Raw genomic sequence first — 57671 nt, forward strand, 5'->3', positions numbered from 1 at the left:
AAATCAAAACGGCGATTGAAGCGATAGGAGAATTCTGCAAGATAGCGCTGTGCATACTTGGCGTGATTGAATGCATGGTAGGTTCCGCTGAAGGCAGTCTTGAGATTGCCAAGAAGCGTATTGACCCAGCGAAACTCGGCACGCTGCACAGCAGATTTGCCACTTCCCACAATATGGCGCTCATGCTGCGCGGCTGTATGCGTAACCGCCCCGAAACACCCCAAACCATCAGATACGACTCGTGCAGTAGATGACAGACATTCAGCCGACCACTGTTTGAGCGCTTCATATGTAAAACCCGCTACGGGAGTCAAGCGTATATAAAGTGGCTTCCCCTCGCTGTTTGTTTGTATTGCCGCTACAAATGGCGTCTTACTTGCCGCGCCCCGCCCGCGCTTTCCCGGCCTTTCACCTCCCAGATAAGCATCGTCAACCTCCACGCGTCCATCCAGACGGCGTTGCTCTTCGCGCAGCAGCATGGTCTGTAACAGCTTATGCTTGATCGACCATGCCGTTTTGTAACTTACCCCCAGCTGACGTTTGAGTTCCAATGCACTGACCGCATTCTTGCTTTGCGTCATCAAGTAAATGGCCAGAAACCAGGTTCTTAGCGGTAATTTAGTATTTTCAAACACGGTGCCGACAATTGAAGAACATTGGTAGCCACAATCCAGGCATTCCCATAGCTTGCGGCCGTTATGGGTACAGGAATATCGCTCCCCATCGCAGCGCAGGCATCTCCAGCCATGTGGCCACCTCGCAGCAAACAATGCTGCTTCACATTGTGCTTCCGTGCCATATTGATGCAGAAATTCATGCAGTGACAGGCCTGCCTGAAACTGAATTTTATTCATCGCCATTGCCATCCTCCTCTGATTTTGCTACGTTTCTTCGCAATTTGTAGATTTTACAAGATTTCTGAGAGAAGTAACTAATCAGGAAGCCTTTTGAGTAGAAGGACCGGGAAGGCCAAGTGGATGAACTGCTAGCTGGTGTTGATCATTCGCTCGCAGTTCATCCACAGTCTTCTATTCTTTTCCAGCCGTGCGAGACTACGCTCGACGATCCATCGCTTGGGCATGACCTTGAATGTGTATAGTTCGCAGCGTTTGGCAATCTGTACTTGCACATGCGCACCCGGGATTTCGCGCGCACCCTGTGCAAAGGGCTGGCCCACATAGCCGTTGTCGCACAGCAGGCTTTGCACTCGCCCAAGCTTAGGTTTACAGCGGCGCAGCGCCTGTAGTACTCCTTTTCGGTCTGTCACCTCGGCTGTGGTTGCGGCCACCGCGTGCGGCAGCGCCCTTGCGTGTCCACCGCGATGCGGCGCTTGATGCCCGAAACCCTTCTTGTCCACGTCATAGTCCTTCTGGCCTGCCGTGCCCGTGTTCTTCATACTCTGTGCGTCCACAATCAAGAACGTGCTGCAGGCGTTGCGCCCCCGTTTCTCGCGGGCCGCACCAGCCTGATTTTTTTAATACCTGCTCCAGCAGACCGCCTTCTTCGCGGGGCTTACTGCAAATGGCCCAGTATGAGTGCACTTGCGCCACTTGGAAAAGTCACTGGGCAGGGTTCGCCACTGGCAGCCGGCAGCCCATGTACAGCAGGTACAGCAGGTACAGCACCGTGCAGGATACCTCGTACAGATCTACTTGACGTGTGGTGCTGTCCTTTTGCGGGCATTCTCCAGAAAAAGCCTGATAACCATAGTGGATACCAATTTTCTGGCGATACATTAAGATGGTGACCTGCTGTAAAAGGAGCAGGAAATGAGTGGAATAAAGCGCAAGAATTTTACGGGTAATTTGAAGACTAAAGTTGTACTTGGAGCAATCCGCAGTATAAAAACGGTGAATGAAATAGGCCAGGAGATTGGCTGGCACTTATCACAACGTATCGTCCAAGTATATAGCAAGAGTATCTCAATGAGTTCTGCTACTGGCCTAACCCGCGTAGCTAACGGCATAATGATTATTGTTACCAGTTAAATGCATAGTTAATACCGACAATGCGCCCCGGTCCCTTGGCAAAACCAAACGGCGAAACTGATGCTTGACTAACCAACGTAAAGTAATTTTCATTCAGCAAATTATTCACTGCCACAGTAAGATGGCCAGGCCCCACCGCTACACGGGTGGTTAAATCAACTATGGTGTAATCATTGACATCGGCGCCACCGAATTGAGTCGAATTGGAGCTCCGGTCGCCAACATACAGCACCTGCACCCGGTTATGCCACCAAGTCTTTGGGCTATATTCAAGAAAACCAGATAATTTAACCGGCGAAATGCGCGTACTGGGTAGGTCTTCTTCAAAGCTGCCATTATCGTCGAGATCCACCTCGCCCTCCGCCCAGCTTACCGTACCGCCAGTATTCCATTGCTTATTAATGCGATAAGACAACGCGCCCTCAACACCCCAAATACGCTCAGGCTGCTTCACGATGCTCAAATCACGGTTAAAAGTAGTGCCGTTATTTGAACTACTGTAGAACCCGGCAACAGAAGCCTGCACAGGCCCTTTATTGGCGCGCAGGCCGACTTCGTAGCTATCCACTTTCTGTGCTTCAGATTCAAGTTGACTCGCGCTGGTAATAGAAGCATTTGCATCTCGGATAGCGCGGCCAATGTCAGCAACTGAAAAGCTTTGATTAAAACTACCAAATAAATCAAGGAAATCAGTTAAGTAAAATACGGCACTCCCATTAAACAAAGTCTTACCATAATTCAGTTTGCCACTTTCTACAAATGACCCACCGCGATTGACGATATCAGAAACATCCACAGTAATATCTTCATGCCGAAAACCGCCGCGTACAAGGCCGATGGTACTTAGCGGCAATTCAAGCTCCATAAAACCGGCAAAAGCATCTTGCTTCATATAAGGTACAACAGTGGGACCATCCAACCCTTTCTGTACCGCTTTATCGCGCAAGTAATCAACACCCCAAACGAGGCTAAAATCGTAGTTCTTAATTTTTAATGGCGTATCGATGGTCAAACGAGAGCCAAATTTCTCTGTCTGAACCTCTGTTTGAGCAAAACCAGGAAACTTCGCAAAGCGCGCCGTCAAATCACCATAATAGCCTTTCAGTGCAACTCGACTGCCAAAAAAATCGCGGTTAATGTAATCTAAGCCAACAATTGTGTTTTCGGTGCCGGGATCAAATACATTCGTACGACCGCGTACCGCGGGCGTCCTGATACCCTTTGCGGGATCACCGAGGCCAAAAGTATATTTGGTGTCTTGTTTGATATTAAAATGATCAACTGTCACCTGTACACGTTGACGATTATTATCAAAGTTATACCCGAGTTTGCCGAGGATATTGTAGTTGTTGGTATCGGCCAAACCACCCTGAACCCCGATTGGGTCCGGTGCAATACGATGACCACCGGAATCAAAAAAACCACCGCTCTGACCATATGTTCCGGATAGTAAATAATCAACATTATCCCTTGTACCGGAAACACGGTGCGTCGTTTCCCAGCGTATAGAATCATCAAAGTGCTGAGTGGAAAAACGCATACCTGCCTTAGAATGACCATCGAGAAGCTTCTTTGACGGATTCTTGGTGATAATATGAACCAGCCCACCTGCTGCGCCGAATCCATACGCTGCCGTACCGCCACGCACCACCTCAATCCGCTCAATAGCATCCACGTCAATGGTATTAAGATCGCGACTGCTCGACCGTAACGCGGTTGACTGTGGAATGCCGTCAATCAATACAAGGTAATCGCGTCCACGCAATGTTTGTCCAAAAGTGGACAGCGCTTCTGTACCGGGACCAAGACCAGGCACTGTTTTAGCCAGAACTTCGCCTAAATTTCGCGATAAGCCGGATTGCTGCTGTATTTCTTCATGTGTTATTACAGTCACCGAGCGCGTCATTTCTGAAACGGATGTCTCAGTACGCGTAGCTGTCACTACGACCGGCTCCATACTCACACTTCCGTCAGATGCGTTCTGAGCTAATATGTAACTTGGCAGCAAGCAACCAATAAATGATAAGTGAGTGGCTAGAATAGTGCGCCATTGATGAACCAAATACAGTTTTGTTGTCATTTGTAGACCCGCTTTTAATAGAAACAATAGTAATAATGTTAATAATAATTATTAACATTATAGGTATGAATTTCCTAAATTCCGCTTAATTAATTACTGCATGATTTTGGTATATATGGCTAAGCGGAAACGTAAAAAAACCTAGCAGCGGTCATCAATCGGACCACGGGCATTTTTACGAGCTTCACCGGGAGTCTTCTGTCGTCGATACCACCAGGTATAGGCACCAGTAACAAAAAGGATCGTCGGGATTAAACCGGCTATAAATATAACGGTGCGGCCCGGCAATCCCGCCACCGTCCCGATATGTAAAGGATATTTAAGATCGGCTATTTGTTGACCGGTACCGCTAAGTTTAACATCGTGATTCATAAGCACTTCACCCGTAACAGCATCCATCGCAACATAGCTGGTGCCATTTGGGTGGGAGTCATCCAGATACCTTAGTCTGACCAAAAAAGGCATATCTGGTTGGGTCGGAAACTTTATCCAAGTTGCAGTTGCACCCGGAATAGCAGATTCCGCTGTTTTCAGTAACTCACTGGGAAACTTCTGTACCGCTCGTGATTCAGCCGCATCAATCAATGGCGGCCGCTGCAAACCTGGCCCCCCGAAGATCGCAATCAACGCAGCATTTGTTTGCTTGTGAAAGACCATCGCGGCACCCGTCAGCGCCGCAATAAAAAGTAACACCATTGAAATCAATCCTACGGAACGATGCAATGCAAACCAGTGCGCCACTCGTGACTCTTTCTTGGGAATGCGCAGCGCATTGAGCAATTTCCGCCAACCCGGCCATGCCAACCAAAGTCCGGTTAGAACCATCAATAGCAGGACTAAACCCATAACGCCGTTGGCTAATAGTCCTTCATCCCCAGCCAATAAATGTACATGAAGATCATGCAGAAAACCCAGAAAACCGGAATGCTCCTCACGATGACCAAGAATCTCCAAAGTCCAAGGGTTGACATAAACAAGTTGCAACTCCTCACCCTCCATCCAGTACTCGATACTCCGACTTGACTCACGCGGCAAACGTGCCAACAACAGCGCGCGATTTGGAAAACTAGACTGAACTTTGCCTGTTGCTTCATCCAGCTTGATCAGACCAGGTTGCGGCTCCACATACCACAACCCCGAATTGAAATAGGTGTCCAGCTCATCATCGAATACCAACACACTGCCGGTCAGCCCGGATAAACAAAATAGCCCACCGACAATAAGTCCAACCCACAAATGTATTTTTTGTAACAAACGACATCCTTTGTAGTTAAAAATTAAAATAACTGAGCGATTCCTAGAACGAGGGTAATAAATATACCCATAGATAAAAGAAGCCCCTCAAATCACTTAGCTGACTAATGGTGTGCAAAATACGACAGCTGTTAAAGTCTGTTCACAAATAATCCTGTAATACCTATGGATTATTTGCTATAAACAATGGTAATGATAATGATTGTTATTACTATTTGCAATACATGGCTTGAATTTTTTGCGAATAATTCAAGTTTTAAAGTGGATTTGTGCTGAATTGAGCTTGCTTAAACTTAACGATTCTGTGACACACATGTCCAGGCTACAGACAAAGCTAATCGGAAATTTGTAACAACTCGCCCAAATTAACTTTGGGTTGCGAGACATCATACTTGTTGCAACTTGAACGGAATACGTTTATGTGGCTTTTATAACAGATGTCTTAAGTTTAGGCATTCATTACCAGGGAATCAGTCCTTAGGGCAGAATCGGAGCAGCGACACGAGACGTAAATAATCTCAAATGAGCAAAAATTATTTGATAGAAGTGAAGCTTAGCGCGGTTGACGCCCGATGTCCTATGCTCAAACTGCTCATCTTCGCCTGTCAGGTTGGATGGCACGTGCAATCAGCGTCCGGACACTACGGCTGGTAAGAGCCTTATTCGAGATAGTCAACGTGCTTTGCCCAAGGAGACCCTCAATCTAGTCATCGACGACACGTTGATTCCACGCCAATCGGAGAAGACGCCAGGCAGTATCATTCGGCACGGCCATGCCAGAAAGCACAACTGGACACACTTTCTGCTGACGCAATGCTGGTCACGTTGAGCGTCAGCGTGCTGGACAGTGCGACAGAAAGTATGCGTTGCCGGTTGTGTCCCGCTCTGCTCTCCGCCACCGGTAATCTCACAGCAAGTTGACTATCGTACTGGCGTTAGTACGCAGCCTGACGCCCGTGATGATGTGCAAGCGCACCCGGCTACTGTTCTATGCCCGGCTCATGCGAGTGCGGCTAATATTGTTGCCACTACTGTCACGCCTGGGCGCGGATGTCCCAGAATTTACGGAAGCAAAATGACGCCCGAGGCAACTCAAAATTTACCAGTAACCGAAATCAGGCTGGCGCTGAGAATCTGAAATGGCAGGTTCTCACCAACCTAGCTTTCTTTATCTACCGCCAATGCCCGCCGCAGGCCTGTGCTGGTTGGAATAGCAGTAAGCGCAAGTGCTGCAGCGATGAAAAGTGGTAGATTTGAGGTGCTTTCAAACAACGGGCCTGCGAATGTAACGCCCAGTAAATGCCCAAGGATACGTGCAGTATATAGATCGGCGCTTGCGTGCGCTTGCGCATGCGCATGCGGTTTGCCGCATGCTGCAGCGCCGGCAGCCGAAGCGGGCAGTAATAAAGCCAGTGAAATTGAGACTAATATTAATCCGGCGGGCAGTACCGATGGGCAGATAGTAATTAATGTTGCGCCTAAAGCCATACCCAATGGAGACCATGTCATCAGCATGCTTGGATCGAGGCAAAAGCGGATACTTGCAAATTGAGCCAGCATCATGCAAGCAGCTATACATGCGAGTAATAATGCGGTGTAGATTAGCGTGTCCTCGAGAGTGGTGCCCCATTCAGCAGTGAGATAAGGTCCGATAATGAACTCGGTGAGCCCCAGACTCATATGAATAAGTGTTGTTGGTATAGCAATAATTGCCTGCGGCCATCGACTGACTATTGATGCGGGAAGTGTATTGGCTTGTTGAGCGTATTCAGGCGGTAACAGTGTCCACGCAGCAAGTGGCAGTCCTATCAACAGAGCAAACACCATCTCCGGCCTGTATATTATTAATCCTGCCGTTATCAAAGGAACCAGTACACGACCGGCGCTGATTACCGCGCTCATCTGTGTTAGTACTATAAAACGTAAGTGCGCAGGGTGTTCACTGACCAGCCAGGTCTGCACTATTGGATAGATGCCCGAGACGGTTAGTCCGAAAGTAAATCGCGTAATAAATAACATTCCCATCAACATGATTACTCCGATCATTTCATGTGCACTGGCAAACATGGTTGCGACGAACAATGCCTGGCTTATGGTTGCAGTAATCAGAAGTCGTTTCAATAGCTGACGACGGCGTCCCGGTACTATTCGTCTTGGCCAAGTGTAGCCGCCAATTAAGAATGCTAGTGCAGAAAGCCCCAGAATTGGACTCAGTTGACTTATTCTTAAGTCAGTCAATATCAGGATAATGGGTAGCGCGATGACGAATAAACTTTGTGTCGACCCGACCATTGCAACAGGCAGGGTAAGAAGAATTGGCGAGACTGGCACAATTTTGTTCTGACTCACAGTAGATTCGATTGTTTTAAAAAATTTTATATTTTAATAACGATAATTATAATGCAAATGATTTGCATTTACAAAAATTAATCGGTGCTTTATTATTAGCCGATCTAACCTGGAGACAGGTAGCTTGTAAACGAAGATTTATTGAGCAATAAGCGAAAAATGTTGACTTTATTATTGTATTGAAATGACTCAGGACGATTTGAATACCCGACAGCTTGCTGAGAAATACTCTGCTACCGCGCTCGTAAATTCCCTGTTAAGAGAATGGCATGACTTTGAGGTAGAAAGCAATGAGATTGTATTTAAAAATAAATATCAATCTTTGAGTATTGTTCTAGAAAATTTTTCGACCGTAGGAAGTCATGCCTATACAAATATTTTTTACAGAACAGCAGGCAGGGAAAAAACATCTTTAAGCTTTAAGGAATTCGTGCAAGAGCTACTTAAGCTTGTAAATAAAGATGATAGAAAACCAGTGTTATTTCTAAGAATAATGGAAAGCTACAAAAACCTAACGGAGATTTTAAGTTATCGGAGAGCGGATTATGAAGGTCTCCTCAGCAGTAAGTACTGGTCTTTCATAGACGCCGAGCAGGCATTAATACTCGGGCATAACTTTCATCCATGCCCTAAAAGCAAAGTACAGTTTAAAAATCATGATCATCAATTATTCGCACCCGAGTTTGGCGGTTCTTTCTCTCTTCAGTGGGTATTGCTGAACAAAAAATATTTTATTCAAAACAACGCCCAATACTTTAATGATCGAAATTGGTGTGTGAATCTTTTTGTACAAGATCATAGCCGTCACCCGGGTAATCAGTACGTACCGTTTCCTTTTCACCCGTGGCAATTTAATGCGCTAAAAAACAATAAAGAGATTCAAATACTCATGAAGAATGAGGATATGGTACTGGTTAAAAAAGAAGGACTGCTCAAATGGAAGGCAACCAGCTCTTTAAGAACTATTTACTGTGAAAATAGTGACTATATGCTTAAATTTTCACTTTCATTGAGAATCACAAACTCCGTAAGACATTTGCAAGAAGTCGAAGTTGTCAGGGGGCTTCAGGTCCATGATGTAATGAGCTCAACATATGGAAAGCAATTTCTCATTGAAAATAAAAATTTTCACATCCTAAATGAACCTTCTTTTTTGGCGATTAAAGGCCGGTCCAAATCAATACTTTTGGATACGATTGTTTTGGTCAGAGAGAATCCATTTCGAGAAAAGCAAGGCAAAAAGGAGACGATTGTTTTATCGACCATTACGCAAATTAATCCTTATTCAGATAACGGCTTTTTTTCCTTGCGCAATGTTGATGCTAAAAAATGGTTTAGTCTTTATCTGGAAAACGTGCTCGATCCATTCATTATGGCGCAAGCCAACTACGGTATTCTTTTTGGCGCGCACCAACAAAATATTATTGTTGAATTAACAGATAGTTATCCATGCGGTGTTATTTTTAGGGATTGCCAGGGCACAGGATATACCCGGCTCGGTTATGAAAGAATGAAAGCGGAGGTTTGCTCACTAAACTTACAAAATGGCAATGTTTTAGACGACCCAATGGCACATTCTCTTCTTGGATACTATCTCATCATTAACTCTACATTTAGTCTGATTAATGCCTTGGCGGTACAGCGCGCATGTACTGAAAAAGAACTGTTGCGGATGCTTGTTAACTATTTGCTAGTCAAGAAACATAGTAATATCCTGGATCCTTCCTTTGTTGATTACTTGCTTTACTCAAGCATGATCAAACAAAAAGGAAATTTTTTCTGTTGTTTACATGGCATTAACGAGAATACGGAAAGAAATCCTTTAGATATCTACAACGCTATCAATAACCCGCTATTTAATATTCAGTAAGGTTTTGATTATGCATGAATCCACTTCAATGATTAGGCATGTTTTCTTGGAAAGAGAACAATCACTCAAAGCCCACTTTACCCCTGATACCAAAAATATAGTAATTGCTCTAGATCATCAAAAGATAACAATTAGCCGGAGCGAGTTTTTTCAATTTGCTCCTTATTGGATAAAGTCGTCTGAAAAAGATCTTTATCCCGTAATTTGGACCACAACAAATAATGTATCTCATCCAGTAAGACACAACCCCGAGAAAGGGGCGCTGCTGTATGAAAGATATATTTATGAAATAAACAAAACAATTGTTTTCAGAGTCATTGATCCAGATAAAGATTTGGGGGTGTTCTCAATGTGGCATAACCAAGCGCGCATTTCAGCGTATTGGGAGCTTGAGGGCGAAAAAGAAAAACATCTTGAATATATAAAAAAGAATTTAAACGATCCGCACCTTCTCCCTGCGCTACTAGAAATTAATGGCGAACCTGCAGGTTATTTTGAGTTTTATTGGGTCAAGGAAGATCGCTTGGGCCCTTACTATGACAGCAGCGATTTCGATAGGGGGTTCCATTTCCTCATTGGGGAAAGGAAGTTTTTAGGGCTTAAAAATACTGACGCGGTATTGAAAAGTGTTGTGCACTTCCTTTTTCTTGATGACCCCAGAACTTTAAAAGTAATGGCCGAGCCGCGCTCGGATAACAAAAAAGTGTTGAAATACGTCGATTCTTTTCCTGTCTGGAGAAGGGTTAAAGAGTTTGACTTTCCCCATAAGCGCGCCGTGCTTTTAGAGTGCACCCGAGAAAGGCTTTTTACAGGTGCGCATTTATGAGCTGGGAAATCGTCAATAGGAATCTCATCGTCAAGGCTATCAGTGAGCTTTACTACGAGGAGGTTATTTACAACGAAATCAGAGAATTAAGTAAGGGCTCGTACACTTTACAGTTAAGTGAAAAATTAACATACAGCTTCAAGGCATATCAAAGTATATGGCGTGATCTAGTAATTAGTGCAGATTCTCTAACAAGAAGTGATGGCCTGGAACTCGACGCTGCCAGCTTTTTTAAAGAAACGCAGCATCTAACAAAAATGGGAGACATTACGCTGGCCAATTTTCTAGAAGAAATGTTCCATACATTATATAGCGACCAAGTTATGCTACAAAATCCTATATCTGTGGACAAAATGCAGCAACTAGATTCCTTGGAAATAGAGGCGTATCTCAATGGACATCCTAAGCTTATTCTAAATAAAGGCAGGATTGGATGGTCTCCGAACGATCTTTCTGCTTTCTCGCCAGAGCAAAGTAGCGAGATTAGATTTTGCCGTGTAGCGATCAAAAAAGATATTCTTGTGACTAACTGTCAAAAGAATAAATCTTTTAGTGAAATTATTTATGCCGACTTGCCAGAACAAGATTTTAATGGCTTGCAAGAAGCATGTATCGATAAAAAAATTGATTTTGATTCTTATTATATTGTTCCGGTACATCCCTGGCAGTGGGAAAATAAAATTCAATTTTTTTTCCAAAAGGATATCGATCAAAAAAGCATTGTATATTTATCTAGTGCGGGAGATCACTACAAGCCGCATATATCGATTAGAACCTTTTCTAATTGTAATAACAGAAATCTATACGATATTAAGGTCCCCATCTCCATTTTAAATACGTCATGTGTACGAGGAATTCCCGCGCATTATATTTCCGTGGCCTCGGAAATATCAGACGGGGTTGAGTCCATACTAAAGCAAGATGGAGTTTTTTTAGAGGCAAATACAGAATGTTTAAAGGATGTTGCAGCTTTTAGCTATATTGCACCCGCATATCGTGATATTCAAGATGCGCCGTATCGATATAAAGAGTTTCTCGGTGCAGTTTGGAGAGAACCCAGTACAACTAAGCTTCAAGTAAACGAAAAATGTTTGATGACCGGATCGCTGGCTTATTTGGATGAAAATGGACAATCATTCATTGGGCACCTGATAGAGCAGTCTTTGTTATCAATTGAAGCATGGTTAGAAGAATATTTTAAAAAAATTATTATCCCGCTTTATCACCTTCAGTCTCAATATGGCATCGGTCTGGTTGCACATGGTCAAAACACAATACTGAAGCTTAAAAACAGCATTCCTTCGGGTTTAATCGTTAAAGATTTCCAGGGTGATTTGCGTTTAAATGAAAATCTCCCTACTGAAACGAGACGGCAATTTTCTGCCTCTACGATAGATAAACTGGATTTTCTTCCTGCTGAGCACATTATTCATGATCTGATCACTGGTCATTTCGTTTCGGTGCTTAGGTTTATTTCCCAAGCACTTTATTTGTCTCACCGCTATCAAGAGAAAAAATTTTATCATTTATTGGGTTCGATAATCTCAGATTACGAAAATAAATACCCAACAAAATCAAATACTCCGAGCTTGCTAACTCGTAATTTTCAACGCGTCCTGTTAAATAAAGTCCGTTTCGAAATTGGCTATCAGGATTCTGCGCAAAGACCTAAGCCACAACTTGGAAATCCTCTTCTAAATCCTCTGATAGCGAAAGGCGATTTGCATGAGCAAAATATTTGATTTGATTGGAGTTGGAATCGGTCCATTCAATTTGAGCTTGGCGGCTGTTTCAGAAAAAAATACAGCATTAAAGACACATTTTTTTGATCAAAAACCCATGTTTCAATGGCACTCGGAAATTATTTTTCCAGATTCTGATATGCAAACAGCTTTTTTAAAAGATTTGGTAACTGGCGTTGATCCTACAAGTCCGTATTCCTTCTTAAACTATCTTGTAAAAAATGGCCTTTTCCATTCATTTATGAACACCAATAGAAATGTGGTGACCAGAAAAGAGTTTGAGTTGTATTGTCAGTGGGTAACCCAGAAAATGCCGGAAAGGTTATCTTTTAACTCTAGAATTGAAACACTCGAATATGACGGTAATTTTTTTGTTATTGGTAACAAAACAAAGAAATACAAGACTAAAAATATTTGTATCGGCACAGGAATCAGCCCAAAAATTCCAGATTTTGCGGCACCGTATATAAACAAAACATTCTTTCATGCTAAATCAGAGTTTTTAGAAAACCTAAATGTGAATGATAAGCGGGTTACTATTATTGGCGGTGGCCAAACCGGTGTCGAAATTTTTAGAAATGCGCTGAAAGAGAAATGGGGTAACGCCAAATCAATAACGCTTGTTTCCAGCAGGCCAAGCTTAGAACCTTTGGATGAATCTGCGTTCACTAATGAGTACTTCAGTCCTAATTATGCAGAATGTTTTTTTTCAATAAATACTTGGCAAAAAAAAAGTATTGTTAATTATCAAAAATTATCTAGCGATGGGAATACACCAACTTACTTACAAGATCTTTATAATGATCTTTATTTATCTCAAAACGTAGATAGATCGCCAGTTAAATTTAAAATTCTTCCATACCGGCGACTCGAGAGGGTAAAGAAGAATAAAGAGCAATACGAGCTGAGCCTGTCCAATCATTTTACCCAACAGAAAGAGTGCCTTAATGCTGATATTGTCATCCTATGCACTGGGTTCGAGAACAATATTCCAACATTTATCAATTCGATAAAACATTTTATTCAGTTTGACGATAATGATTGCTTTCTGATTAACAGGGATTTCTCAATTCAATGGGAAGGGCATGAGGATAACAAGATTTTTGCACAGAATTTTAGCAGATACGAACACGGAATTTTCGAGCCGCAAACAAGCATGATGGCATGGAGATCAGCAGTTATTACCAACGCAGTTTCTCAACAAGAGATTTATCAAACCAAAGGCTTTGTGCCTAATTTTTTAAGCTATGAAAGTGCTGAATGGGCTTAAAGCAGGTCGTCGTAAAAATTATAGTGATTCAAGAAATTTAATCAACGCATCTCGATCAGTAGATGAAAGTGTACGAAAGTATTCTGTAGCAGACTCGGCTTCACCACCGTGCCAAAGAACTGCTTCCATTAAATTACGCGCACGTCCATCATGTAGAAAAAAGGTATGACCGTTGACAACCTTAGTAAAACCAATCCCCCAAAGTGGGGGGGTTTTCCATTCCCGTCCGTTAGCAAGAAAATCAGATCGATCATCAGCAAGTCCTTCACCCATGTCGTGTAATAATAAATCTGTATAAGGATGAATAACCTGATTGGATACTTCTGGCACACTTTCAAGAACGCCAGTTGTTACCGTGGGAATATGACAAGAAGTACAACCCGCTTGGTCAAATAATATTTGACCCCTTTTCACTAGCGGGTTATCAATGTTACGACGTGCGGGAACTGCCAATGTTTGAATATAAAATACCACATCATCAAGAACACCTTGTCTTAGTTCGGGATCATCGCTTGAGCCATCATTCTGAGGTTGGCCAGCGGTGCTTTCCTCCGGAAAGAGTTCGTTGGTAATACCCATATCACCATGATATGCACTAGCCGTTTGAACCAATACTGAGGGACTGTTGGCTTTGAGCCCAAACCGACCGATCACAGCTGTTTCACTAATCGCGTCCCAAACTTGATTGACACGACCGGATATACCATCGTCATTCAAATCATATTCATCTGCCCAGTCAAGTAAAGTTTCATCAGAAATGGCTTCAAGTAGACCTCGTCCAAATACAGGCGGAGCAACACGAGGCGACATTAAATACTCATTGGGCAAACTAATATAAGAGTTAGCGATAGTAAAGACTGGTTTACGTAATTGATAAGCCGTATCGTCTCCAAACCTCCCGTTGATCTCGGCGTATGTTGTTTCAACGGTTGCTTCTGGTTGAACACCAAATACCGCTCTATCAAAGATCTGAGTACCAAATCCGGGTATGGCTATTGGGCCACCAGTTTTTTGGTCAATTCCAGGAATACTGACACGAAGGAAAAATGAATTAGATGTTTCACCTTCTTCAGGAGGTCGTCCTCGACCGTCTTTAGGATGACAAGCAATACAACTGTTGTTGTTAAATGCAGGCCCCAAACCACTGTTGACTAACGCAGGTGCCGTAACAAAGCTTTGTTCGAACTCAGAATCGCCTATTAAATGCCGCGCTACTCCTTCGGAGTCAAGATTGGGTGCTGGGTTGTCAAAAGCGGAGCTAGTCTGGGTGAAAACAGTTGTATCACCACCAGAGAATTCATTATTAATCGCCACCACTTCGATATTCGAAAGAGCACTCTCTCCATCTTGATTATAAGCAGTAATGGCAACATAAAACATGGCTCCGTCATCCAACATTACAGATACCTGTGTTTCAGTTCCAAGATCAAGACTATTGATTGTCTCAACAGGATTAGGCATCGGATAGGGAAGCCAATGTAGCCTATATTTGCTAGAGTTATCCACTGGCAACCAACTAGCATTAGCGCGTTTACCCTCCACAGAATAGATTACAGCAGGAGCTTCGGGGAGTGCGGCCCACACATTTGAGCAACACATTAATATGGTAAAAATAAATAAGATACGAAACTTCATAACTTGATAAAAAATTAAAAACTTTCTGTTTTTAATAAAAATGATTTCAGTGTTAGTCTTCAGGCAAGTCCGTTTATGCAGGTTCGCCACGAATTCCTTCAGATTGACCACTCTGGAATAACTCTTCAATATATTTTTTAGTTAAACGCTATTCTTATTAAGCTGAAGGAACTAATGGCAGTAATTGATCAACCAGTAATGATAGTAGCGTCTTCACTTCGTCAATGGCTTCTTGTACTAGGGAAGCATTACTAACGATAGACTCAGTAAATGGTTGAGGTATAGCGTGAATAGCAGCAATGGCTTTCTCAATCTGATTATTAATGGCTTCATCTAATGCTGGGTTAATCGGTTTGACCAGAGCGTTCAAACCCGGACCTTCTGACAACGAATAATTTCCCGTGTATACATTCCTAATGCTTCTAATATTATTCATAAAATCAGATCGTGAATTAGAACTAAACTGGGATTCAACAAAAGTGGCGTTACGTTCTGCAAGTGGTTTACTAAGTTTACCGTTAACCACTTCATCAGAAATTATAATCATGCCTTCAACCATTTCCTGCAAAGCAGCAGCCAGACTGGGATATGCCGTACTGCCTGCGCCAGCTTGAGAAAATACCGAAAGAAAATTCCCTTCATTAGGATTCCATGCATCAGCTAACGCTCGGGCATCATTTGAAAGTACATTAGCAGCTGCAATTAGATACGCCAATTCTCTAGTTGTCAGTTGCGAAGCAGTTTTTCTGCCATCATTACCATATAGTAAATATTCGATGACATGAAAGCCCTTTAAGGTAGGTTCAAACGCACTAACAGTCTCTGTTGTCAGCGGAATTCCGCCATCCACTACATTCTGTATATCAACAGAATTTATTGGCCAACTGTCCAAAGCAGGATCTAGCCCCTCAGTATCCACCGGGCCAAACAAAAATGCCTCCGATTGTTCCCATGGGCGACGCGCATTGCGCCATGTGTTCTGAGCCTGATAGAGATTTTTATCCGTCGTGTCGAACTGCAACTCGATAATAGCGGCACGCAACATTTTTGTCTGTTCGGCAAGATCGGTATAGGTATTAAATACAACGTTTCGTGCGTAATTCTGAATCACCTGTTCTACTGAAGGCATTTCAGTAGAATCAGGCGACACTGCCAGCAAGCGTGGTATAGAAAAATTGCTATTCCCATCTGTATTCTCTGCACGAATTGAAATAAAAAAACCTGCTCCCTCGGGCAAAGTCGTGCTAAATCGACTACTAACGTCTAAATCAAACTGACCAAAGGGCGATCCATCACTTAAATTAGAAGCAATTAAAGTATAGTTGTCAGCTCCTGAAACTTCGTCCCAATACAAGCTAGCCTGTGGACCATTTGTAGTGACATACAGTTTTGGTATTTCTGGTATCTCAGCATGAGATATAGCTGAAAACATTACAGCCGCCCCGCCTATTAAAATCAACTTTACCCAGGTTTCCATAAATCAATATCCTCTTTAACGTATTATAAATCTATTGGTGAAATAATAATCATTCTCATATACCAATGGTAGATTGCTGTTAGCATAAGGCAGGACTCATCCGACAAAGTACGCGCCTTACTGTGAAAAATAAGGTTGAAATTGTCTCCAAATTTTAACCATGAGGTTTTTTAATATCCTCACCAGTTTGCCGTATCACAGCCTTTGACATAGTTAGTCATTTTTATCAAAGCATGCCTATTCTGGTTCTGTCGAACCAAGCAATTATTGCTAATTTTTACGCAGTAGAATCATTGTGTTGTCTGAAAAATAACTTAATACGACAACGCTTACTCAAGCTAAAAAATCTCCGAAAAAAATTGGGCTGATTCATTCTAAAAACAAAAAGAACTCAATGCAGAGACTTCACACTGAGTTCTTTTTGCTTCAAGCTAAATTATGCCGCTACAGTGAAAAAGTCAGCGAGATTAGCGATCACATCATCGGCCGCAACCCCAACTAACTGGATGGAATTTCCGTCCCCCAAATCAACCATGGTTCCAAAATCTCCACTATCTTCCTCATTAACATAGCTTTCCAAACGGGATGAAAAATCGCTGATACTCTCAATACCCGTGTCGTTAATGTTAGCTGCAATTACAAACTGATCTGTTTCTGCATTGAACCTGTTCACCGTGTCGTTACCGTCATCTCCCCTATAGAAAAACTCATTTGAACGCCCCTCTCTCGAACCAGAGCCATAAATAACATCGTCACCAGCTCCACCAGAAATTTGGTTGTCGCCTGAGCCGCCACTAATCCAATCGTTACCATCGTTACCCAGGATAACGTCATTGTCTTCACCACCAAAAATGACATCCGTTCCGTCGCCGCCAATGATTAGATCATTGCCATTAGAGCCATACAGCGCATTCGTGCCGGTAACGCCATAGATAGTATCATCGCCCTCCCCACCGAAGAGCTGATCACTTCCTTCTCCACCCCACAGAAAATCATTGCCTTCACCGCCGTCTAGCCAATCATTACCAGATCCCCCATAAAGCAGATCATCGCCGGCCTCACCGAATGCCAGGTCGTTACCTGCTTCTAAATAAGCAACATCGTTACCGTCCCCCATATAAGCAACATCATTCTGGTAGCCTGCTCTAACTCCATCATCACCAGCACCAGCAAATATAATTGATGAACCGGAAGTCCAAATTACTTCAGCTTCATCCGTACCATAAACCAAACCGGTGCCCCGCATAATTTCAGTCATATTTAACTCCATATTTAATAAATAATTATTAATTTGTGCTCCAAAAGAGCGCTTCTCCAATTCCTGTAACTACCACTTAACGAAGACTAGATGCTTGCCTAATACATCAAACAAATTTAGAAGCAAGCAAACCTCCTCACAGGAATGAGAATTATAATCATTTTCATTTTTATTTCAACAGTAATATTTTTATAAGAACCTGTTCAAAGTCTCCTAGTTATGAAAAGCTTGGAAGATGAGAAGAGGGTATCCAAGTGATACCAGGCCGGAGAAATTCAAGGTTATCAGGCCGTTGCTGGAGAGTGCCCGCAAAAGGACAGCACCACACGTCAAGTAGATCTGTACGAGGTATTCTGTGCGGTGCTGTATCTGCTGCGGACGAGCTGCCAGTGGCGCGGCCCGCGAGAAACGGGGGCGCAACGCCTGCAGCACGTTCTTGATTGGGGACGCACAGAGCATGAAGAACACGGACACGGCAGGCCAGAAGGACTATGACACGGGTAAGAATGGTTCCGGGCATCAAGCGCCGCATCGCGGTGGCCGTAACCACAGCCGAGGTGGCAGACCGAAAAGGAGTACTACGGGCGCTGCGCCGCTGTAAACCTAAGCTTGGGCGAGTGCAAAGCCTGCTGTGCGACAACGGCTATGTGGGCCAGCCCTTTGCACAGGGTGTGCGCGAAATCCCGGGTGCGCATGTGCAAGTACAGATTGCCAAACGCTGCGAACTATACACATTCAAGGTCATGCCCAAGCGATGGATCGTCGAGTGTAGTCTCGCGCGGCTGGAAAAGAATAGAAAATTGTGGAAAACTGCGAGCGAATGATCAACACCCGCTTGCAGCTCATGCACTTGGCATTTCCGGTAGTCCTGCTAAAAAGACTTTGAACAGGTTCTTAGAGTTCCGAATTTTTAGAGGCGCCCTCTACCAATTACGGGGGGTGCCGGTATCCAGGTGAATAAAATCAGATTTCGGGTAATAACCTACTCCGCCTACATTTAAGGAAATCGCCACTTTTCGGAGAGTAGCAAGCGGCACGCCGGGCAGGCGAACATCGATTGCCTTGCCCTGCATATGCAGACTTTTGGTCGCAACGCCGTTGCTGTTTGCCGAAAGCATGGCATTGGTAGCAGGTGACCGATACCCGGAAATAATGTGGAAGGGTTGGACACGCCCCATGCGGTAACGCAAATACTCCATTAGGTCCAATAATCTTGGATCTATAGCATGCTGTTCACCAGAACGATGATCACGTAGCACCCTGTCAATGGATTGCAGGGCGTCGGGGATATAGCGCCCTTGTACCCAGTAAGTCGCCTTGACGCGCTCGCCAGTATGTAAATTAAGCATGTCCAAGCGTTTTTCGCTTCTTTGCGAAATAATGTTGGCGTGTGCAGCAGGAAAAGCCAACAAAGCACAGGCACCAAGTCCCGCGCGCAAAAATTGACGGCGTGTTGTCATACCAGGTATCAAATCATGCATGCATTTTCTCCATTAGTTGAAATAGGTTCCCTTCAGTAAGTAAGATAGTCAGTACGAACGTGGCCGTCTCAACCTAACCAGTGCGCAAGGGTCAATGCCCGCTTGTCACGCCCATAAATATCGGAAAAGAAACGAACATTGCCTTGCGCATCAGTCCAGGCAGTCAGATACACAACATAGATTGGCAATCGTTCCGGCAGATGTACCGTGTAAGGCCTGCCGCTGCTAAGTTTATCCTGAAAGCCGCTTTTTTTCATGGACTGCCGCAAGGAAAATTCGGCAAGCTCCATCGGTTTTTCCAGCCGAATGCAGCCTGAGCTGAAAGTACGAATATCCCTTTTAAATAGCGACTTCGAGGGCGTATCGTGAAGATAAATGCTAAATGGATTGGAAAACATGAATTTTATGCTGCCCAGCGCATTTTTCTTACCCGGCATCTGCCGAAGAGCGTAAGGAAGCTTATTGCCAATTGCATGCCAGTCAACCATATCCGGATCAATTTCGAATTCATGCGTATGGTCAGCATAGACCTTTATACCTTGAGAAACGAAAAAATCAGGATTTTGTTTTTGCTTTGGCAACAAATCTTTATTTGCAATACTGCTCGGAACATTCCAGTATGGATTAAGCACAACATGGGAAATATTGCTGTTAAAGCTGGGTGTTGATCGATAATCTCGTCCGACCACAATACGCATTTCCAAGGGCTGCTTGCCTGGCTCAACTGCGACCAGATTAAATCCTGCAATGTTGACCAGTATATACCTATCACTCAGATTCCGTGGCAGCCAGCGCAGACGCTCCATATTGATACGCAACCGCTGGATATATTCTTGAGGTGACAGATTCATAGCCTGCCGGGTGTGCCTACCGATGACGCCATCCGCATTCAGTCCATGCTGTTGTTGAAATGCTTTGACTGCATTTTCCAGTGTTTCGTCATAAAATGGACTGTCGCTGAAGGGAATGGCATAGTCTGGATTATCAAACAAGACACGAGTCTGCTCAATACGTTGCCGAATGAGCGGTATCGCTGAATGGGTAGTATTGGGTCGAATCGATGCGCTGGTTTCGGGAATGGGCAGCCACTTTTCTTCACTGCCGGCTAGTGTCCGGAATTTTGTCAGTAATTTTTTGAGGGCATGATATTGCGGAATATCTGGCGCCAGACTCTCAAGTGCCTGCTGCAAATTATCTGACGCGAGCGCCTGCTGCAAAAAACTGGCTGCATCAAAAATCGGTTGCGTAATATGCCAGTCAGGATCGACGGCGCTTGCCTGCAACCGCCCACTACTGATATCTCGGATCAGTGACAGCAACGCCTGGGTAGCGCATAATTCCAACTCAAGCGAGACAGGATTATTGTTTTCATGCCGAAATTGCCGAAGACTCTCGAAATCATAATCCGCAACCACCAATCCTTCTTCATCAGCACGGCCAATAAATGCCAGCGCAACATCAACCCTGGGCAACAGCTGATCCGATTCCGACCATACCGGCTGGTAATCGCGCAGACCATAGAAACGCTTGAGGGTCGCCAAACCGGTCTTTTGGTGCAGATCACTGGCACCATCCATCAGGTGTTCGTACAGGGACTGAGAATTCACCACGGATGAATGAACATGAGCATGGATATGCAACGAGACCAACATGCCAGCAAAACAAATTAACGTTCGTGCGGTCAAAACTGCTTTAGCGGAAGCGGGCAAAGCACTCAAATAACAAAACAAGACTTTCTCCATTTTTATTTTTTTGATAATGATTGCTTTTTATCATAGGTTGCCTGTACCACAAAACAAAAATACATGTATTTTTAGCTTTATACTTCCATTTTTGCTGGAATTTGTCGTCTCAACCCCATTAATTATCCTTCCGAATCATTTGTAATGCCTTTTATCCCCGTCTTACTCTGGACTGATGCGCTGGTTTATCTACTGGTAGCCACCGGTATTGGCTCCACGATTTACGTCCGGCGACATGCGCATTTGCGAGCACCTTGGCGTCGAGTAACACATAGCGCAAGCGGAATGTCTGCGCTAACCGTTTTAGCATGTTTCATCGTAATTGGTTTACTGGATACCGTTCATTTCCGCCCACTGCTACCAGACTCTCCACATCAAAGTGTCCAGAAAATCTACAGTACCGAGGTTCTTAGTCTACTGGATGTATGGTTGAAACCATTACGCGAGCAGGTGGAAAAAACCTATTCAGCCCCGCTATCGGCTCATCTTTATGCCAAGGAAACCATTGAAACAGCCGATGGCGGTCAAGTTCGAGAATTTCCTCGATTGATATACGGGGGCGCACAATTGCAGGATCCGGAATCGGAATTGCTCGCGGATGTCTGGTCGCGTGCACTGCTAGGTGCTGGGAGCGGATTGATATTGTGGATAGTTGCTATGCTGGCGCTAGTTAACTGGCTGGCGAAGCGCCGTGCCACAGCGTTTGCGCTCATGCATCGCTCCATATGGCAAAGAACAACCGAAGTTCCGTGGAACGCCATTCTATTAACACTGGCGTTGATACTGATACTCAGCGGCGCGATGACAGCGCTGGCCTCTCATTACCATGTACTCGGCACCGACAAGGTCGGGCAGGATGTGCTCTACCATGCACTTAAAAGTATTCGCGTTGGTCTGGTTATCGGCACACTGACGACATTGATCATGCTGCCTTTTGCGCTGTTGCTCGGTGTTGCTGCCGGTTATTTTCGTGGTTTTGCCGATGATGTTATTCAATACACCTATACGACTCTCAGCTCCATTCCAAGCGTGTTATTAATCGCCGCAGCCGTGCTCATGATGCAGGTTTATATTGAAACGCACGCTGATCTATTCGAAACAGTTGCTGCCAGAGCCGATCTACGACTTTTGTTTTTGTGCATCATCTTAGGAATCACCAGCTGGACAGGATTGTGCCGATTGTTGCGTGGAGAAGCCCTCAAGCTACGTGAAATGGAATATATTCAGGCAGCACATGCGTTTGGTGTTTCCCATTGGCGTATCATCAGCCGCCATATTCTGCCAAATGTCATGCATATCGTACTGATTGTGACCGTTATGGATTTCAGCGGACTGGTGCTGGCAGAAGCAGTATTATCCTACGTTGGCGTGGGGGTCGATCCATCAATGATCAGTTTTGGCACCATGATCAATGCTTCCCGGTTGGAAATGGCACGCGAACCCATGGTGTGGTGGACACTTTTTGCAGCATTTATATTCATGTTTGCATTGGTTCTAAGCGCCAATCTATTTGCCGATTCAGTACAAAACGCGTTTAATCCACGTGTCAAAACCCTGCAGATAAACCATGACGACAGCAACGAACCAGGAGCTGAATCACAAATCGATAGCCAAGTCCTAACCTCACCCAAAGCGGAAAAACGCACATGACGGCTTTACTGACCATCGAAGGCATGACCACACGCCTACGCGTTGGTGAGCGAACCATTTATGCCGTAGACGGCTTATCTCTGGAAATAGAATGTGGACAAACCTTTGCGCTACTGGGTGAGTCCGGTTGCGGCAAATCCATGACTGCCCTGTCCATCATGCGCCTGCTGCCGGATGCCGGAGAGGTCACACAAGGCAGCGTTCGCCTGCATGCACAAGATTTGCTGACTCTGCCGGAATCAGCCATGCGCGAGTTGCGTGGCAATCGTATTGCCATGGTTTTCCAGGAGCCAATGCTCAGTCTTAATCCAGTGATGACAGTTGGCGCACAAATTGCAGAGGTCTTGCAGCGGCACACATCGATGAATAAACCGGCGATACAATCCCGCATGATCGAGCTGCTGCAGAATGTCAGCATACCCGATCCGGCGCAACGGCTGACGGAATATCCATTCCAGTTTTCCGGCGGCATGAAGCAACGCGTCATGATTGCCATGGCGCTGGCGGCACGTCCTGAGTTACTGATTGCCGATGAACCGACTACAGCACTGGACGTCACCATTCAGGCGCAAGTACTCGATCTCATGCGCGTCCTGCAGCAGCAAACCGGAATGGCTATTCTGCTGATTACCCACGATCTAGGCGTAGTGGCAGAAATGGCGCACCAGATCGGCGTGATGTACGCTGGCGAAATGGTTGAATGCACCAGTCGTGAAAAATTTTTCCAGCAGCCCGCTCACCCCTATTCACAAAAATTATTCGCAGCACTGCCCTCGCGGCAAAAACGCGACCGCGCGCTGGCCGTCATCGGCGGAGAAATTCCGGCGCTATCGAAATCATTCACCGGCTGCCGTTTCGCTGATCGCTGCGAACAAGCATGGTCGGTATGTCATGCCTCCATTCCGCCGTGGGTAAAAATTGCGCCCGGGCATCAGGTTCGCTGTCACCTCTACACCGCTCAAAATACTTCGAAAACAAAACCTGCAGTAACGCCATCAGAAAGAATCATTGCTCATTCTCCGCATAATAATAATACGGATCACCAGAATGATGCATTGCTGGAAGTACATGACCTGAAAATACATTTTCCAATTCGCCGCGGATTGCTGAAACGGGTTACCGGTCATGTCAAGGCAGTCGATGGGGTCTCACTCAGAATTGCACCTGGCCGAACCCTCGCGCTGGTAGGCGAATCGGGTTGCGGCAAAACCACTGTCGGCAAAGGCATTATGCAGCTCGTCGAAATAACGGCGGGCAGTGTTTATTTGAATGGTGAGGCACTGAGCGAGCTCAGGCGCAAACAATTGCTGGCAAAAAGAGCGCTTTTCCAGATTGTTTTTCAGGACCCCTATTCCTCACTCAATCCACGGATGCGCATTGCTGAAATTATTGAAGAAGGCATCCGTGCGCTCCAGCCAGCACAGTCCAGGCAGAAGAACAAGGATATATCGGTACGATACACAGAAGTGGACGCTTTGCTGCAGCAAGTTGGTCTACCCGCAGACGTCAAATGGCGTTATCCTCATGAATTTTCCGGTGGACAACGTCAGCGTATTGCCATCGCACGTGCCTTAGCGGTTAATCCACAGTTGCTGATCTGCGATGAACCGACCAGTGCACTCGATGTTTCCGTACAGGCGCAAATCCTGAATCTACTGAAATCTCTGCAACACAAACGTGGACTAGCCTATCTTTTCATTACCCACAACATTGCCGTCGTAGACTATCTTGCCGATGAAATGGCAGTGATGTATCTGGGCAGAATCGTTGAAAGTGGACCCGCGCAGGAAGTGCTCGATCATCCTAAACACCCCTACACACAGGCATTGTTGTCCGCCATTCCTGTTACAGATCTGGATGCCAAGCGCGACGTTATCCGCCTGGAGGGAGAACCACCGTCGCCAGCAAACACACCAACTGGCTGTCATTTTCATCCCCGTTGTCCCCATGTCATGCCGATTTGCCGTGAGGTTTATCCATCGACCAGTCGCTTCGGTTCTGCACATGCGACCCGCTGTCATCTCTATAATTCGGATTTCTAAAAATTTGAGGACCAGCCATGTCAATTGAACATGAGGTGAAACGTCGTCGTACGTTTGCCATCATTTCCCATCCAGATGCGGGTAAAACCACATTGACGGAAAAACTGCTGCTCTATGCAGGCGCAATCCATATCGCAGGTAGTGTCAAGGCACGCAAGGCAAGCCGCCATGCTACTTCGGACTGGATGGAAATCGAGAAACAGCGTGGTATTTCGGTTGCAAGCTCGGTTATGCAAATGGAATATCGCGACTGTGTGATTAACCTGCTCGATACACCCGGTCACCAGGATTTTTCCGAGGATACCTATAGGGTATTAACCGCTGTTGATGCCGCGCTAATGGTGATCGATGCCGCTAATGGAGTAGAAGCGCAAACCATGCGACTGCTGCAGGTTTGTCGCGCGCGCAATACACCGATTATCACCTTTATCAACAAAATGGACCGGGAAGTACGAGAACCATTTGATTTGTTGAATGAGATCGAACGCACATTGGGCATGGAAACCATTCCCTTTACCTGGCCGATTGGCATGGGCAAGCTGTTTCATGGCGCCTATGACCTGAGAGAGCAGCATATGCGGGTTTTTCGCCCGGGTGAGGATCGCGCTGGTCAGGAAAAAATCGAAATCGTTACTGACTTGGAAAGCCCTGCGGCACAGGAGCGTTTCAATCTTGGCCTGAATCATGCTTGGCAGGAAATCCAGCTGCTTCAAGAAGCTTCTCCGGAATTTAATCGTGATGAATTTCTAAGCGGGAAACAAACCCCTGTTTTCTTTGGATCCGCCATCAATAATTTTGGTGTACAGGAAGTACTGGATACGCTGGTCGATCTCGCGCCAGCGCCTAATCCACGTCTCGCAATTCAGCGCAAAGTATTGCCGACCGAGCAAAAATTTTCTGGATTGGTCTTCAAAATTCAAGCAAACATGAATCCTGCCCATCGCGACCGTATCGCCTTTGTGCGCATTTGTTCAGGAGAATTCAAACGCGGAATGAATCTTAAAGTCGTGCGCAGCGGCAAAGATATCCGTACCAGCACGGTCGTTTCCTTTCTCTCGCAGCGGCGCGAATTACTGGAGACCGCTTTTGCAGGTGACATCATCGGCATTCCCAATCATGGTACGTTGCAGCTGGGTGACACATTGACAGAAGGCGATAATCTGCAATTTACCGGCCTGCCGTTCTTCGCACCGGAAATCTTCAGAACAGTTGAAATTGCCGATCCATTACGTAGCAAACAACTCAATCTGGGACTTACTCAGCTTGGTGAGGAAGGCGCGATCCAGGTATTTCGTCCGCATATTGGCAGCATGCTACTGCTCGGCGCGGTCGGCGCACTACAGTTTGAAGTGGTAGCGCACCGCCTGGAGCATGAATATGGCGTGGCGGCACGAATTATACCGGCAAAGTATCAGCTCGCACGATGGATTACGGCCGATGATCCACGTGAGTTGCAACGCTTCATCACTGCCAACGATTATCGCATTGCCTACGATGCGGTTGGCGCACCCACCTTCCTCGCTACTTTTGCTGCCGAAATCAGCGTGGCCGAAGAAAACTGGCCTACTATCCATTTTCATAAAATGCGCGAACACGCGGGATTGATGTTTCAGACGGCAGCATGCTGAAAACTACAGTTACAAGATAAATTATCTGAGCACCTCTAAAAACTCAGAGATTTAAACAAGACCAACCACAAAATAAGAAATGTTCTTACACATTAACTATAAAATATATAAGAACATTTCTTATAAGTGGCGCAGTATTGTGACGAAATGTTGACTTTTAGAGGTGCCCTAAAGCCCCCTGACTCTATGGAACTTAAGGATAGATTATGCGGTTACAGATTCTTTCAATTGATGGTTTGTGCCGGATAGCGTTGCAGCAAAAGTAGTGTTGATCTTTTTAGGATCAGTCGAGTGGGATATTTGATTGTAGAAGGCATTATAGTGCGGGTGAGATTGGTAACTGTTGATAACATCCGCGTGCGCCAGTTGGATTCGCCAACAAAGGCGATATTGCCCCGAGTCTGATAATGCCCAGCCCGAGAAAACCTGGCGCACACCCGGAATTGTCGCTAAAGTTTTACGTGCCTGTTCAGTCAGCGTATCAAGCTGCTGAATATAACGACTCTCGACATTACAAATAATGATTTGTTCTACAGGCTGCCAAGGACGGCACTGAATCAAAACTTCAGCTGCGCGGCCCGCTGATCCCCAGAGATGCATATACAATTTGATTTTTTCTTGGAGGCTTTCTTTAACACCGCACAATGATTCGATATAGCCCTTTTTGTTGCTTTTTTGAATATTTAAACGAATTACTGCGGCAGCGATATCGGAAAGTTCCGTGTAACAGTTAATTTTAGCAACACCATTTAAAATCAGCTTATGGTACTGCTCTTCAACTAATCCACTTCCGCCATGCAGCACCAGCGGAATGTCGAGTTCATCGTTAATGCGCTTCAGGCGTTTGAAGTCTAATTTAGTGCTGCGACTGGGCTGGCGGCCATGGATTGTACCAACGGAAACAGCAAGGAAATCAATTTTGGTGCGCTCAACATACACTTTAGCTTCTTCTGAAGAGGTATAGACGACTTCTCCCAGATTATTGATTGCATTTTCTCCCTCCACACCACCTACAAAACCGAGTATCCCTTCAACTGCTGTCCCGCAGGCATGCGCTACTTCTGTAACACGACTGGTTTGAGTGATATTGACTGGAAATGTTTCTGAAGAAACATCCAGCATGACACTGTTGCAACCAAGATTAATCGCTTGAACGATGGATTCATGCTTCTTTGCATGATCAAAATGGATAGCAACCGGCACTTTGGCGTGATGCGCAGCTCGTTCGACAGCCGGCATAATCAGACCAAAATCATGTTGATGGAAGAGCGGCTCAGAAAGATTGAGAATAACTGGTGAACGACAGAGCTCGGCTGTCATGATAATAGCTTCCAAGAAGTCCAAGCTTACCAGTCCAAAACCACCAATTGCGTAGTTATTTTGATAAGCATGCTTCAACATATCGCGCATATCTACAAGTGGCATTTTTATCCTCTGAAATTTAGGGGTGTGAATAAAAATTAGCTCAACGCATGATTCCTTCAAGTGCCTGATCCAAATCATCCAGAGCCGACCCCATGATAAGGCCTGCGCAGCTATGGTATAGCCACAATTCACAAGAAACGGGCAGGTGTAAACTATGTCGCCCACGAATCTGAAACTCGCGCCATGCCAGAATGGGCTGATCATCTGTATTACTATCTACACATAGCCACATGGCCTTGTCTAGAATGACTTCTAATCCACGATGCTGCTGTAATGTAACTCGCAGTGGACAGCCTAAGCGTAGCAGCGCAAGTCGCCCGCGGTTATAACAAGCCGATTCCATCGTTTTGGGAAAAACTCGCCAAGGGAGAGTCAGCGTTTCCATCGCTATCAAGATATTGTAATTTTTATTTTTTATTTTTTGTTTTGGGCTCAATATCCGAGGCACTTTCAAGAAAAACGCGACTCGCCAAAATATCTTCCGCTTCTAATGTGATGAGATCAGTTTTGGATAGTGATTTCTTTGTTCCGGAAAATAGTCGATTTGCTTGCCGCAACCGAGCACGATCAAGCGCGTTACGAACCGAGCGCGCATTGGCAAAATGCTCTGACTTCATACGCAGGCGAATATATTTCCCGAACGCCTCTTCCCCGGCTGTACTGAAGCTGTAATTCTGGCTTGCTAGCATTAACTTGGCGATCGCGACCAACTCATCTGCACCATAATCCGGAAAATCTATGTGGTGCGCTATACGCGAGCGCATGCCGGGATTGCTATGAAAGAATTTATCCATGCGATCTTTATACCCCGCCAGAATAACGACCAAATCTTCACGGTTATTTTCCATCGTTTGCAGCAGAATTTCTATTGATTCTGCGCCATAATCACGTTCGTTCTCCGGCTTATAAAGGTAATAGGCCTCATCGATGAAAAGAACTCCCCCCATCGCTTTTTTAATTACTTCTTTTGTTTTTGGTGCGGTATGTCCAATATATTGGCCGACCAAGTCATCTCGAGTTACCGAAACCAGATGCCCTTCACGTACATAGCCCAAGCGGTGTAAGATTTCTGCCATACGCAGAGCTACCGTCGTTTTTCCCGTACCAGGATTCCCAGTAAAACACATGTGCAGACTGGGTGCACCTGCAGATAATTCTAGTTTTTTGCGAACGCGATCGACCAGCAACAATGCTGCGGTTTCACGAATGCGAGTTTTCACAGGGATTAAACCAATCAACTCCCGATCTAGCTTATCCAGCACTTCCTGGATATTAGACGCTTGGAACTCTGCATCCAAATCAATCGATGTATCTTGAGTCGATGTTAAGTTTTTAGTTTGCTTAGACATGTCTGATCATCTCTATAGGATAGATACTGGCAGTATATATCTATTGTATTAATTTAATAATTAGGACTTTTTGTTGAATGCAAAGAAATTTATTATGCGGCTACTTTTGCGTAGTTAATTATTCCTCTCTTCTTAAGGAAGAGAGGAATGGCTTGCCGCTAGTAGCGTTCAGCTTCCGGTTTGTCGGTTGCATAGGAGTGAATAGTATAACTAACGCTCCGTCCCGCACCCTCTTGGCGTACTAAACGAAAACCCGGTTCTTTCTCCGGCCGATTGACTATATATGACATTGTTGGACTCTCAACGCCGCGTTCTGAGTTAAACGCAGTTACACGGATATAGTGATTTGGAAAAGTTTTGCGGCAGCTATTAATTTCCATCAAAATTCCTGCCGGATCTTTCAAGTCAAACATAGGATTACCAAACATTTCCCAGTACGTGTTACGTGGATGAGGATCGTCCGTATATTCAATTCCGATTGCCCAGCCATTGTTCAACGCATACTTGAGCTGTGTTGAAATTTGCTTGTCAGTCAACGGAGGCAGGAAAGAAAACTGCCCCTGTGTAAGTACGCTACCGATATTGGTCATCATAATTGTTTCTCCTAAAATGGTTAAACGCTTGCAGTCGTGGATGGCACAAAGTCAGCGGTATCCGTAGAATCATAGTTAAAGGTGACATCTTTCCACGTATCCAACGCTTGTTTGAGCGGCGTACACCACTTGGCGGCATCGGCAAGAATTTGCGGCCCTTCTTTGACGTAATCTCGGCCTTCATTACGAGCAAGAACCATCGCTTCGAGTGCGACACGGTTTGCTACTGCCCCAGCCTGAATGCCTTGAGGGTGTCCAATGGTACCGCCACCGAACTGCAGTATCACATCTTCGCCGAGATAATCGATCAACTGATGCATCTGGCCTGCATGAATACCCCCTGAAGCAACCGGCATACATTTATTCAATGATGCCCAGTCTTGATCAAAGAACAATCCATGTTCCAGACTTTTGTCAGTATGTGTTTCGCGCAAGGTGTCGTAAAAGCCCTTGATCATCAGCGGATCACCTTCGAGCTTGCCCACAACGGTGCCTGCATGAATATGATCGACACCCGCCATACGCATCCATTTACAAATCACACGGAAGTTCATGCCGTGATTTTTTTGGCGCGAATAGGTCGAATTACCTGCGCGATGCAGATGCAATATCATGTCGTTCCTACGTGCCCACTTTGCCATCGACTGAATCGCGGTGTAGCCGACCACCAGATCGATCATGACAATGACTGAACCCAGAGATTTTGCAAACTCCGCTCTTTCATACATGTCTTCCATCGTGCCGGCCGTAACATTCAGATAATGCCCTTTGACTTCACCCGTGGCCGCAGATGCTTTATTCACTGCTTCCATGCAATACAGAAAACGATCGCGCCAATGCATAAAAGGCTGTGAATTAATATTCTCATCATCTTTCATGAAATCCAGGCCGCCTTTAAGCCCTTCATAAACTACACGACCGTAGTTCCTGCCCGAGAGACCCAGTTTTGGTTTAGTGGTGGCGCCAAGTAATGGGCGGCCAAATTTATCCAAGCGTTCACGCTCAACCACGATACCGGTTGCAGGACCCTGGAAAGTTTTGAGGTAAGCTACTGGAATACGCATATCTTCAAGGCGCAGTGCTTTGACTGCTTTGAAGCCAAATACGTTACCAATAATGGAAGCGGTTAAGTTTGCGATTGAGCCTTCTTCGAATAAATCGATATCATAAGCAATATAGGCAAAGTATTGTGCTTCGTTGTCAGTACCTGGCCCCGTGTTTGGCACCAGCTCGGACTTATATGCTTTGGCACGATAAAGTTCACAAGCGGTTAGCCGATCAGTCCAGACAACGGTCCAGGTCGCGGTGGAAGATTCGCCTGCAACTGCAGCAGCTGCCTCTTCATGATCTACGCCTGGCTGCGGAGTAATCCGGAACATGGCAATAACATCGGTGTCCTTTGGTTTGTAATCGGGTTCCCAATAGCCCATTTTTTTGTACGGAATGACGCCGGATTTGTAACGTTCTTTACCTTCTTTAATGGTTTCTGAAGTCATAATTTTCTCCAAGTTATTGAAAAACCCGCGCCGTAAACTTTAGTTAGGAAGTAGATATCAGCGGGTGAAAATATAGTAGAATTTTTGAACCATAAATAACAATCAAATGTTTCTATTGTTTAGATAGACTTCTATCTATGATAGATTCTTTATTGGCCAATAATAAAAGGAGAGACTCATGCGTCACAGCACTTTGCGACAACTTGAGGTTTTTGAAGCGATTGCTCGCTTGAAAAGCTTTACTCGTGCCGCCGAAGAGTTATTCTTGACACAGCCGACGGTATCGATGCAAATTAAGAAGCTGACAGATGATATTGGACTACCTTTGTTTGAACAAATTGGTAAAAAAATCTATCTGACCGATGCTGGAAAAGAGCTATATCAAACCTGCCTGGGAGTTTTTGAGCATTTTTCCCGTTTTGAAATGATCGCGTCGGATATGAAAGGCTTGAAATCAGGAAAACTGCGGCTTGCGGTGATCACTACCGCGAAATATTTTACGCCACGTTTATTGGGCATGTTTTGCCAGGAATATCCCGGCATAGACGTTGCACTGATAGTGACGAATCGCGAGCGGGTTCTGGAAAGATTAAGCAGTAATCAAGACGATCTATATATCTTGGGGCAAGTCCCGGATGCTGTTGATGCCGTAGCGGAAGTATTTTTGGACAACCCGTTGGTTGTGCTGGCATCCGCCGATCACCCATTGTCTCGCGAAAAAAAGATCAGCATTGAGCGCATCTGCGATGAACGCTTTGTCATGCGTGAACCGGGCTCTGGAACGAGAATGGCAACAGAGCGATTTTTTCTAGAACATGGCTATAAATTGAAGGTCCGCATGGAATTGGGCAGCAACGAAGCGATTAAGCAGGCTATTATCGGCAGATTGGGTATCGCTGTCTTATCTCGGCATACCTTAGCACTTGATGCGCCGATGGGGCAACTTGCGATACTTGATGTTGAAGGATTCCCCATTGAACGACATTGGTACTTTGCGTATCCATCCGGCAAGCAGTTGTCGATTGTAACGCAGACGTTTCTAGAGTATTTGCGGCAGGCATCCAATTACCTAGATGATTTATCATGCCGCCAAGCAATTTCCGGGCATTGCCCATTACTAAAAAGCCATGTCGCAATTAGCCGTTGAAACTACCTTAGCCTTCCATAAGATCAGATAAAACAAGCTGTTGGTATGATATCTTGGCCGAGGCGATCAATCATTCTGCGCCGGTCCAAACAGCTTTCGAGCAATCCTGAACAAGTGACGTTTCCCCTTTAAGGATTCAAGAAAGAACGTCTCATCTGCTTCGACGGCACCACTCATTTGCGCTAGTTGTTGGATAGCCGGCAAGCTCAAAAAATGATGCTGCCGAAATTAGCGTGGCCGAAGAAAACTGGTCTGCTATCCATTTTCATAAAATGTGCGGACACACGGGATTGATGTTTCAGGCGGCAGCATGCTGAAAACTACAGTTACTAGGTTTTTGATCCTTTCGCGTTTGTCGTCTGAACCAGGTCGATCTTTTCTGTTCATGTCCTGAATGCGTCGACATCCCTCCTTGCGCATCTTTGATGTGAAGGAAAGAATGAAGCAGAGTCGGCACTTTTTGCTGCTGATTGGATACAAATTTTACGAATTTCGGATGGCTTTCTGGTCAGGTTGACGACCAAACCGTTTCTCGGTACATTCGGTTCTTATGAAAAAGGGCCTTTATTTTTCCTATACGCCACCGATATTTCTTATAGGAGGTTTTTTACTCCCGTCAAATATATATTGTGTCAACATTTTGTATTCACGCCTGGTCTTGCTTAGAACTCTGAATTTTTAGAGATGCCTCCATCCGTAGCATCATTTTTGAAAGAACAATAATAGCGCTAAAGTTCCACGACCAGTTACCGTTAAACAATGCATTACTCTGGCATCTATTACCAAAAGGAATATAACCTTGAAAATCAATCATACCACTCGCGATCGGGCAAGCATCGTTGCTGGCAATGAAACTAAAAAAACAGATCACTCTGCTCCGGCCAGACAATCAGCTACCAAGACAGAGACTAACGTACATGTCGGTACAAATGGCACATTTGCACAAGCGCTTAATAACAGTAGCGAAGTTATCGACACGGCCAAAATTTCAGAAATCAAACTTGCCATTAGCGAAGGTCGCTTCAAAGTCAACCCTGAAGTCGTAGCTGACCGCCTGCTTGAATCGGTCAGGGAGCTAATTCTGGCAAGACAGGAAACATCCAGCAAGTGATACTTGCTATTGATCCGCAATGAAAACAGAAGAATTAAATGGCATTCTGCAGCTTGAGCTTGAGTATGCCGAAACCTTTGTTGCCCTGCTCAAGCGCGAGCAGGGCGCTCTGATCAACGGAGATATTGAAGTACTTACCTTGTTGAGCATAAAGAAAATATCGATCGTCAACCAACTGATGCAATTGCATGAAGAGCGCAGCCAGTTATTGACTGCCAGCAATTCTCAGATTGAAACGGCGGAATTTAATGTCTTACTGCCACCTACGACCAATATTGCCCAACAATGCCAAGCCTTGCTCCAATCAGCCAAACAGTTGAACCAGACAAACGAAACTATCCTCGCCCATTGGCTGAGGCAGACCAGACAATCATTACAGGCACTTCGTGGTGCGGCCGGTCAGGCTGAGCTATACAATCCAAAGGGACTGACCGTCTGATCTCCTGCTGATAAAGCTTCATAAGTATTATCTCCCCAACTTTTCTTCATATTGTCTTACCCGGGCGGACAGCGATTCCTCGCCTCCCAACCCAATTCCCGGGAGTCTGTCGGACTTAAGCAATCGTAGCGAGCCAAGTGGAAGGACGAGAGCAGATTTTCTCAATTTTTAGGCGCATAGCGAGACTCTGTAACGAGAAATTGAGAAAACCTGAGCCGTTATCCCACTGGCACAGTAGGCTAGTCTTAAATTCGACAGGTACCTAGTAGATGGCGGTGCAATGTGGGAGAATTAGTTAAATTTGGTAACCCTCCGATGGTCAGTATCGTCGCTCATGAGTTGCCGGCACCGGCTTATGCGGTACATTACTGCGTATGGTTTGTCGCCAGCGTAGCGATGCTATTGCATTGCGTAAACTCGTTGCAGTAGTCCGACGATGTTGCGCGGCTCGGGCTCATGATCAGTGCTGCAATAGGTCATAATCACCGTATCTCTCAATCTCTCCTGTCACCTAAGCGGAACGTTCGCTGACAATTCCAACACATCTATGAAGGAAGTGAGCGCAATCCAGCAGAGTAACAGACAGACTTTTTGACAGGTTCTTACGAATGTCTTACAGAAATAAAAGAGGAAAATCCATAAGGGCGCCTCTAAAAATTCAGAGCTCTAAACAAAGCTAGTCTCGAATAAAAATATTGACGCAGCATATGATTGATATGTAAGGAAACATTTTTTATAAGCAGCACAGCATTGTGACGAGACGGGGTAAACAGGCAATCCCCGAAGGAGATGCTCGCAAATGTGGATTTTTAGAGGTACCCATAACATGGTATGCCAATACTATTGCAAGTATGCACCAAGCTAATAACAGAATGAAATTCCTGAGAAAACCAAAGGAAAGTCGTCGTTGATAACACAGCCACTTCTGACACCACACCAAGGCCAGTACTTCGCCTGGCTGCTGACTCGACGTGCGGCCGGCGGCACGGTGGAATCGTTGGCGTCCACTCTGGTGGACTCACAGGTCGATCTCAACCCCCACCAGGTCGAGGCCGCATTGTTCGCCTGCACGAACCCACTTTCTCGCGGCGTGATCCTGGCCGACGAGGTTGGACTCGGAAAGACGATTGAAGCGGGTCTTGTCATCTCACAGCGCTGGGCCGAGCGCCGTCGCCGCCTGCTGATCATCGTCCCTGCTAACTTGCGCAAGCAATGGCACCAGGAACTGCAGGATAAATTCAATCTGCAGAGCCTGATTCTTGAAACCAAAAACTACAACACGATCCGTAAACAGGAAAGCCAGAACCCCTTTTTGATGCCCGGTTTGCCACAAACGGGGCCTATCATTTGCTCGTACCAGTTTGCAAAGGCCAAGGCTGCCGACATTAAGGACATCAACTGGGATCTGGTCGTGCTCGACGAGGCGCACCGGCTACGCAATGTTTACAAGACAAGCAACGTCATCGCCAAAACGATCAAGGAAGCCCTCGCGCATGTTCATTCAAAGGTGCTTCTGACAGCAACGCCGCTACAGAACTCCTTGCTCGAACTATATGGGTTAGCGAGCATGATTGACGACCGTGTGTTCGGTGATCTCGATAGCTTTCGTGCTCAATTCACCCAAACAAACAGAGAGCAGGCCTTTGCCGCACTGCGCTCTCGTATTGCGCCAATCTGCAAACGCACCTTGCGTCGGCAAGTGCAGCAGTACGTTCCCTACACGGCCCGCCGCGCCATCGTTGAAGAATTTACACCGTCGACCGAGGAGCGCGAACTGTCTGCCCTCGTCGCAGATTATCTGCGTCGCCCGAATCTAAAAGCGTTGCCGGATGGGCAGCGACAACTGATCTCGTTGGTGTTGTGGAAGTTGCTCGCCTCTTCAACCCACGCAATCGCTGGCGCATTGGAAACGATGGCCAAGCGACTGCAAGGGGTGCTCGATGACACCACGAATATTCCCGACCTCGCCGAAGCGTTGGACGAGGACTATGAGTCGCTCGATGCGATTGCAGAAGAGCGCGCCGACGAGTGGAATGATCAGGATTCCGGCAGCGCACCCCCGGCGAGGAATGAGCGCGATGCCGTAGCCCAGGAAATTGAGGAGCTTCGGCACTTCAAATCACTGGCGACCGACATCCGCGACAACGCTAAGGGCAAAGCACTTTTGACGGCCCTGGAGCGCGCATTTGCTGAACTGGATCGGTTGGGCGCACCCAAGAAGGCAATTATTTTCACGGAGTCCCGGCGCACGCAAGAGTACCTGTTGTCGCTGCTGGCTGACACGCACCACGGCGAGGGCATCGTCCTCTTCAACGGCACGAACAGTGATGCTCGAGCTCAGGCGGTCTACAAGGATTGGCTGGTGCGGCATAAGGGAACCGACAAAATCTCTGGCTCCAAGACGGCTGATACGCGTGCTGCCTTGGTCGAGCATTTTCAGGAGCGCGGCACCGTCATGATCGCGACCGAGGCGGGCGCGGAAGGCATCAACCTCCAGTTCTGCTCCTTGGTCATTAACTACGATCTGCCCTGGAATCCGCAGCGGATCGAACAACGTATTGGTCGCTGCCATCGGTACGGGCAGAAGTTCGATGTCGTGGTGGTCAATTTTGTCGACCGCAGCAATGAGGCCGATGCGCGTGTGTACGAATTGCTGGCGCAGAAATTCCAGCTCTTTGAAGGCGTTTTTGGTGCCAGCGATGAAGTGCTGGGCGCAATCGGCTCCGGCGTGGACTTCGAGCGACGCATCGCTGACATCTACCAAAACTGTCGCGACCCTGAAGCCATCAAGAGCAGTTTCGAGCAATTGCAGCTCGACCTGTCCGGTGAGATCAATGAAGCAATGGTCAAGACCCGCCAGCTTCTACTGGAGAATTTCGACGAAGAAGTGCAGGACAAACTTCGTATTCGTGCCGGCGACAGCAGCAAAGCACGGAACCGATACGAGCGGATGCTGATGGATTTGACCAGGGCAGAGCTTGGCCAGTATCAAAATTGCGCTGATTTCGATGCCGATGGATTCAGATTGCGGCAATCGCCCTGCGCAGGCCTTGAGGGGGTTGCGCCTGCTGCCATCCCTTTGGGGTGCTATGAACTGCCTCGTCGCAGCGGTGATTCTCACCTTTATCGAATCGGCCACCCGCTGGCCGAATGGGTTATTGCACAAGCCAAATCCCGCGACTTGCCAAATGCTCGGCTGGTTTTCGATTACGAAGCTCACGGCACGCAGGTCAGCACGCTCAAAGCTCATCGGGGACAAACCGGATGGCTGACGGTCAACCTGATTTCCGTTGATGCACTTGGCCAGCAGGAGCAGCATCTGATCGTCGCCGCCGCCACCGACCAAGGCTTGCTACTTTCCGAGGGTGATCCGGAAAAATTGCTGCGCTTGCCCGCACACCAAAAAGCGGCTGGCCTTCTTTCGACAATGGACGGCACGCTCGCAGCGGATCTGGACGGCCGGAAGGTGCAAGTCCTGCGCGAGATCAATCAACGCAATCTCGGCTACTTTGAGCAGGAAGTTGAAAAGCTCGACGCGTGGACCGACGATTTGAAGCTGGGGCTGGAGCAGTCAATTAAAGAGATTGATCGAGAAATCAAAGAAATTCGCAGAACAGCGGCCACGGCCCCAACGCTTGATGAAAAGCTGAACTGGCAAAAGCGCCAGCGTGAACTTGAGGGCAAACGCAGCAATCTACGCCGTGAACTCTTTAGTCGGCAGGATGAAATTGAGGCTCAGCGCAACGACCTCATCACCCAGCTTGAAGTCCAGCTGCAGCAGCAGGTTGAGGAACAAACGCTCTTCACCATCGAATGGGAGTTGGTGTGATGGCGGCGCTCGAACCTCAATACATGACCATTCTGAAGAAGGTGCTGGCGGATCGGTTCGTCCCGTTCCTGCCGCCACTGCTGGATGCCAAGAAGTCAGCCGCAGACCAATCTGCCAAGCAGCTTTCACGGGCGTTTAGCGCCTTCGCCTTGCATAAGTTGCTTGATCTGACTCCCCAAATTGCTGCTGCCGCCGTGGTGGATGATTTTCAGGACAAAGGCATTGACGCCATCTATTACGACGCCAAGTCTGAAACGCTCTATCTGGTGCAAACCAAGCTGAAAGAGTCGGAGCAATTCAAGCAGGAAGATGTGCTGCCATTTTGTGAAGGTGTGCGCCTCCTGCTCAAGCAGGACTTCGCGGCATTCAATGCCAATGTCCAGAACCGCAAAACCGATCTCGAGGCCGCGCTCGACTCGTGCAGTCACATCAAACTCGTGGTTCCTTATACGGGCGACGGCGTTTCCAAAACTGCTAGCGATGCCTTGCAAGCACTGCTCGATGACGAAGACCTCGACGAAGAGCGGCTGGCGAAGCAGGTGGAGTACTACACGGCGGCCGAAATCACCCGCGACCTGCTCGCCGAGCAAGCGTACCAGCCGGTGCATACCGATATCACGCTGCACAAATACGAGAAAATCGAAACACCGCGCACCACCTACTACGGTGTGGCACGTCTGACTGATCTGGTCGCGCTGCATCAGAACCACGGCAAGGCGCTGTACGAGCGCAACATCCGCTACTTTCTGGGCAGCAGCAAGTCCGACGTTAACAAGGCCATCAAGGCGACCTTGCACGACAAGCCCGAGGACTTTTTTTACCTCAACAACGGCGTCACGGCGGTCTGTGATCTGATCGATCCGAAGGCGAGTAAAAGCGGCGTCAAAAAGTTCAAGGTTCGTGGCCTGTCCATCATCAACGGAGCGCAAACGGTGGCGTCGGCCGCCGAGTTTGTACGCCAGCATCCGGGCAAGAGTATCGATGATGCGAAAGTCATGCTCACCTTGATCAAGGCTCCGGCTGATGGGCCGTTTGGCAAGCGAGTAACCAAGGCTCGCAACCATCAAAACCCCGTGCAAATGGCCAACTTCGCGTCGCTTGATGAGAACCAAGAGCGCCTGCGGCAAGAGGTTGCGCACCTTGGCTTCGACTATCACTACCGCCCCGAAGTTGTAGCAGCGACTGGTGCCAAGGCCATTACGCTCGACGAAGCACTGCGAGCGCTGGCGTTGCAGCAGAACGATCCGCGCTACGTAGTTTGGTTAAAGAGCGAACCTGCAAGACTTGCCAATCCAGACTCGTCCGAATATCAGGCACTGTTTCCTGCTGCGTTGACGGGCGCGATGCTGATCAATGCGGTCTTGTGTCATCGCGCCATTCGCCCCCTCGTATTGGGCTACGAGCAAACTGCTCCCGTGCGCAGTCAGGAGCGCTTGGTTTACCGCCACGGTGTCTATGTCATCACAGCGGCCATGATGAAGCGCTTGCGTAATCGACTTGGCGCGGCAAACGTCATTGACCCGGCCACGATTCCGGCGCTGATTAGCCAACCACTTGACCAGCTCCGACAAGAGATGTTTGACCTCGCGGGGCAACGTCTGCATTTCGAAGGGCCGCTGGCCTACTTCCGTAACCAAAGCCACGTCACAGCCTTCTTGGCCGACTTGCTAGAAAAACATTTCGCGCTGGCTGCTGATCCGGCGATAGTCCCTCTGCGCAATATTCACAGCGCGGCGGATGCTTACCCACGAAAGCGCCTGATTGATTTTTTAGCGAGCCGCGCGCCGCAATTATGAGAAACAGATTATGAGCAAACAAAAACTAGAACTCACGTGGATCGGCAAGGAGAAGCGCCCCAAGCTGGAGCCGCGCATCCTGGTCGAAGACCCGGATAAGTCCTATCACGCCAAGCATCGGGTGTCGGACAACGATATCTTTGATAACCGGTTGATCTTCGGCGACAACCTGCTGGCGCTGAAGGCACTGGAGCAGGAATTTACCGGTAAGGTGAAATGCGTTTTCATCGATCCACCCTACAACACCGGCAGTGCATTCACCCATTACGATGATGGACTGGAGCATTCGATCTGGCTTGGATTGATGCGTGACCGGCTGGAGATTATTCGACGCTTACTTTCCGAAGATGGCTCGCTATGGATCACGATTGATGACAATGAAGCGCATTATCTCAAGGTTCTATGCGATGAGATTTTTGGTAGAAGAAACTTTATTGCTTCTTCAATTTGGCAGCATAGCGTTCAGGGAAAAGGATATAGCGGTAAGTTTTCAGTTCATCACAACTACGTTTTGGCGTATAAAAAATCAGATAGTTTTCTTTTGAAAGACTTGCCACGCACTGAAGAACACAACGTCAATTATTCAAATCCAGATAATGACCCGAGAGGCTTATGGAGAGCAGGAGATGTTAGGAACTCTCTTGTGCGTCCGAATTTGATGTATGACATTGAAACTCCAGGCGGAAAGCTAATTAAGCATCCGCCTAAAGGATGGAGATTCAGTAAGGACACATTTGAGCGCGAGCTAGCGGAGGGGAAAATTAAATTCTCTGCTGACGAGTCGCGAATTATTCGAAAAATATATCTTGCTGATCAAGAAGGGCGGGTTCCAGAAACCTTGTGGCTTTCAACAGACGTTGGCACTACTCGCGAGGCGAGTGGCGAGGTAAGAGGGTTCGTTGATGTAGAGTATTTTGATACTCCCAAGCCAGAAAGGCTCATTCAAAGGGTATTAGCGCTATCGACTCAGCCCGGAGATTGGGTCATAGACTCTTTTGCTGGTTCTGGAACAACTGGCGCAGTCGCCCATAAAATGGGTCGCCGCTGGATCATGGTCGAGTTGGGAGAGCACTGCCACACCCACATCATTCCACGCCTGAAAAAAGTCATCGACGGTGAGGACAAAGGCGGCATAACCGAGGCTGTGAACTGGCAAGGCGGCGGCGGCTTCCGCTACTACAAGCTCGCCCCAAGCCTGATCATTAACGATCGCTGGGGCAACCCTGTCGTTAATCCCGATTACAACGCCGCGCACTTGGCTGAGGCTCTCTGCAAGATTGAGGGGTTTACCTATGCACCGTCTGAGGTCCAATGGTGGCAGCACGGAAACTCCAGCGAGCGTGATTTCATTTACGTTACAACACAGAACCTCTCTTCTGAACAATTGCAAACACTCTCCGACGAAGTTGGCACCGACCAGAGCTTGCTGGTGTGCTGCGCCGCGTTTCATAGTGTAACTGCAGCCAAAGCATCTGAGCGCTGGCCAAACCTGACGCTGAAGAAGATCCCCAAGATGGTGTTGGCCCGTTGCGAGTGGGGTCACGACGACTATAGCTTGAACGTCGCAAACCTGCCGATGGCTCAGATTGAGAAATCAGAACTCACTGCTGATGCCAGTACCAATAAACCTTCGAAGATCAAGAAGGCCGCACCCGGACAGGGCGGACTGCTTGGGGAGGACGAATAATGAACGCACGCGTCCTGAATGCAGTTGTCGGCCGATTGTCTCTTCGGCCTCCACAGGCGGAATCTCTCTCGAAATTGGTGCGTGCGCTTGAGGCCGCCCCAGATCTGCTCGGTCATGAGCAGGATGTGGCGGCGATTCTCTCCACCCTGAAGGCTGAGTTCCCAACACTGGAGGACTTCGAGCGGGAGTTTCCGTCGTTGTGCTTCGCGCTCGCCACCGGCGTCGGTAAGACCCGCCTGATGGGCGCGTTCATCGCGTACCTGCATCTGGCGCACGGCATCAATAACTTCTTCGTACTGGCCCCCAACCTGACAATCTACAACAAGCTGATCACCGACTTCACGCGCAGCGCGTCGAAATACGTGTTCAAGGGCATTGCCGAGTTTGCGCAGCAGTCCCCGCTGATCATCACCGGCGACAACTACGACCTGACTGGCGCGGCTGTTCAAGATCAGATGATGGGCTTCGCCCATGACGTGCGCATCAACATTTTTAACATCTCCAAAATCAACTCCGAGGTGCGGGGCGGCAAGGAACCACGCATTAAACGGATGAAAGAGGTGCTGGGAGACAGCTACTTCAATCATTTGGCAAACCTGTCAGATCTCGTGTTGTTGATGGACGAATCGCACCGTTATCGCGCCAGCGCTGGCGTGCGCTCCATCAATGAGCTGAAGCCGCTGTTCGGCCTCGAGGTGACGGCGACACCGTTTGTGGAATCCACGCGCGGCCCCGTGCCGTTCAAAAACGTGGTGATGGACTACCCGTTAGCGCGGGCAATGGAAGATGGTTTCGTCAAAGAGCCTGCCGTCGTTACCCAGCGCAACTTCGACGCCAAGGCGCACACGCCGGAGGAGATCGAAAAGATCAAACTGGAGGATGGTGTGCGCCTGCACGAGACCACCAAGGTCGAATTGTTGACCTATGCCCGCGAGAACGGCGTCAAGGTGGAGAAGCCTTTCATTCTTGTGATCGCACGCGATACCACTCACGCTGGGCAACTTTTGACGCTTCTGGAATCGGAAGCCTTCTTTGATGCGCGTTATCAGGGCAAGGTGATTCAGGTCGACTCCAGCCGCACGGGTGCGGAAGAGGAAAAGATGATCACGCGCCTGCTCGCAGTAGAAAGCGTGGACGAGCCAACCGAGATCGTGATTCACGTCAATATGCTCAAGGAAGGCTGGGACGTGACCAACCTCTACACCATCGTGCCGCTGCGTGCTGCCAATGCCCGCACGCTGATCGAGCAGTCCATCGGTCGTGGCCTGCGTCTACCTTACGGCAAGCGAACCGGTGTGGCGGCGGTGGATCGCCTGAACATCGTCGCACACGACAAGTTTCAGGAAATCATCGACGAGGCGAACCGTGGCGACTCGCCCATTCGTCTGAAGCAAGTCATCCTCGATGCGCCAAGCGCTGACGATAAAAAAGTCAGCGTGCAAGTTGGCTCGGGCGCATTGACGCGTCTGGGCCTGACCGATGCGCCCGTGGTGGCCGGTGCTCCGACCAACGCCGGTACGGCTCCGACGGCCCCGGCACCCGCCCCCGTCTTCACCACGGAAGCGGAGCGACAGGCAGCTCGCGTCGTGATGGAGGTGATTGGAAAGTACGAAGTCAGACGCGATCTGGTGCCCACCAGCAGCGCACTGCTCACCCCCAAGGTTCAATCAGCCATCCTGGCCGAAGTCACTGAGCGCTTGAAGCCGATGCAAGGCAACTTGCTGGCGGGCGTCGATGACGGGCAGCCGAAGCTTGATCTGTCAGCCGTGGTGGCAAAAACGACGGAGATTGTCGTTCAGCAGACCATCGACATTCCCCGCATCGCCGTGGTGCCGACCGGTGAAGTCACCACTGGCTTTCATCCGTTCAAGCTTGATGTGGCCCAGTTGCACCTGCAGCCGGGTGAGCGCGAGATCATCATTCACAACCTGCACACCAACGAGCAAGACACGCTGGCATCCGAGGTCGGTCTTAAAGAGCAACGGCCAGAAGACTACATCGTCCACGCACTGGTGGACTTTGATGACATCGACTACTTCACCCATGCCGATCTGCTGTACGACCTCGCGGGGCAAATGGTTCAGCATCTGCTGGGGTATCTGTCCGAGATTGAGGCGCGCAGCGTGCTGGATCGGGATCGTCGCCTGATCGCCCGCGAGATTCACGCGCAGATGATGGCGCACTTTTGGGAAGAAGCGACCGAGTACGAAGTGCAGGTCAGTCGAGGCTTTACCGAACTGAAGTCCTGCAACTACACGGCCACGGCAGGACAGACGGCGCACCATTTCCGTGAAACGTTGATCGAAACCGGGCGTATCAAGCAGATGCTATTCGGCGGTTTCTCGCGGTGCCTGTATCCGCTGCAGAAATTTGACTCTGACACCGAGCGCCGCTTTGCCATCATCCTGGAGCGCGATACCTTGAAGTGGTTCAAACCCGCCAAGGGACAGTTCCAAATCTATTACAAGCTGGGCACGGAGCAGCCGGAGTACATCCCTGACTTCGTGGCAGAAACGAACTCGATGATATTCATGGTGGAAACCAAGGCGAGAGTCGACATCAACACCCAAGAGGTTCAGGCCAAGGCTGCTGCCGCTGCACGCTGGTGCAAGCACGCTTCGGATCACGCAGCAACCGTCGGCACCAAGTCGTGGCGGTACTTGCTGGTGCCACACGACGAGATCAACGAGGCCAGACGACTCGCGGATTTCCTGCAGTTCGAAATTGAGCGTAGTGGCAGGAGTCTGGGCAGATAAAGGGCACCTCTAAAAATCTACATTTGCGAGCACCCCCTTCGGAGATTGCGTGTTTACCCCATCTCATCATAATACTGTGTTGCTTATAAAAAATATTCCCTATTTATCAATTATATGCTGCATAAATATTTTTTATTCGAGCCTAGCCTTGTTTAGAACTCTGAATTTTTAGAGGTGCTCTATAAGGAAATAAGCGTAGCGCACTCTGTTTTTGCATGCCGTGAATTACCCTGCCCTATTGCAGCCAGATGCTAAAATATTGGCACTATGGTCAGTATCGTTGTTCGTGAATTTCCTGTCCCGGCTTTTGCCGCATTGCATGCACATGGTTTGTCGCCTGTGCTAGCGCGGGTGCTGGCTGCCCGTGGGATTGGAGGACCGGCTGAACTTGATACCGCACTGGCGAGAGTAACGCCCTTTACTTGTTTAAAAAACAGTCAGCGTATCGCACAGTTGCTTGCGGATGCCATCGCCGCCCAAAAAAAGCTTCTCATTGTCGCCGATTACGATGCCGATGGCGCGACCGCCTGCGCCGTGGCATTGCGTGCGCTGCGCCAGTTTGGTGCGGTGGTCGATTATCTGGTACCCAATCGTTTTGAATATGGTTATGGGCTGACACCTGAAATCGTCGAGCTGGCAGCAAACTGTGCGAGCCGGCCGGACATCCTGATCACAGTCGATAACGGTATCGCCAGCGTAGAAGGAGTTGCCGCTGCCAAAGCGCTGGGCATGGACGTTTATATCACCGACCATCATCTGCCGGGAGCACATTTGCCTGAAGCGGCAGTAATCGTCAATCCCAATCAGCCAGGTTGCGATTTTCCCGACAAACAGCTTGCCGGAGTGGGTGTGATCTTTTACGTGATGCTTGCGTTACGTGCCGAATTACGCAACCGGGGACAGTTTGCCGCAGATGATAAAGAACCAAACCTTGCCAATTTGCTTGATCTGGTGGCACTGGGAACGGTAGCTGATGTCGTCAGACTCAACGGTGTCAACCAGATTCTGGTGCAGCAGGGTTTGCGGCGTATTCGCAAAGGGCAGTGTTGTCCTGGTATCCGCGCATTATGTCAGGTTGCCAAGCGCGATCTGTCACGTGTTACGACCTATGAGCTGGGTTTCATGCTTGCGCCTCGATTAAATGCTGCCGGCAGACTGGAAGACATGTCCCAGGGAATAGAATGCTTGATGGTGGCGGATGAATCCACCGCAATGCAACTTGCCGTGCAACTGGACGAACTGAACCAGCAGCGCCGTGAAATCGAGATCGGCATGCGCGCAGAAGCCTTGAGCAAGCTCGCTGATATTGACCTGCAACAACTGGCGGCAGCCCCACCGGGTGATGATCAACCGATGAACTATAGCCTGTGCCTGTATCATCCGGATTGGCATCAGGGCGTTATTGGCCTGATTGCCTCGCGTCTCAAAGATCAGCTTCACCGGCCCGTACTGGTTTTTGCACGGGGAAATACTGGTGATATCAAGGGTTCTGGTAGATCAATTCCTGGGTTCAATCTACGCGATGCGCTCGACTTGGTTGCCAAGCGCCATCCAGGACTGCTGACCAAATTTGGTGGCCATGCGATGGCTGCGGGACTGACATTGGCAGAACAGAATTTCGAATTATTTCGTGCCGGATTCGAGCAGGTTGCGCAGGACTGGTTGACTCCGGCCGATCTGGAGCGTGTCATTGAAACCGATGGTGAACTGAAACCTGAGGAAATGACGCTCGCGTTGGCACACGATCTGGCGCAGCATGCGTGGGGACAGGGATTTTCCGAACCCAGTTTCAATGGCTGCTTCCAGGTGGAAAGCCAACGTGTCGTCGGGGAAAAGCATTCAAAACTAAAACTAAGGAAACCAGGTGTCCGGCAGACACATGATGCCATGCTTTTTTTTCATGCAGATGCGCTGCCACCAATCATTCAGACAGTCTACCGTCTACAAGTCAATGAATATAACGGCGAGACCCGTCTACAGTTATTGTTGGCGCACTGGTACGAGGTTGCGTCAGAACTTACCGAATCCCTTTCTGTTCATAATTAATGCCTAACAATCTGACTGCGGAAACCGCTGTGATCTCTCGTGACTTGTCGCGTACCAGTTTTACCTTTCAGGGGTCGAGTGATGCCTATACGCTGGCCAGGTTGGCACGCACCAGCCAGGCTGATAAACCCTTCACTATAGTAACTACCAGTGCGTTGGACGCGCAAAGACTGCTGGAAGAAATTCCTTTCTTTGCGCCCGAACAGCGGGTGAATCTGCTGCCGGATTGGGAAACCCTGCCTTACGATAATTTTTCACCGCATCAGGATCTGATTTCCGAACGACTGGCGACGTTTTACCAGATAACTCACCATACCTGTGACGTGCTGATTGTGCCGGTAACAACCGCACTCTATACCATGCCACCAAGGGAATACCTTGCAGCGTATTCTTTCTTTATCAAAAAAGGTAGCGTGCTGGATTTGACCGCGTTTCGCAGTCAAATGACGCTGGCAGGCTATACTCATACCTCACAAGTCGTCTCGCCCGGAGAGTATTGCATTCGCGGCGGATTGATTGATTTGTTTCCAATGGGCAGCCCATTGCCGTATCGCATCGATCTGTTTGATGATGAAATCGAAACTATCCGCACCTTTGATGCCGATACTCAGCGCAGCGTATACCCGGTCAAGGAAATCCGTTTGCTGCCAGCGCGTGAATTCCCATTGGATGAGGCTGGGCGCAGCCGTTTTCGCGTCAATTACCGGGAGAAATTTGAGGGCGATCCTACCCGCAGCAAGCTCTATCAGGAGATCAGCAAAGGCAATACGCCCGCCGGAATTGAATATTATCTGCCACTATTCTTCGAGCAGACCGCCACCCTCTTCGATTATTTACCGTCTGGCAGTCCAGTTTGCCTACATGGAGACGTCAGGCAGGCCATCGAACAGTTCTGGCGCGATACGCGCTCGCGTTATGACCTGATGCGCCACGATATCGAACGACCATTGTTGCCTCCCACGGAACTGTTTCTAACAACTGACAGATTTTATGGTTTCCTGAAACAGCACCAAAAGATCGTCTTGCAAAACAGCTTTGCAGAAGCACAGGAAGAACCGTTAGCCAGCGCGTTGCCTGCCATTCAGGTAGAGCGACGCGCTGCCAACCCGATTGAGAAACTGACCGCTTTTATTACCACCTTTAGCGCCACGGGCGGACGGGTATTGCTGCTGGCAGAAAGCATGGGACGTCGTGAGCTAATGCTTGAGTATCTGCGCGGGCATGGTCTGGATCTGCCGTTATGCGAAGATTTCGCTTCATTTGTCAACGATACAGCACCCTGCATGCTTGGTATCGCCCCGCTGCACAACGGATTTATTCTGACAGCGGAAAAGCTGGCACTGCTGACGGAAAACGAGCTTTATTCCTCGCATGTACAGAACCGGCGCACCCGGGATGCGCGCAAGGCTATCTCAACTGATGCGATTCTGCGGGATTTATCGGAAATCAAACCTGGCGATCCGGTAGTGCATGAGCAGCACGGCATTGGACGCTATCTGGGACTGGTCAACATGGAACCCGGTGACGAAGAAAGCGAGTTTCTCGCACTGGAGTATCAGGGTGGTGATAAATTGTATGTACCGGTGACGCAACTGCACCTGATTGGCCGTTATAGCGGCGCTGCACCAGAAAATGCCCCTTTGCACAAACTCGGCAGCGGCCAGTGGGAAAAAGCTAAGCGTAAAGCCATGCGCCAGGCGCATGACACCGCAGCGGAGCTGCTTGATCTTTACGCGCATCGGGCGGCGCGGCAGGGTTTTGCATTCAGACTGAATCAGCATGATTACGAAGTGTTCGCCGACGGTTTCGGCTTCGAGGAAACACCTGATCAGGCTGCTGCGATTGACTCGGTTCTCCAGGACATGCAATCCGGCAAACCGATGGATCGCCTGATCTGCGGCGATGTAGGGTTTGGGAAAACCGAGGTAGCGCTGCGCGCAGCGTTTATGGCGGTGGCCAACGGCAAGCAGGTAGCAATACTGGTACCCACGACCCTGCTCGCCGAGCAGCATTTTCAGAACTTTTCGGATCGTTTCGGCCTGGTTGCCGAGCAATGGCCGGTCAGGATTGCTGAATTATCCCGTTTTCGTTCTGCTCGCGAGCAAGCGGAAGCGCTGCGCGAGATGGCAAACGGGACGGTTGATATCGTCATCGGCACGCACAAACTGATTCAGGACAAGGTGGTATTCAAGAATCTCGGTCTGGTCATCATCGATGAAGAACACCGCTTTGGTGTGCGCCACAAGGAGCAGTTGAAAAAATTGCGCGCCGAAGTGGATGTGCTGACGTTAACCGCGACACCGATTCCACGCACACTAGCGATGTCGCTGGAAGGCTTGCGCGATTTTTCAATTATTGCAACCGCGCCGCAAAGACGACTGGCGATTAAAACTTTTGTACATACCTTTTCCGAAGGCATCATCCGGGAAGCCTGCCTACGTGAACTGAAACGTGGCGGACAGATTTACTTCCTGTACAACGAGGTCAGCACCATCGAGCACATGTATACCCGCTTGAGCCGCCTGCTGCCCGAAGCACGTATCCATATTGCCCATGGCCAGATGCGCGAAAGCGAGCTCGAACATGTCATGCGCGATTTTTACCAGCAGCGCTTCAACCTGCTGCTGTGCACCACCATCATCGAAACCGGCATCGACATCCCCAGTGTCAACACCATCATTATTCACCGTGCGGACAAATTTGGCCTGGCGCAACTGCACCAACTGCGCGGCCGGGTAGGACGCTCGCATCATCAGGCGTATGCCTATCTGCTGACTCCAGACAAAGCCGCGCTGACTACACAGGCGATCAAGCGGCTGGAAGCGATCCAGGCGATGGAAGAATTAGGATCAGGATTTTATCTGGCGATGCATGACCTGGAAATTCGCGGCGCAGGTGCGGTGCTGGGTGAATCGCAAAGTGGCGAGATGCAGGAAATTGGATTCAGTTTATATAATTCCCTGCTGGACGCCGCAATCAAGTCATTGCAGGCCGGGCAATCTGCACAGGACGAGGTTCCGCTGGAAATTACTGCCGAAATCAAGTTGCATGTGCCCACCTTACTGCCAGCCGATTATTGCGGTGATATTCATGAGCGGTTGGTGCTCTATAAACGCATGGCAAGCTGCACGAATGACGAGCAGTTTGATGACATCCAGCGCGAACTGATTGATCGATTCGGCCTGCTGCCGAATCCTGTCAGGGCACTGCTAGATTGTCATCGCTTACGAATCAAGGCAAAGAAGCTGGGCATCATCCGCATCGATGCAAGTGCCGAGCAAATTCAACTACAGTTTATGCCGAACCCACCGGTAGAGGCAACCCAAATCCTGAAGCTCGTAAATAACAGTAAAATCTATGCTTTATCTGGCCCTGATCGCCTCAGAATTAATGTGAAAATTGCCGCAATCAACGAACGCATCGGTGAAATCAATAAAGTATTTGCTGTGTTGACAGAAAAATAATAAATATTCACCGTATTTTTTCCAAAGAAAATTGCAGGTACTTTAACGATCAATATGGCAGCCCTCGAGATATCCGTCGATGATTTGCAGCTCGGCATGTATGTCAGCCAGCTGGATCGCCCTTGGCTGGGCACACCCTATTTGCTTGAAGGGGTTATGATTCAGTCACAGGAGGATATCGATCAGCTTGCGCAGCTTTGCCAGACGGTTTTTGTGGATGAGACGACCATTCCTGCTTCTTTCAAACCGAAACGTATCATTCTCGTTAAAGCCAGCTCCCATACTCCAGAAGTATTAACGTCAAAAAAAACTGCTAGTGATCAGATAACACCTGGCGAGCTGGAAAAAATCGAGCGCACACCATTTCATGGCAATCAACGCTATACCGATATTCATCCAGTTGATCGCGAATTGCCGGTCGCCCGACAGGCACTGGAGGTCAGCATCTCCATGCTGGAGGAGATTCATGGGCATATCGAACACGGTGTCAAGCTGGATTATCGCCACGCCAAGGAAGTAGTCGAGTCACTGCGTGAAAGTGTAGTGCGAAATCCGGATGCGCTACTGCTACTGTCACGATTGAGAAAAACCCGGCATGAGCTGTATGAAAAATCGGTGCGTTCTTCGGTTTATCTGCTGGCACTGGGTCGTCACCTCGGCTTGCCACGCGAAGAACTCTCGGCACTGGGAATGGGCGGCTTATTGATGGATGTAGGACAAGCGCAGCTGCCAGTAGAAATTCAAAAAAAAACCGGCAAATTGAGTACTGCCGAGCACGAGATTTTCAAGCGTCATGTTGCGTACGGGGAAACTTCTGTGGCGACGACACTAGACATATCTGAAGCCGTGCTGGCAATTGTTGCTCAGCACCATGAACGCGAGAATGGTAGTGGCTATCCTCGGGGGTTATTCGCCAATCAGCTCCATCCCTATGCGAGAATGGCGGCAGTCATTGACAGCTACGAAAGCCTGATCGAACCGGCGCGTGATATGCCGGCCTTCAGGCCATTTGAGGCGCTAAGAGAATTACAGACGAATTCCAGGGGTGGACTCAACAGCACGCTAGTGGAGCAGTTCTGCCAGTTTATCGGTGTTTTTCCGATCGGCAGTCTAGTTGAACTCAACACCGGTGAGGTGGCCATCGTGCTGGCACATAATCGCACACAGCGTTTCCGTCCAAAAATCATGGTGATTCTCGATGCCAAGAAAAAGCCCCATGAGTCACCTCGCCAGCTGGATCTGCGGCTTTCCGAAACCAGCGTTACCGGAATCGAGTATGAAATTAAACGGGACCTGGCGTTGGGTGCTTTCGGAATTGATGTCTCCCGTTATTATTTAGGTTAGACAGGCATCGAACTACCTTTTCCCTTATGCCCATACTCTCGTACCTGGATTTTCTACAAGCAGCCAATCACATCCTGCTCGAACCGCAGCGCGTGCCTGGGCATAGCGCCATGTTACTGGTCGAATTCGAACGCCTACCCGAATTGGATGGTGTATTGGGCTATCGCGTAGTCGATGATCTTGTCAGTCAGGCAGCCCGTACAATTCGCCAGGCACTCAATCCCGCAGATATCATTGGTGCAATCGGGCGGCATCAGATTGCCTGCTTGCTGGCAAATCTCTTGACGGATGAGCATGCACGGCTCGCGGCTTACAAAATTCAGAGAACGCTCGCGCAGCCTGTCTCCATGAATGGGCACCGAATCAATCTGTTCTGCCGTATCGGGATTGCAGTCAGGAATCCATGCAACCATTGCACCGATCAACTGATGCGCACCGCTAACCTTGCTCTGCATGGTGCCCGTGCCGAGCATGAATCTATTAAATTACTGATAGAACAAAGTAAAGATTCTCAGCCTGTAGGCATTGATCTATTGTCTGATCTGGAAGAAGCGATAGAGACTGGCGAAATTTTTATGGTATATCAGCCAAAATTTGATATTGCCAGCGGCAGAATTACCTCCACGGAATCGTTGCTGCGCTGGACGCATCCGCAACAGGGCGCGATACGGCCGGACAAACTGATCCAGCTGGTGGAAAGCACTCCCTTGATGACCAAGCTGACACTATGGATCATGAATACCGCACTGCGACAGTGTGCTGAATATCGTCGTGCCGGGCTGGACGCCGGGGTATCGATCAATTTTTCAGCCGAGGATCTGCGTGATCCAGAGTTAACTGAGCTAGTCATGCAAAGTCTTGCACTGTGGCAAATTCCCGCCGAAGTCGTCACCATTGAGCTGACTGAGACAGCGGTCATGGAAAATGATGCTCATGCGCTGCAGGTGCTGGAACGGTTCAAAGAGATCGGACTTAAATTGTCGATGGATGATTTCGGCACTGGTTATTCCTCAATGGCACGGCTGCTGCAGGTTCCGCTTGATGAAATCAAGATCGATATGCTGTTCGTCAAGAACATGCTGAATTCACGCATGCATGAACGTATCGTCGATACCATGATTAATCTTGGGCATCAGCTTGGCTTGCGCGTGGTTGCGGAAGGAGTCGAGGATGAAGCAACCTTTGCTCGCCTGCAGGAATTGGGCTGCGATACCGTACAGAGTTACCTGATCGGGCGCGGCATGTTGTTACCGGAGCTGATTCAGCTTGCCCGCAACCAGACTGCACTCCCAACTACTATCGAGAAACGAGTATCCTCAAGTGGTTGAGCAACCACCCCCTCTTTCTATTTTCTGGTTCAGAAGAGATTTACGTTTGCAGGACAATACCGCCTTGACCAAGGCGCTCGCGGCAGGCAAACCGGTATTACCTGTTTTCATTTTTGATTCCCATATTTTGACCGGCTTGCCGCGAAATGATGCGCGGGTCACATTTATTTTCGACACCCTACAAACCCTGAATGCACAACTGGCAGAAAAATTTGCTAGTGGCGTTGCCTTTTTTTATGGCAAACCACTGGCGATTTTCGAGCAACTGTTACATACATACCGTATCGATGCCGTCTACGCTAACCGGGATTATGAACCTTACGCGCGGGAGCGCGATGCCACGGTGCATCAGCTGTTACAAGCCCATGGTATAAGGTTTTTCACCTATAAAGATCATGTTCTGTTTGAGACAGATGAAATTGTCAAGCCGGATAATCAGCCGTATGTGGTCTATACACCTTACCAGAAGCGTTGGAAAACCCGCTGGCAGGAAATGGCCAGTCATTCGGAGCAAATAGAACCAAATTGGGAAAATCTGGCGAAAGATTGGTCGTTGCCTAGTCAATCACTCCCTCAGTTGACAATGGCACAGATCGGCTTTGAGCGTTCCACGCTCACTGTTGCAGATTATCGTATCGATGCGCAGTTTTTACAGACTTATGGCGAAAACCGTGATTTTCCGGCACGGACACATGCCTCCCGTCTGGGGCCGTATCTGCGTTTTGGCACAGTCAGCATCCGCCAAATCATGCGGCAAAGTATCCAGGCAGAAGCAGAAATATTTATCAATGAGTTGATTTGGAGAGAATTTTTTAGTCAGATTCTGTGGCATTTTCCGCATACGGTTAGCCGAAGTTTTAAACTACGTTACGACCAAATCAAATGGCGCAACAATGAGAACGAATTTACACGCTGGTGTGCCGGTATGACTGGCTATCCGCTGGTGGATGCCGGTATGCGGCAGCTCAATGCCACTGGCCACCTACATAATCGTGTACGTATGGTGGCTGGAAGTTTTTTATGCAAACATCTCCTGATCGATTGGCGCTGGGGGGAAGCCTATTTTGCACAGAAACTACTCGATTTCGAACTGGCAAGCAATGTCGGTAACTGGCAGTGGGTCGCAGGGTGCGGCGTGGATGCGGCGCCCTATTTCCGAATATTCAATCCCAGCACTCAAATCGAAAGATTCGACCCTGACTGGCGCTACATTGAGCAGTGGGTTGAAGAGGTTCATCAGTTAGCCTATCCACAGCCCATCGTCGAGCACAACTTTGCACGCCAACGCTGCCTGGAAGTTTATAAAAGAGCGCTGGGCGCATCCTGATCCGTATCCGGTTTTCCATGGACGACTTGAGCGGCTTGTCTGCGCTTTGAGAGCCTGTCCAACTCAAAGTGAATAAAGGCCAGTGCGGTAAGGGTAGGCGAGAAAAAATTCAGGATTGGAACAAATTGTACCAGCCCGGTTAGCAATCCCAATCCCCAGCGTGCCGGGCGATCCGCTGCCAACAGTTCGTCAAGCTCCTTCTCATCTGCATGCTCGGCCAGCGCATCGTAGCAAAACAACCGTTGATTCATATAGGCGGCTGCCAGCAAAGGTACTAACAGGCCGATACCAATAAACCATAGCGGCAGAGTAACGACCCAAATCAGGATAAATATCACAAAAGTTGACACGACCGTGCGTAAACTGCCAATAACCGTACCGCCGTGTGCGCGTACGATATCCGGGTGATAGCGTTTGGCGACGAAATTGACTAGCCCTGGCATCGCGAACAAGGCGGTCAGGATCATACTAGTGACGATAACCAAAATGGTAAAAATCAATACATTGATGACAGATTCAACGCCATCAGCAATTGCCTGTAGACGAGATGCCTCCAGCCAGTTTCGCAATTCAGCAACCGGCAGATTCGCCATGATCCAGCCAGATGCAGGTGTCCAGAAATAAGTGCCAACCATCCACCAGAAAATACCAGCTACTAATAATGGCCAGATCCATAACCAGAATATACGTAGGTGCAAAAGATTGACGGTTGCGCGCGCAAGCGCATTAACAATGCCGGACATCGAATTTTTCCTTGAATAAATATATAGGTTAACTGTAAATTAGAGCTTGTATTTTAAAAAGCGTCTCAAACTTTTATCAGCTAATATAGCTTAAAACTCTGTTCTAAAATGATACAGAATCAAGTACGCGCCCTTCCATTATTAAGAGGCATGTCAAATGAAAAGCATAACCTGGTTGTATCTTTCCCTGATTCTGGCTGGCACCATCTATCATGATATTTTATGGGCAAGTCGCGGGCATCATCATGTCGGCAGTCACCGGACTCATTTTGGTGGAGGCTATGGCATCGGCAGCCATTACTCAGGTAGTCGGCATGCCCACTCAGGGAGACGTACCAGTTTTTATGGTGGAATTTCCTTTGGTAGCGGATATGCAGGTTTCGGTCGGGGCTACCCAGCTTATGGCTCCTATTACCGCCGCCCCTATTATCGCGGTAGCTATTTCAACAGTGGTTTTTATGGGCCCGTCTGGCCGGCACCTTTCTACCCCTACGCTTATCCACAAGTAATAACCGTGCCGGCAACACCACCGGTTTATATCCAGCAGCCGCCCGTTATTCTACCGTCTCCACCTGCGGTTGTTACCCGGTCAAATTACTGGCATTATTGTGAACAACCTGCTGGTTATTATCCCCAAGTCAAGAACTGTCCGGGCGGCTGGATCAAGATTCCACCCCACTACGACGAATAACATAGGAGTACAGTCTGATGAAAAATGCTTCCCGGTTGTCTATTTTATCGCTAACAATAGCGTTGGCCAGTTGTGTGCATACTCCGTCCGGACCAAGCGTCATGGTTTTACCGGGTAACGGTAAAAATTTCGATCAGTTTCGCACTGATGATTTTATGTGCCGACAATTTGCCAGCCAACAGACTGATTACAATACGCCCAGAAAAGCGGCCATATCAAGTGGCACCGAAACTGCGGCAATAGGTGCTGCTCTCGGCGCCATTGCCGGTGCTGCGCTGGGTGGCGGCCGAGGTGCCGCGATCGGCGCAGGGACGGGTCTACTGGGTGGTGGGCTGGCAGGTAGCGGAAGCGCACAGACTTCCAGCTCGATCAGCCAGGAACGTTATGATATTTCCTATATTCAGTGCATGTATGCCAATGGGCATCAGGTACCAGTTTCGGCACGATTCCAAGGGCTGGGCGGTACCGGCTATCAGATGCCTGCTCAACAACCTTCCAATAGATACATTCCGCCTCCACCAAAGGGCAACCCACCGCCACCCCCGCCTTATTAATTAATAAGCCAGGCAGGGTAGCCGTTGATCGGAGTTGCAATCAATTGGTACTGCACATCACCATGTATATCGGGGTCAATCACAAATAGATAGTTTTTAACCAGTCATAAAGGACATACCTTCTAAACATCATTTACCAGTTGCACTCAATACTCCGAACCGGGAATTTTCTGTTAGATCGCCTGGTAAAGTATCGGTCGGTGGCATCACCTATATTCCTACGGATGAGGGCTGGTTATACTTGGCTGGAATAAAAGATCTATTTAATGGCGAACTGGTGGGCTATGCCATGAATGAGAGAATGACAGGAAGCCTGGTTATACAGGCATTATTTCGTGCAACTGCAAGTAAACATCCGGATAAGAGGCTAATTTTTCACTCAGATCGAGGTGGCCAATCTCAATCATGGCATCGATGGCTTCAAGCGCTACGTTGCTCCGGCGATTGTCGCCCGCAACATCCACCTCATCGGCGATATTCTGTGGCAGCAAGATGTGGAACGTGAACGCAAGGCCAACACGCAACATTCGAAGTACCGACAAATGGCCTGAAAGACCACTTCATTCTTGCCGGAAAAATACGACCAGAGGCTTTTTTACGCCAACCGCTGCACAACATTTCACTCGCGCTGCTTAAAAAAACAGGCAGTCCTTTCGTGAAAAAGGAGGTTTTCTAGTAGGCACTAAATATTGAACCACAATAGCGAGCTTTTTTTCTGCTGGATTTGAGAATATCAGCGTTGCAGCGCCTGTAGTGGCGGAACATGATCGTAACCATGCGCGAGCGCCACTTCCTCGTAAGTAACCAGCCCCCTATGCACATTCAGTCCGCGTCGGAGATGCTCATCTTTGCGCAATGCTTCGAGGTTGTCATCCGCCAGCCGCAGCACAAATGGTAGAGTTGCCTGATTGAGGGCAAAAGCCGACGTTCTGGCGACAGCACCAGGCATGTTGGTCACGCAGTAATGCACGATGTTTTCTTCGATGAAAGTCGGATGATCGTGTGTCGTAGGGTGTGAGGTCTCGAAACACCCACCTTGATCGATGGCAACATCGACTACGACTGAACCAGGTTGCATCTGCCGCAGGTGTTCGCGAGTCACGAGCTTAGGTGCCGCTGCACCAGGAATGAGTACACTCCCGATGGCCAGATCAGCATCGACCAGTTGCCGACGAATGCTGTCGGGGCTGGAATATACGGTTTCAATCTGACTACCGAACAGTTCATCCAGATGCCCAAGCGCTTCCAGATTCCGATCCAGCACGATTACACGCGCGCCAAACCCAACAGCAACACGTGCCGCGTTGTAGCCGACGACACCGCCACCGATGATAACGATTTTCCCAGGTGCGACTCCGGGAACACCTCCTAACAGGACGCCGCTCCCACCAGTAGATTTTTCCAGGCAATGCGCACCAATCTGAATCGACAGGCGGCCGGCAACCTCGGACATTGGTGCAAGCAGCGGTAATCTGCCGCGTAAATCGGTAACGGTTTCATAGGCAATGCAGCTCGCACCGGATGCCACCAGATCGCGGGTCTGTTCCGGGTCGGGCGCAAGATGCAAATAGGCAAACAGAATCTGCCCACGCTGCAGCATCTTGCATTCATTAGCCTGCGGTTCCTTGACTTTGACGATCATGTTCGCATCGGCATAGATTGCTTCTGCGTCATTCACAATGCGAGCGCCCGCCTGCTGATAGTCCTGATCATGCAGATTGATACTGGTACCTGCATCGTGTTCGACCCACACCTCATGCCCGCGTTTGACCAGTTCCACAACAGCAGCAGGGACCAATCCTATCCGATATTCATGATTCTTGATTTCCTTCGGCACGCCAATGCGCATTCCTGACTCCGCTATTACAGGCCATTATCCAAACCAAAAACAATTGTGCTGTGAACGGCATGCCGGATATTGGTCACAGCATGTAAATCTGAAGTTCAGCCACATCAATAGTTACGAAAGACCACACCTTCAAATTACCTCGGCCTTTTCAATGATGACATCTTCCATCGGTACGTCCTGATGACCAGCTCTGTTTCCTGTTTTTACTTTCCTGATCGCGTCGACCACTTCCTGTCCATCAGTGACCTTACCGAACACGCAATAACCATAACCCTGTGCAGAGGGATTAGTATGGTCCAGAAAGTGATTGTTGGCCACATTGATGAAAAATTGTGCTGTAGCCGAGTGAGGGTCGCTGGTACGTGCCATCGCGATGGCATAGGTCTCGTTGTGCAAGCCGTTGGC

General features: G+C 48.2%; 43 protein-coding genes and 2 pseudogenes (1 of these 45 running past the window's edge). 24 read left to right on the forward strand and 21 right to left on the reverse strand.

The annotated features are described in order from the left end of the window. The 6 genes from NSMM_RS10045 to NSMM_RS15720 all read right to left on the reverse strand — a co-directional run. Positions 1-860, reverse strand: an 860-nt coding sequence (locus NSMM_RS10045; protein ID WP_090283480.1) for an IS1595 family transposase, incomplete at its 3' end; no start/stop codon positions are given. Positions 861-985: 125 nt separating this feature from the next. Further along, a complete protein-coding gene (locus NSMM_RS10050; RefSeq protein WP_090287092.1) occupies positions 986-1417 on the reverse strand; it encodes a transposase in 432 nt (143 codons plus the stop codon). Between the two features lie 142 nt (positions 1418-1559). Further along, a complete protein-coding gene (locus tag NSMM_RS15230; protein WP_143001925.1) occupies positions 1560-1883 on the reverse strand; it encodes a hypothetical protein in 324 nt (107 codons plus the stop codon). Between the two features lie 94 nt (positions 1884-1977). Then, positions 1978-4068, reverse strand: a complete 2091-nt coding sequence (locus NSMM_RS10060) for a TonB-dependent receptor (RefSeq protein ID WP_090287096.1) — start codon at positions 4066-4068, stop codon at positions 1978-1980. 141 nt (positions 4069-4209) lie between these two features. Continuing rightward, positions 4210-5322, reverse strand: a complete 1113-nt coding sequence (locus tag NSMM_RS10065; RefSeq protein WP_218121084.1) for a PepSY-associated TM helix domain-containing protein — start codon at positions 5320-5322, stop codon at positions 4210-4212. A gap of 758 nt (positions 5323-6080) precedes the next feature. Next, positions 6081-6221 (reverse strand): hypothetical protein, encoded by a 141-nt coding sequence (locus tag NSMM_RS15720; protein ID WP_176753936.1) that lies wholly within the window; start codon positions 6219-6221, stop codon positions 6081-6083. Positions 6222-6239: 18 nt separating this feature from the next. Here NSMM_RS15720 and NSMM_RS15725 point away from each other — a divergent pair, with 18 nt between their 5' ends. After that, a complete protein-coding gene (locus tag NSMM_RS15725) occupies positions 6240-6401 on the forward strand; it encodes a hypothetical protein (RefSeq protein WP_176753937.1) in 162 nt (53 codons plus the stop codon). 79 nt (positions 6402-6480) lie between these two features. Here NSMM_RS15725 and NSMM_RS10070 read toward each other — a convergent pair whose 3' ends face one another. Continuing rightward, entirely contained in the window at positions 6481-7671 is a 1191-nt protein-coding gene (locus tag NSMM_RS10070; protein WP_218121085.1) for a hypothetical protein, read from the reverse strand. A gap of 184 nt (positions 7672-7855) precedes the next feature. Here NSMM_RS10070 and NSMM_RS10075 point away from each other — a divergent pair, with 184 nt between their 5' ends. The 4 genes from NSMM_RS10075 to NSMM_RS10090 are packed head-to-tail and all read left to right on the forward strand — an operon-like array spanning position 7856 to position 13379. Beyond that, a complete protein-coding gene (locus tag NSMM_RS10075; protein WP_090287101.1) occupies positions 7856-9541 on the forward strand; it encodes an IucA/IucC family protein in 1686 nt (561 codons plus the stop codon). A 46-nt stretch (positions 9542-9587) separates the two neighbouring features. Beyond that, the gene (locus tag NSMM_RS10080) at positions 9588-10367 is read left to right on the forward strand and encodes a GNAT family N-acetyltransferase (protein ID WP_218121086.1); all 780 of its coding nucleotides are present in this window, start codon (positions 9588-9590) and stop codon (positions 10365-10367) included. Next, positions 10364-12109, forward strand: coding sequence for an IucA/IucC family protein (locus NSMM_RS10085; protein WP_090287105.1), 1746 nt, complete (start codon positions 10364-10366; stop codon positions 12107-12109). Before NSMM_RS10080 ends, NSMM_RS10085 begins: the two co-directional genes overlap by 4 nt. Further along, positions 12093-13379 (forward strand): lysine N(6)-hydroxylase/L-ornithine N(5)-oxygenase family protein, encoded by a 1287-nt coding sequence (locus NSMM_RS10090; RefSeq protein ID WP_090287107.1) that lies wholly within the window; start codon positions 12093-12095, stop codon positions 13377-13379. Before NSMM_RS10085 ends, NSMM_RS10090 begins: the two co-directional genes overlap by 17 nt. Before the next feature lie 18 nt (positions 13380-13397). On the opposite strand, the gene NSMM_RS10095 is transcribed toward NSMM_RS10090, so the two are convergent. From NSMM_RS10095 to NSMM_RS10105, 3 genes are all read right to left on the reverse strand, one after another. Next, positions 13398-15104, reverse strand: coding sequence for a di-heme oxidoreductase family protein (locus tag NSMM_RS10095; RefSeq protein WP_218121087.1), 1707 nt, complete (start codon positions 15102-15104; stop codon positions 13398-13400). Between the two features lie 67 nt (positions 15105-15171). Further along, positions 15172-16491: an imelysin family protein gene (locus NSMM_RS10100; RefSeq protein ID WP_090287109.1), complete on the reverse strand. Its 1320-nt coding sequence runs from the start codon at positions 16489-16491 to the stop codon at positions 15172-15174. A 436-nt stretch (positions 16492-16927) separates the two neighbouring features. Beyond that, the gene (locus NSMM_RS10105) at positions 16928-17809 is read right to left on the reverse strand and encodes a calcium-binding protein (RefSeq protein ID WP_218121088.1); all 882 of its coding nucleotides are present in this window, start codon (positions 17807-17809) and stop codon (positions 16928-16930) included. A 175-nt stretch (positions 17810-17984) separates the two neighbouring features. Between NSMM_RS10105 and NSMM_RS10110 the strand changes: the two are divergent. Beyond that, a pseudogene (locus NSMM_RS10110) lies at positions 17985-18635 on the forward strand (transposase). A 37-nt stretch (positions 18636-18672) separates the two neighbouring features. Here NSMM_RS10110 and mepK read toward each other — a convergent pair. Continuing rightward, positions 18673-19230 (reverse strand): peptidoglycan L,D-endopeptidase MepK, encoded by a 558-nt coding sequence (gene mepK / locus NSMM_RS10115; protein ID WP_090287113.1) that lies wholly within the window; start codon positions 19228-19230, stop codon positions 18673-18675. Between the two features lie 68 nt (positions 19231-19298). Beyond that, entirely contained in the window at positions 19299-20972 is a 1674-nt protein-coding gene (locus tag NSMM_RS10120; RefSeq protein ID WP_090287115.1) for a L,D-transpeptidase family protein, read from the reverse strand. A gap of 144 nt (positions 20973-21116) precedes the next feature. Here NSMM_RS10120 and NSMM_RS10125 point away from each other — a divergent pair, with 144 nt between their 5' ends. From NSMM_RS10125 to NSMM_RS10135, 3 genes are read left to right on the forward strand one after another with little or no spacing between them, the layout of a single operon-like run. Beyond that, complete coding sequence (locus NSMM_RS10125; protein ID WP_090287117.1) at positions 21117-22622, forward strand: ABC transporter permease; 1506 nt, start codon at positions 21117-21119, stop codon at positions 22620-22622. Then, positions 22619-24664, forward strand: a complete 2046-nt coding sequence (locus NSMM_RS10130) for an ABC transporter ATP-binding protein (RefSeq protein ID WP_090287119.1) — start codon at positions 22619-22621, stop codon at positions 24662-24664. The genes NSMM_RS10125 and NSMM_RS10130 overlap by 4 nt, the downstream gene beginning before the upstream one ends. Positions 24665-24681: 17 nt before the next feature. Then, positions 24682-26292: a peptide chain release factor 3 gene (locus NSMM_RS10135; protein WP_090287121.1), complete on the forward strand. Its 1611-nt coding sequence runs from the start codon at positions 24682-24684 to the stop codon at positions 26290-26292. 204 nt (positions 26293-26496) lie between these two features. Here the strand turns inward: NSMM_RS10135 and NSMM_RS10140 are convergent, their stop codons facing one another. The 5 genes from NSMM_RS10140 to NSMM_RS10160 form a co-directional block, all read right to left on the reverse strand. Continuing rightward, positions 26497-27717: a class II fructose-bisphosphate aldolase gene (locus tag NSMM_RS10140; RefSeq protein WP_090287122.1), complete on the reverse strand. Its 1221-nt coding sequence runs from the start codon at positions 27715-27717 to the stop codon at positions 26497-26499. A gap of 40 nt (positions 27718-27757) precedes the next feature. After that, a complete protein-coding gene (locus tag NSMM_RS10145; RefSeq protein ID WP_090287124.1) occupies positions 27758-28102 on the reverse strand; it encodes a hypothetical protein in 345 nt (114 codons plus the stop codon). 22 nt (positions 28103-28124) lie between these two features. Next, positions 28125-29066, reverse strand: coding sequence for a CbbX protein (gene cbbX / locus NSMM_RS10150; RefSeq protein WP_090287126.1), 942 nt, complete (start codon positions 29064-29066; stop codon positions 28125-28127). Between the two features lie 158 nt (positions 29067-29224). Further along, positions 29225-29659, reverse strand: coding sequence for a ribulose bisphosphate carboxylase small subunit (locus NSMM_RS10155; RefSeq protein ID WP_090287128.1), 435 nt, complete (start codon positions 29657-29659; stop codon positions 29225-29227). A gap of 20 nt (positions 29660-29679) precedes the next feature. Beyond that, on the reverse strand, positions 29680-31155 hold the full coding sequence (locus NSMM_RS10160) for a ribulose-bisphosphate carboxylase large subunit (RefSeq protein WP_090287130.1): 1476 nt from the start codon (positions 31153-31155) through the stop codon (positions 29680-29682). A 178-nt stretch (positions 31156-31333) separates the two neighbouring features. Between NSMM_RS10160 and NSMM_RS10165 the strand changes: the two genes are divergently transcribed. The 12 genes from NSMM_RS10165 (at position 31334) to NSMM_RS10220 (ending at position 53429) form a co-directional block, all read left to right on the forward strand. Further along, positions 31334-32302: a LysR family transcriptional regulator gene (locus NSMM_RS10165; RefSeq protein ID WP_090287132.1), complete on the forward strand. Its 969-nt coding sequence runs from the start codon at positions 31334-31336 to the stop codon at positions 32300-32302. Positions 32303-33101: 799 nt separating this feature from the next. Then, a complete protein-coding gene (gene flgM / locus NSMM_RS10170) occupies positions 33102-33413 on the forward strand; it encodes a flagellar biosynthesis anti-sigma factor FlgM (protein ID WP_245654765.1) in 312 nt (103 codons plus the stop codon). A gap of 19 nt (positions 33414-33432) precedes the next feature. Beyond that, entirely contained in the window at positions 33433-33852 is a 420-nt protein-coding gene (locus tag NSMM_RS10175; protein ID WP_090287137.1) for a flagella synthesis protein FlgN, read from the forward strand. A gap of 907 nt (positions 33853-34759) precedes the next feature. Next, positions 34760-37681 carry an SNF2-related protein gene (locus NSMM_RS10180; protein WP_090287139.1) on the forward strand — a complete coding sequence of 974 codons (2922 nt, stop codon included), beginning with the start codon at positions 34760-34762 and terminating at the stop codon, positions 37679-37681. After that, a complete protein-coding gene (locus NSMM_RS10185) occupies positions 37681-39477 on the forward strand; it encodes an AIPR family protein (protein WP_090287222.1) in 1797 nt (598 codons plus the stop codon). The genes NSMM_RS10180 and NSMM_RS10185 overlap by 1 nt, the downstream gene beginning before the upstream one ends. A gap of 10 nt (positions 39478-39487) precedes the next feature. Continuing rightward, complete coding sequence (locus tag NSMM_RS10190; protein WP_090287141.1) at positions 39488-41164, forward strand: site-specific DNA-methyltransferase; 1677 nt, start codon at positions 39488-39490, stop codon at positions 41162-41164. Then, on the forward strand, positions 41164-43920 hold the full coding sequence (locus tag NSMM_RS10195) for a DEAD/DEAH box helicase (protein WP_090287142.1): 2757 nt from the start codon (positions 41164-41166) through the stop codon (positions 43918-43920). Before NSMM_RS10190 ends, NSMM_RS10195 begins: the two co-directional genes overlap by 1 nt. Positions 43921-44187: 267 nt before the next feature. Continuing rightward, positions 44188-45966: a single-stranded-DNA-specific exonuclease RecJ gene (gene recJ / locus NSMM_RS10200; protein ID WP_090287144.1), complete on the forward strand. Its 1779-nt coding sequence runs from the start codon at positions 44188-44190 to the stop codon at positions 45964-45966. Next, entirely contained in the window at positions 45966-49430 is a 3465-nt protein-coding gene (gene mfd, locus NSMM_RS10205; protein ID WP_090287146.1) for a transcription-repair coupling factor, read from the forward strand. The genes recJ and mfd overlap by 1 nt, the downstream gene beginning before the upstream one ends. Positions 49431-49484: 54 nt before the next feature. Then, complete coding sequence (locus NSMM_RS10210; protein WP_090287148.1) at positions 49485-50774, forward strand: cyclic di-GMP phosphodiesterase; 1290 nt, start codon at positions 49485-49487, stop codon at positions 50772-50774. A gap of 26 nt (positions 50775-50800) precedes the next feature. Then, entirely contained in the window at positions 50801-52102 is a 1302-nt protein-coding gene (locus NSMM_RS10215; protein ID WP_090287150.1) for a putative bifunctional diguanylate cyclase/phosphodiesterase, read from the forward strand. Beyond that, complete coding sequence (locus tag NSMM_RS10220) at positions 52041-53429, forward strand: cryptochrome/photolyase family protein (protein WP_245654766.1); 1389 nt, start codon at positions 52041-52043, stop codon at positions 53427-53429. The genes NSMM_RS10215 and NSMM_RS10220 overlap by 62 nt, the downstream gene beginning before the upstream one ends. Here NSMM_RS10220 and NSMM_RS10225 read toward each other — a convergent pair. After that, entirely contained in the window at positions 53402-54172 is a 771-nt protein-coding gene (locus tag NSMM_RS10225; protein WP_090287154.1) for an EI24 domain-containing protein, read from the reverse strand. The genes NSMM_RS10220 and NSMM_RS10225 overlap by 28 nt on opposite strands. A gap of 157 nt (positions 54173-54329) precedes the next feature. Here NSMM_RS10225 and NSMM_RS10230 point away from each other — a divergent pair, with 157 nt between their 5' ends. From NSMM_RS10230 to NSMM_RS10240, 3 genes and pseudogenes are all read left to right on the forward strand, one after another. Continuing rightward, complete coding sequence (locus tag NSMM_RS10230; RefSeq protein WP_090287156.1) at positions 54330-54863, forward strand: hypothetical protein; 534 nt, start codon at positions 54330-54332, stop codon at positions 54861-54863. Positions 54864-54880: 17 nt separating this feature from the next. After that, positions 54881-55417 carry a glycine zipper family protein gene (locus tag NSMM_RS10235; protein WP_090287158.1) on the forward strand — a complete coding sequence of 179 codons (537 nt, stop codon included), beginning with the start codon at positions 54881-54883 and terminating at the stop codon, positions 55415-55417. A gap of 121 nt (positions 55418-55538) precedes the next feature. Next, positions 55539-55814: pseudogene (locus NSMM_RS10240) on the forward strand (DDE-type integrase/transposase/recombinase); the annotation flags it as partial. Here the strand turns inward: NSMM_RS10240 and NSMM_RS16515 are convergent. The 3 genes from NSMM_RS16515 to NSMM_RS10250 form a co-directional block, all read right to left on the reverse strand. Further along, positions 55735-55944 carry a hypothetical protein gene (locus NSMM_RS16515; protein WP_245654770.1) on the reverse strand — a complete coding sequence of 70 codons (210 nt, stop codon included), beginning with the start codon at positions 55942-55944 and terminating at the stop codon, positions 55735-55737. The pseudogene NSMM_RS10240 and the gene NSMM_RS16515 sit on opposite strands and share 80 nt — an antisense overlap. Positions 55945-56150: 206 nt before the next feature. Then, positions 56151-57266: an alanine dehydrogenase gene (ald, locus tag NSMM_RS10245; protein ID WP_090287162.1), complete on the reverse strand. Its 1116-nt coding sequence runs from the start codon at positions 57264-57266 to the stop codon at positions 56151-56153. Between the two features lie 129 nt (positions 57267-57395). Continuing rightward, positions 57396-57671: the 3' portion of a peptidylprolyl isomerase gene (locus NSMM_RS10250; protein WP_090287164.1), read on the reverse strand. It continues 216 nt past the right edge of the window; 276 of the gene's 492 nt are visible here — the last part of the coding sequence; the start codon falls outside the window, past its right edge — the gene reads right to left on this strand; it ends in the stop codon at positions 57396-57398.

The organism is Nitrosomonas mobilis (assembly GCF_900103035.1).
GTDB lineage: Bacteria > Pseudomonadota > Gammaproteobacteria > Burkholderiales > Nitrosomonadaceae > Nitrosomonas > Nitrosomonas mobilis.

What these genes read in the sequence shown, in the direction of transcription:
- NSMM_RS10060 (WP_090287096.1), bottom strand. Translation starts at nt 4,068, where the DNA reads ATGACAACAAAACTGTATTTGGTTCATCAATGGCGCACTATTCTAGCC.
- NSMM_RS10075 (WP_090287101.1), top strand. Translation starts at nt 7,856, where the DNA reads ATGACTCAGGACGATTTGAATACCCGACAGCTTGCTGAGAAATACTCT.
- NSMM_RS10085 (WP_090287105.1), top strand. Translation starts at nt 10,364, where the DNA reads ATGAGCTGGGAAATCGTCAATAGGAATCTCATCGTCAAGGCTATCAGT.
- NSMM_RS10090 (WP_090287107.1), top strand. Translation starts at nt 12,093, where the DNA reads ATGAGCAAAATATTTGATTTGATTGGAGTTGGAATCGGTCCATTCAAT.
- NSMM_RS10100 (WP_090287109.1), bottom strand. Translation starts at nt 16,491, where the DNA reads ATGGAAACCTGGGTAAAGTTGATTTTAATAGGCGGGGCGGCTGTAATG.
- mepK (WP_090287113.1), bottom strand. Translation starts at nt 19,230, where the DNA reads ATGCATGATTTGATACCTGGTATGACAACACGCCGTCAATTTTTGCGC.
- NSMM_RS10120 (WP_090287115.1), bottom strand. Translation starts at nt 20,972, where the DNA reads ATGGAGAAAGTCTTGTTTTGTTATTTGAGTGCTTTGCCCGCTTCCGCT.
- NSMM_RS10125 (WP_090287117.1), top strand. Translation starts at nt 21,117, where the DNA reads ATGCCTTTTATCCCCGTCTTACTCTGGACTGATGCGCTGGTTTATCTA.
- NSMM_RS10130 (WP_090287119.1), top strand. Translation starts at nt 22,619, where the DNA reads ATGACGGCTTTACTGACCATCGAAGGCATGACCACACGCCTACGCGTT.
- NSMM_RS10135 (WP_090287121.1), top strand. Translation starts at nt 24,682, where the DNA reads ATGTCAATTGAACATGAGGTGAAACGTCGTCGTACGTTTGCCATCATT.
- NSMM_RS10140 (WP_090287122.1), bottom strand. Translation starts at nt 27,717, where the DNA reads ATGCCACTTGTAGATATGCGCGATATGTTGAAGCATGCTTATCAAAAT.
- NSMM_RS10145 (WP_090287124.1), bottom strand. Translation starts at nt 28,102, where the DNA reads ATGGAAACGCTGACTCTCCCTTGGCGAGTTTTTCCCAAAACGATGGAA.
- cbbX (WP_090287126.1), bottom strand. Translation starts at nt 29,066, where the DNA reads ATGTCTAAGCAAACTAAAAACTTAACATCGACTCAAGATACATCGATT.
- NSMM_RS10155 (WP_090287128.1), bottom strand. Translation starts at nt 29,659, where the DNA reads ATGATGACCAATATCGGTAGCGTACTTACACAGGGGCAGTTTTCTTTC.
- NSMM_RS10160 (WP_090287130.1), bottom strand. Translation starts at nt 31,155, where the DNA reads ATGACTTCAGAAACCATTAAAGAAGGTAAAGAACGTTACAAATCCGGC.
- NSMM_RS10165 (WP_090287132.1), top strand. Translation starts at nt 31,334, where the DNA reads ATGCGTCACAGCACTTTGCGACAACTTGAGGTTTTTGAAGCGATTGCT.
- NSMM_RS10175 (WP_090287137.1), top strand. Translation starts at nt 33,433, where the DNA reads ATGAAAACAGAAGAATTAAATGGCATTCTGCAGCTTGAGCTTGAGTAT.
- NSMM_RS10185 (WP_090287222.1), top strand. Translation starts at nt 37,681, where the DNA reads ATGGCGGCGCTCGAACCTCAATACATGACCATTCTGAAGAAGGTGCTG.
- NSMM_RS10190 (WP_090287141.1), top strand. Translation starts at nt 39,488, where the DNA reads ATGAGCAAACAAAAACTAGAACTCACGTGGATCGGCAAGGAGAAGCGC.
- NSMM_RS10195 (WP_090287142.1), top strand. Translation starts at nt 41,164, where the DNA reads ATGAACGCACGCGTCCTGAATGCAGTTGTCGGCCGATTGTCTCTTCGG.
- recJ (WP_090287144.1), top strand. Translation starts at nt 44,188, where the DNA reads ATGGTCAGTATCGTTGTTCGTGAATTTCCTGTCCCGGCTTTTGCCGCA.
- mfd (WP_090287146.1), top strand. Translation starts at nt 45,966, where the DNA reads ATGCCTAACAATCTGACTGCGGAAACCGCTGTGATCTCTCGTGACTTG.
- NSMM_RS10210 (WP_090287148.1), top strand. Translation starts at nt 49,485, where the DNA reads ATGGCAGCCCTCGAGATATCCGTCGATGATTTGCAGCTCGGCATGTAT.
- NSMM_RS10215 (WP_090287150.1), top strand. Translation starts at nt 50,801, where the DNA reads ATGCCCATACTCTCGTACCTGGATTTTCTACAAGCAGCCAATCACATC.
- NSMM_RS10225 (WP_090287154.1), bottom strand. Translation starts at nt 54,172, where the DNA reads ATGTCCGGCATTGTTAATGCGCTTGCGCGCGCAACCGTCAATCTTTTG.
- NSMM_RS10230 (WP_090287156.1), top strand. Translation starts at nt 54,330, where the DNA reads ATGAAAAGCATAACCTGGTTGTATCTTTCCCTGATTCTGGCTGGCACC.
- NSMM_RS10235 (WP_090287158.1), top strand. Translation starts at nt 54,881, where the DNA reads ATGAAAAATGCTTCCCGGTTGTCTATTTTATCGCTAACAATAGCGTTG.
- NSMM_RS16515 (WP_245654770.1), bottom strand. Translation starts at nt 55,944, where the DNA reads ATGTTGCGTGTTGGCCTTGCGTTCACGTTCCACATCTTGCTGCCACAG.
- ald (WP_090287162.1), bottom strand. Translation starts at nt 57,266, where the DNA reads ATGCGCATTGGCGTGCCGAAGGAAATCAAGAATCATGAATATCGGATA.